Below are 57,671 nucleotides of genomic sequence, written 5' to 3'. Positions count from 1 at the left end.
TTGAAAAAGTTAAGCAATTCTATAAAACTTCTGATTTCAATACTTCATTCAAAAAAAGCATTGATGTATTGGAGAATGAATATTTCAAATTTTTGGATGGATTAAAGATTAAGAAGAATTTTGATAAAGCTCAGTTATATTTTGGAGGCAAATCAATATTTAAAAAAATTTGTCCAAGAACAGCTGCATCAGAAACAAAAAGAGCAATTAATTATTATAAGAATTCGAAATATTTTGAATCAGAAAAATTATTTAGGAAAGTTTACAATTATGCTGAAACTTATGAATCCTTATCGGGCTTGATTCATTCTCTAATTAAACAAAATAAAAATCTGGAAGCAGAAGTATTCCTTGCAAAAGAAATAAAAAAATTTAAGAACAGCTCTTATTACTACAATTTAGAATTAACATTAACTGATGTTTATATAATGAATAATAAAATTGAATCAGCAAAAAAATTACTGGATAGTTTAATTATTCAAAATCCTCATATAGAATTTGTAAATCAGGCTTTGATTAGAAAAATGATTTTAAAAAATGGAGTTGATGAATTAAAGCTTTTCTTAAAAATGAATACTGATGATAAAATAAATTACTTGATGAAACTAAATCAAAAAGATATTCATTATATTACTGTCCCATATATTTTAGAATTAAGCAAAAAGAATAATAATAAACTTAAAAGCTTAGTAGAATTTTTTAAAACAAAAATTAATGTTTATGATTTTTCTTCGTGCTATGCGGTATATAAATTATCACAAACTGCAATAATGATAGGTGATTGTCAAACTGCAAAAGAGTTAGCTGTAAAAACACTTAGTTATCAAGATGATGAATTTTTTCATAAAACACTCGTTAACAATCTAAAATTTATAAATTGGGTAAATAATCTTTAGCATTGAATTGATTCACCTTAATTTCAAAAAGGAAAATATGGACTTCAAAGAAATCATAAATAAATATGATTTTATAAAAACTGCATCAGAGATAGCAAAGAAAAGAAAAGAAGAAATTTATCTGGTGGGTGGTTTTGTGCGTGATATAATTCTTAAGAGACAAAGAGATGAGCTTGATTTCTTAGTTGTAGGAGACGGACCTGCCTTTGCAAAAGAATTTGCTAATCAGTTAGGAGTAGCAGATATAGTCATATATAAAAATTTTGGAACTGCACATTTCAAATACAAAAATTTATCACTCGAATTTGTAGGCGCACGAAAAGAATCTTATAAAAGAAACAGTCGTAATCCTGTTGTTCAGCCAGGCACCCTTGATGATGATTTAAGTAGAAGAGATTTTACAATCAATACTCTTGCAATATCTTTGAATGAAAATTCATTTGGGCAGCTTTTAGACAAATTTAATGGAATAGAAGATATTCAAAACAAAATTATTAAAACTCCTTTAGACCCGTATAAAACTTTTGATGACGACCCATTGCGTATAATGAGAGCTTTTAGATTTGCTGCTCAATTAGAATTTAATATTGAAGAAAATACATTAAAAGCAGCAAGAGAAATGAAAGAAAGGCTGAAGATTGTTGCTCAGGAAAGAATTACTGATGAATTTTTAAAAATACTGGCTGCTCCAAAACCTTCAATTGGATTACGATTATTATATGAAAATGAAATTATGAGAGTCATTTTTCCTGAAATACATAATTTAGGAGGAGTAGAACAGCGTCAAGATTATCATCATAAAGATGTTTTTTATCATACATGCATTGTTGTTGATAATGTTGCAGCTGTAAGTGATAACTTATGGCTTAGATTTGCTGCTTTGGTTCATGATATTGCGAAGCCATTAACAAAAAAATTTGTAGAAGGCATTGGTTGGACATTTCATGGACATGAAGAAATTGGCGCACGCATGATGAAAGGAATTTTTACTAAACTGAAATTGCCATTTCATAAACTTCCATATGTTGAAAAATTAGTTAGGCTTCATTTAAGACCAATTGCTTTGGTTGATGAAAATGTAACTGACTCGGCAATAAGAAGACTTGCTGCAGCAGCTGGTGAAGATTTAGATGATTTGATTACTTTGTGTCGCGCAGACGTAACAAGCAAAAACATCATCAAAGTAAATCAATATCTTGAAAATTATAATATTGTTATGCATAAAGTTAGAGAGGTTCAGGAAAAAGATAGATTAAGAGCTTTTCAATCTCCTGTGCGTGGGGATGTAATTATGAGTGTGTGCAATATTCCTCCATCAAAATTAGTAGGCAAAATTAAAAAAGCTATTGAAGAAGCTATACTTGACGGCAAAATTCCAAATACTTATGAAGATGCTTATGAGTATTTCTTAAAAATAAAAGATAAATTCCTTGCAGAAAAAGAACTTCAATGAGGGAAAAATATTTTGTAACTTTCTTATAATTAATTTCGTCTTAATAACCAGAAAAATAAAGTGCTAAATGTTAATGCACAAAAAGGAGCTGCAATGAAAAAAATAATAATGTCATTTTTGATTTTAATATCACCATTGTTTGCACAAAAAAAATTAACATTAGAAGATGCAATTTCAATAGCACTTCAGAGAAACACTGCTCTTATTAAAACAAAAAATAATTTGTTAACAAATCAATCCCAGTTAAAAAATGCTTATGGAGAATTACTTCCATCATTAAATGCTCAAGCACAGTGGAACTGGCAAAGAGTTAATGATGTAGGAGGTACTCAACGAGATTATTTTGGCAACATTGTTACAATTCCTCCATCACAAACAGACAGCAGAAGCTATGGCCTTGGATTTGGTGGCGGTATTACTCTTTTTGATGGACTTGCAAATATTGCTTATATCAGTCAAAAAGAAAATAGTTTGAAAGCTGCTGAACTTTATCTTGAAAAAGCCAAACAAAATGTAGTTTATCAAACAACAGATTTGTATTATCAAGTATTGAATGCAGAAGAATTGAAAAGGGTTCGTGAAGACAATGTAAAATATTATCAAAAATTTTATGAGACAGTACAGGAAAGAAATAGATTAGGTTCAGTTGCAAAAGCTGATGTTTACACAGCTCAGGTTCAGCTTGGAAATGCAGAACTTCTTTTAATTCAAGCACAGAATGCTTATGAAACAGCTATGAGCAATTTGCTTAATTATCTTGGATTAAATGTTCTTGATGATTATGAACTTGTTGACCCATTTGGTGGACAGAGAGCTGTTGATACAGATTCTTATATGAAAGACTTTGAAGATGTTCAAACAATGGTAAGTGTTGCGCTGGATAATCGATTCGATTTTAAAAGTCAGGAATTAACAGTAAATGCGGCAAGAAAAGGTTTAACAATTGCACGCTCAGGATTATTTCCTTCACTCTCTGGCAGTTATTCATGGTCAACTTCTGCAGTTGAAATGAATAAACTTTTTAATCGAAAAATATTTTATGTTGGATTGTCATTAAGTTTACCAATCTTTTCTAATTGGTCTACAGAAAATCAAATTCAACTTGCTCAGGTAAATTACATGAATGCCCAAGAAGATTTAATGGCACTTGAAAGACAAATCAAAATCGAAATTAAACAAGGTTACCTTGATTTATTAGCCGCAAAGAAAAGTCTTGATGTAGCTTCTAAAAATGTTATTGCAGCAGAGGAAAATAGAAAAATTAATCAGGAAAGATATAATCTTGGCTCTGGAACTATTCTGGATGTTTTGCAGGCAGACAGAGATTATACTGATGCATTACGAAATAAAATTAATGCATTGTATGATTTCTATACTAAACGCGATAAACTTAATAATTCACTTGGCAAACTCGAATACAAAAAATATGAATAAAATATTTAAGGGAGTTAATTAAAATGGCTAATGGAAAAAAGAAATCGAAGAAAAAACTTTTCATATTTGGGGGACTGGGATTATTACTTCTAATTTTGATTTTGCTTGTTGCTTTCAGTGGAAATAAAGAAGAAATAATTTCTGTCCAAACAGAAAAAGTAACTCGAAGAACTATAACACAAGTAGTAACTGCAACAGGTAAAATAAATCCAGAATATCAGGTAAAAATTATTGCAGAGGCAACTGGAGAAATTGTTTATCTGCCTGTTCGCGAAGGTGATATTGTTAAAAAAGGACAATTATTATTAAGGATAAAACCCGATATTTATGAAGCACAAAAAAACAGTGCCGAAGCTCGTCTTGCTCAAGCAAAAGCTTCGTTGAATGCTACAAAAGCTTTGCTGGAAAAAGTTGAATCTGAATATAAACGAGTTCAGGGTTTAGCTCAAAAAGGTCTGGCAAGCGATGCTGACCTCGAAGCTGCTAAATCAGCTTATCTACAAACTCTTGGAAATTATGAATCTCAAAAATCAATTGTCTCCCAATCCGAAGCTGCATTAAAAGAAGCAATTGAAACACTAAACAAAACTTATGTTTATTCTCCAATGAACGGTACAATAAGTAAACTTTCTGTTGAACTAGGTGAAAGAGTAATCGGAAGTGCATTTACAGGAACTGAGTTATTAACTGTAGCAGATTTAAGCAATATGGAAGCTACTGTTGATGTAGATGAAAATGATGTCGTTCTAATTTCAATTGGAGATACTGCAAGAATTCATATTGATGCTTTTGGAGATAAAGTTTTTAGAGGTATTGTTTCTCAAATTGGCAATAGTGCAAAAACAACAGGCTTAGGTACCCAGGAAGAAGTTGTAAATTTTGAAGTAAAAATTAAATTGCTCGACCTTGATGATAAGATTAGACCTGGAATGTCATGCGATGCAGATATAGAAACTGAAACAAAACATAATGTTCTGGCTGTGCCAATTCAAAGTGTAACTGCAAGGCTGCAGGAAAAACCAAATCCTTCTCAAAGCAAAGAAGATAATCCAAATAATAATTCAAAAAATGGAAAAAGAAATAAACCAAAAGAAGTTGTATTTATTGTTGATAATGGAAAAGCAAAAATGGTTGAAGTAAAAACTGGTATAAGTGATGACAATTATATTGAAATTGTTGAAGGATTAAAAGGTGATGAAGAAGTAATCAGTGGTCCTTACAGAGCAGTATCAAGAGAATTAGAAGATGGTAAAAAGATTTCCATTATGTCAACAAAAAAGGAAAAGAAATAATAATGAATGGTAACAATATGAATATTATAAACATTGAACATGTTGCAAAAATTTATCAGGTAGGAAGTGAAGAAGTTCATGCATTAAGAGATGTATCGCTAAGAATAAACAAAGGTGAATATGTTGCAATTATGGGTCCTTCTGGTTCTGGTAAATCAACTTTAATGAACATACTCGGCTGTCTTGATACTCCAACTCATGGTCTATATGAATTTAAGGGAGTCAATGTCAGCCAGATGAATGATAATGAACTTGCAAAAATTCGAAATAAAGAAATTGGATTTGTGTTTCAAACATTTAATTTACTTCCAAGGTCAAATGCACTTCATAATGTTGAACTGCCTTTGATTTATGCCGGCGTTCCAGCAGCTGAAAGAAAAGAAAGAGCAAGATTAGCTTTGGAACATGTTGGACTTGGCGATAGAATTTATCACAAACCAAATGAACTTTCTGGAGGACAGCGGCAAAGAGTAGCTATTGCAAGAGCACTTGTTACTAATCCATCAATCATTCTTGCTGATGAACCAACTGGAAATCTTGATACTAAAACTGGTGAAGATATAATGGCTTTGTTCAACGAAATTTATGAACAGGGCAATACAATTATTCTTGTTACTCATGAAGAATACATTGCTGAACATGCAGAAAGAATAATAAGAATTCGTGATGGTCTAATAGAAAATGATGAAAAAGTTGTTAATAGATATATTCCTCAAAAAAATGGTGCATCAAAACTTTAGGTATTGATATGAAAATATTTTTATATGAATTGAAAGAAGGTTTATTGATTGCGTTTCGTGCAATACGAAGTAATAAAGTCAGATCGGTTCTAACAACACTTGGAATTGTAATAGGTGTAACATCTGTTGTTTTGATGTCAACAGCAATTAATGGAATTGATAATGCTTTTCAAACTGGAATGTCGTCTCTTGGTTCTGATAATCTTTACATTGACAAATGGGAATGGTTTAGTAATGATAAGCCATGGTGGGAATTGAGAAACAGAAGAAATATTACAATGAAAGAATATGAACAATTCAAAGAATTAGCAAAGCTGCCTGCTGCTGTTGCCCCTGATACATGGACCCCTCAAACAGTGAAATATAAAAATAAAACTGCAGAAGCTGTTATTGTTAGAGGTACGAACAGTGATTATATCAAAGCAACTAACTTAACTTTAGGCGAAGGAAGATTTTTTAATGAATTAGAAAGTAATGGCGGAAGAAATGTAGCAGTGCTTGGAAGTGAAATCGCAAAAAATTTATTTAATAACTCAAATGCAATTGGTGAAGAAATTAAAATCAAAGGTCACAAGTTTGTTGTAGTTGGAGTTCTTGCTGAACAGGGGAGCTGGATAATGGGGGAATTCAATCCAGATAAACAAATTATAATCCCAATCCAAAATATTTTCAAATACTTTGCTAATGAAAATAATAAAACAATTACAATAACTGTAAAAGCAAAGAATAATCAATTGGTTGAACAGACCAAAGAAGAAGCAATTAGCATTATGAGAAAAATTCGTGGTTTGAAGTATAATCAGGAAGATGATTTTTCAATCAATCAGCAGGAAGGTTTATTAAAAAACATTAATCAAACTGTGGGTGTAATTCAAATTGCAGGTTTATTCATAACTGGTTTGTCATTATTTGTGGGTGCAGTTGGAATAATGAATATAATGTTTGTCTCTGTTAAAGAAAGAACAAAAGAAATTGGAATTAGAAAGGCAATTGGTGCCAAAAGAAGAACAATCTTAAGCCAATTCATAATTGAAGCGGCAATAATTTGTTTAATTGGAGGATTGATTGGATTATTTGTTGCTGTGTTATTGAGTCAAATTGTTAATCAATTTCTGCCTACGTCCGTTCAGGTAGGAACTATAATTCTTGCAATTTCAATTTCAATTATAACAGGTATAGTTTCTGGATTTGCTCCTGCATATACAGCTGCAAAATTAGACCCAGTAGAAGCATTGAGGTATGAATAATGGAAATAATCGAAATTTTGAAAGTTGCTTTCAATTCTCTTAAAACCAATAAGTTGAGGTCTGTACTTACTATCGTTGGAATTGTTGTAGGAATTTTTTCAATCATTGCTGTAAGTACAATAATTGAAATGATGCAGACAAGCATTGAAAAAGGAACTGCAATGCTTGGACAAAATACATTCCAAATTCAAAAGTGGCCAGCTGTTCAAACAGGTGGTCCAGGTTCAGGCTTGAAATACAGAAATCGTGCTGATATAACACTTGAACAATATTATCGATTAAAAGAAAAATTATCAAAAGCCAAATATGTTGCTGCAGAAATTTGGGAAAGTGGTAAACTTCTTAAAGTAGGAAATATTGAAACAAATCCTAATGTTATGGTTGCAGGTGTAACAGCCGAAGCTTTTCCAAATAATCAATGGATTGTTGAAGAAGGAAGAGCAATTAATGAACGGGATATTCAACGATATGAAAATTTTGTAGTTATTGGAATTGATATAGCCAAAAAACTTTTTCCAAATTCCAGTCCCTTAAATCAATTTGTTACATTGGAAGGACATAAATTTAGAGTAATTGGAGTTCTTGAACCACAAGGAGAATTTTTTGGACAAAGCCGCGATAATTTTGTTATTCTTCCTATCACAACATTTCAATCATTATATGGAAAAAGAAAACATAGTGTGAATATTACTGTAATGTCCTTCGACAGAAATTCATATAACGAATTAATTGAAGAAGCAGAAGGACATTTCAGAACTATAAGAAAAGTTCCTCCAGATGCAGAGAACGATTTTGATATCTGGTCAAATGAACAATTGTTGACAAGAATAAATGATATTACTTCTGGAGTAAGAATCGGCTCAATTGTAGTTGCTGCTATAGCATTGCTTGCTGCTGGAGTTGGGATTATGAACATCATGCTTGTATCTGTAACAGAAAGAACAAAAGAAATTGGAATAAGAAAAGCTGTTGGTGCAAGAAAAATTAATATTCTTGTTCAATTTGTAATTGAAGCAATTACTCTTTCTTTAATTGGCGGATTCATTGGAATTATTCTCGGTATTATTGCTGGTAATATTGCAGGTTCATACTTAAAAGCTACAGCTGTAATCCCAATTGATTGGGTAGTAATTGGAGTTTTGTTGTGCATAATTATTGGAGTAATTTTTGGAACATATCCTGCATATAAAGCTGCTAATCTTGACCCAATTGAATCTCTTCGTTATGAATAATTCTTATTAATTACAAGATTGCAAAATTACTACGCCAGTAGCGGGCAAGCCTGCCATGGAGAGGGGCAGGCAAAATTGAAAGATTACAAGTTACAGGTTGCAAGTGATAAGTAAAAAGTAAGAATAATGAAATATCGGAATGGTGGAATCTTGCCTGCTGAAAGATTCATTCTGCAAGCAGGATTGGGATCGAACTCATCATTCCAGTTTTCCATCTTTCCAATTTTCCAACTTTTAATTCTTTACGAACTTAAAAAGAAGAAATAAAATTTCACGCAAAGCTGCAGAGAAAACTTTATGGTTTTCAATAATTTTTATTCGTACTTCATTAAGTTCGTTTTTTATTTTATCTGAAACAATTATATTGCAATTGTCATAATCATATATTTTAATGAGAAACTTCTTTATAGAATTTAGGGAAATCCTCTCAATAGCATTTAGTGCTATTCGTGCAAACAAATTGCGTTCGGTTCTAACAACACTTGGCATTATTATCGGAATAGTTGCAGTTACAACTATGTCCACAGCAATTGTGGGATTAAGAGAAGCCTTCATGAATTCGATTTCTTCACTTGGGAGTGATGTGCTTTATGTTGATAAATTCCCATGGTTTGCAATGGATAGATGGGAACAGTTCAGAAATCGAAAAGATATTACAATTGAGCAGTATGAAAAACTTCGATTAATGTTGAAGAATTATGAAGCTATGGCTCCCACTAAAAGAACTTTTAATGCTTCTGTTAAGAGGAAAGACCGCTCTGTTCAAGCTGCATTAATTATTGGAACAACAGAAGAATATCAAAGAACAAGTCAATTAGTTCTTGAAGAAGGAAGATTTTTAAATGAACTCGAAGTAAAATCAGCAAGAAGAGTTTGCATCATAGGAAAAGATATTCAAAATGAACTTTTTCCTTCTGAAAATCCCATCAATAAAGAAATTCGTATTAATAATGTTCCGGTAAAAGTAATCGGTATTCTTGAAAAACAGGGAAGCGGTTTTCTTGGAGCTTTCAGTATGGATGGCCAAATTATTATTCCACTTAAAACTTTTGAATCAATTATTGGTGAAGCACGCAATAGAATGAGAATTGATATAAAAATTGGAGATGTTACAAAACTCGAAGATGCAAAAGAAGAAATTAGAGCAGCAATGAGAATTATAAGAAAAGTTCCTCCAGATAAACCTGATGATTTTGCAATTAATCAACAGGAAGCATTCAAACAAATGTATGACCAGACAATTGGAGTTATTGCAATAGCTGGAATTGTGATTACAGCATTATCTTTATTTGTTGGTGCAATTGGAATTATGAACATAATGTTTGTTTCTGTTACAGAAAGAACAAAAGAAATTGGAATAAGAAAAGCTGTTGGTGCAAAAACTTGGTCAATCTTATTTCAGTTTCTTGTTGAAGCTGCAATTATTTGTATGATTGGAGGAATTATAGGAATTATGATTTCATTCCCATTAAGTTTGATTATAAATCAATTTTTGCCAACATCATTGCCGTTAAACATTGTGATTTTATCTTTAATGATTTCTGCTTTTGTTGGAATTGTTTCAGGTTTTGTTCCAGCATGGAAGGCTTCTCGCTTAAATCCAGTAGATTCATTGAGGTATGAATAATGCAGGTAATTGAAAGTATCAAATTGGCTTATCATTCTATAATGGGAAGTAAACTTCGCTCGATTCTTACACTTCTTGGAATCGCTGTTGGATTGTTTTCAATTATTATTGTTATGACAGCTATAAGTGCCATTCAACAAAATATTGAAGATGTTTTTAATTCAATTGGGACAAACAATTTTATCATTCAAAAATATCCTGCTTTTCAAGCCGGCGGTCCTCATGCAAGAAGACAATATAGAAACAGAAAAGATTTGAAAGTTGAAGAAGGTCAAAAACTGCGCGAGATGACAGAACTTCCAGCTGCAATTGGCATTGGACTTAATATAAGCGGGAAAGTTGTAAAATTTGGGAATGAAAAAACAAATCCTGATGTAATTATCTCCGGAACTAATGCAGATTATTTTGTAGCTCTCGATATGAAAATTTCTGAAGGAAGAATTTATTCGAAATCTGATGAAGAACTTTCTCGCCCCGTTGCGGTGCTTGGAGCTGATGTAGCAGAAAGATTATTTAAAAACATAAATCCGATTGGACAAACAATTAAAATTGATAATTATAATTTTCAGGTGATTGGTGTGTTTGCCAAAAGAGGTTCGGTTCTTGGAAGATCTCAAGATGGATTTGTCTGCATCCCTTTGCCTGTTTTTCAAAAATATTTTGGAGAAGAAAGAAGCGCATTCTTTTTAGTTATGGCAAGAAATAAAGATTTACTCGAAGCAACAAAAGATGAAGTTATTGGTGCTCTTAGAAAAATTAGAAAAGTTCCTGCTTCTCAGGAAAATGATTTCGAAATTGTTACTAATGACCAACTTATTCAGCAGTTTAATGAACTAACTAAATATTTCAAGCTTGGAGCAGGTGTTATAGCTTTTATCGCTTTGATTGCTGCAGGAATTGGAATTATGAATATCATGCTTGTAAGTGTAACAGAAAGAACAAGAGAAATTGGAATTCGAAAAGCTGTTGGAGCAAAAAGAAAAACTATTCTTACTCAATTCGTAATTGAAGCAACAGCTTTAAGCTGGATTGGAGGTCTAATTGGAATTTTCTTTGGTTTAATTGGAGGCAATATTGTAGCAGTTCAACTTGGAGTGCCTGTTTATATTCCAATCGAATGGATTGTAATTGGTTTATTTGTTACAACATTTGTTGGTGTTGTATTTGGTGTTTATCCTGCTCTTAAGGCTGCTAATCTTGACCCAATTGAAGCTCTTCGTTATGAATAATCTTTAAAAAATTGTAAGGATTAATTGATTTATCTTTACAGAACAATTTGAAAAGATAATTGAAAAAGATTTATCTCATTATCCTAATCTTCTATGCATGTCAATTCTCTCTAAATTATGCTCAAATCATTAGTGTGAGCGATACATTTTTAGTTAACAAAGTAAATCATTATAAAATAAAATCCGTAAACATCATTCCATTCAGCGAAAAAATTTTTGTATCAAAAAAACTAATTAATAAAAACCAATATAAAATTTTCTATGAATCAGGTGTTTTTTCATTAAATGAAAATGATAAACTAAGCATAAACGATACAATCATAATTGTATATCAAAGCATAAAAATAAATTTGAAAAAAGAATATAAGCGAAGGACTGTTGTAGCAGTTTATGATTCTCTTTCAAGAGATTCAATAAAAATTTCGAGACCATTAAAGAATATTTTGTCAGGTGAATCTATCTTTGGCAAAAACATGCAAAAAAGTGGTGCAATTATTCGAGGTTTTACAATAGGCACAAATAGAGACTTTACACTAAACAGCGGTCTTCGACTTCAACTTAATGGAAAAATTTCAGACGACATTGAATTAACTGCTGCATTGACTGATGAAAATACTCCAATTCAACCAGAAGGAAATACAGAAACACTCCAGGAACTTGATAAAGTATTTATTGAACTTCGTCATAAAAATGCAACAGGAACTTTTGGCGATTTTGATTTCATTGATAATCAATCAGAATTTTCAAGAATTACAAAAAAACTTCAAGGCTTAAAAGGAGAATTTGATAATAAAAAAATAAAAGGATCAATTGTTATCGCAGGTTCAAGAGGCAAATTCAATTCTATACAATTTTTTGGAAAAGATGGTAACCAAGGTCCATATCGTTTATATGGCATTAATAATGAACGAGCAATAATAATTATTGCAGGAAGTGAAAGAGTTTATCTTGATGGCGAATTAATGAAGCGAGGCGAAAACAATGATTATATTATTGACTACTCAAATGCTGAATTAACTTTTACTCCAAAAAGATTAATTACTTCATTCAGCAGAATATCTGTTGATTTTGAATATACAGACCAGAATTATTCAAGAAATTTTTTCGGTGCAAATTTTTTAACTCAACTTTATGATGACAAAATAAAATTTGGTATTAATTATTACCGAGAAGGTGATGACGAAAATAATCCAATAAGTCTAACTCTGAGTGATAATGATTTGAAAATACTTCGTGAAGCTGGAGATAACAGAAATGCAGCTGCAAAGTCTGGTGTATCATTAGCTCAAGCTGATTCTGCTGGAAACCTAAGAGGATTCTATTCGAAAGTTGATACTGTTATAAACTCAAAAATGTTTTCATATTATCTTTATTCTCCAGGCAATAAAAATTCAATTTACAGTGTTTCATTTTCTTATGCAGGTGAAGGAAAAGGTGATTATATCAAAGAAGGTCTTGGCAATTATAAATTTGTTGGACTTGGTAAAGGAAATTATTTGCCTGTTGTTTTCCTTCCATTTCCAGAATTAAAACAATTAACAGATATTTTTATAAATGCAAATATTTCTTCAGGGATTGTATTAAGCGGCGAATTTTCAGGAAGCCTTTGGGATAAAAATAGATTTTCAAAAATTGATGATAATGATAATTTCGGTTATGCAAGAAAATTATTATTTGAGATTGAACCCAGAGAAATTCAAATAGGAAAAATAAAATTTGGGAAAGCTGGTTTAAGCTATAAAGACAGATTTATTCAAAGCAGGTATACTTCACTTGACAGAATTAATCCTGTTGAATTTAACAGATATTACAACATTTCAGAATTAAAAAATGATAACCAGATACTTCGAGAAATCGGATTAATTTATTTTCCGCTCGAAACCATTTCTATTTTTTCTCAATATGGTTATTTAAAAAATGGAAACAATTTTTCATCTGACAGATACTTTAATGAAATTAAATACAGTGACAATAAGAACTATAATTTTTATTATAAACTTGATTATGTCCAATCAAATAATGAAAATGTTTTTACAAGGTGGAACAGACAAAATTCATCTAATTTCTATTCATTTGGGATTGTCAAACCTGGTCTTGAATTTTTATATGAAAATAAAGAAGAAAAAAAATCAGACAGCTTGCTTTCAAGCAGTTATAAATATTCTGAAATAATTCCTTCTCTGGAATTAAATCCATCTTTTCTGAACTTAAGATTTAGTTATTCATTTCGAGAAGAATATTTTCCACTCGATAATGTTTTGGAGAAACAATCAGACGCAAACATAACTCAACTTCAAATTGGCTTTAATAGATTTAAAGAATTTTCGTCTTCACTTAGTTTTACATTTAGAAAAAAATATTACACAGATAAGTTTATTCAAATGGGTTTTACGAATAGTGAAACCATTCTTCTTCTATCTCAAAGCAGGTTTAATTTATTCCAGAATTTTATTTATGGCGATTTGTATTATCAGGCTGCAACAGAACAAAGTGCAAAACTGGAAAAAGTATTTTTGAAAGTTCCAAAGGGGAGTGGAAATTATATTTATATTGGCGATATCAACAATAATGGAATTGCAGATGAAAATGAATTTGAGCTTACATCTTATGATGGTGAATATATTTTAATTACTGTACCAACAGAACAGCTTTATCCTGTAATTGATTTGAAATCTTACATAAGATGGACAACTGATTTTGACAAAATCATAAATGGCAAAAACATTATTTCATCTTTGTTGAAAAATCTATCTTCAGAAACTTTTTTCAGAATTGAAGAAAACAGTAAAAATCAAAACACCAAAGAAATTTATTTGATGAATTTATCTAAATTCCTGAATGATTCTACAACTCTAAGAGGTTCACAACTTTTTCAACAGGATTTTAATTTTTTCAAAAATAGTTCAAAATTTTCTGTGAGATTAAGATATCTTCAACGGAAAAGTCTTAATCAGTTCATCGGAGGGCTTGAAAGAGGATTTTATAAGGAGAGAAGTATTCGTTTGAGATTTCGTATTGTTAAAGAAATTAATAATCAAACTGATTTTGTAAATCAAATCGATAATCTTTTACCGTCAACAATTTCGAATCGTGCAAGAAAAATTGATAGAAATGATTTATCTACAGATTTTTCTTATAGACCTTTTAACAATTTGGAAGTTGGTTTCAAAATTCAAACAGGACGAAGCATTGATTCATATCCTTCAACTCCAGCAAAAGTTGATATGAATTCGTTATTGCTTCGTGTTAATTATTCAATTGCAAATATTGGAAGAATTCGAGTTGAAACAGAAAGATTAGAATTAACATCAACTGCATCAATTTCAAATATTCCATTTGAAATAACGAGAGGAAATGTTATAGGAAAAAATTATTTTTGGAGAGTATTCTTTGATTATAGAATTGGCAGCAATATTCAAACTTCTTTAAGCTATGATGCAAGATTACTTGGAAGAAATAAAGTAATTCACACAATGCACGCAGAAGCAAGAGCATTTTTCTAAATTTAATATGAAAATATCAGTTAATTTAATCGAAGCACATATTATAAGAAGAACAAAAAACAGCATTGAATTTTTGCTCCTTAAACGATCAGGAAAAGTGAAATATCCCAATTTATGGCAGATGGTTACCGGCAGTATCGAAAAGGGAGAAAAAATTCATCAAACTGTAATGAGAGAAATTTATGAAGAAACAGATTTAATCCCAGAAAAATTATGGATTGTACCAAATGTAAATTCTTTTTATGATAAAAAGAAAAACGAATTTAATTTAATCCCTGTTTTCGTTGCACTGATTGAAAAAAATAAAGAGATAAAAATTTCCAGAGAGCATACGGAATACAAATGGGTTAAAAAGAATGATGCAAAAAAATTAGTTGCCTGGGATGGTCAACGTAAATCAATCGATATGATTTACAACTTTTTTATCAAGAGAGAAAAAGAAAATGAATTCATTGAAATAAAACTCAATAACATTAAAAAATGATAACTATTTCTTTATATTAGTTTTAAGAAAAAATTAATATAGGTATTAAAGTGGGACTTTTAATCGTTGGCTCAATAGGATTTGATGATATTGAAACTCCATTTGATAAGGTAGAAAATGCATTGGGAGGTTCTGTAACTTATATTTCTCTTGCAGCAAGTTATTTTACTGGACCTGTCAGTATTGTAGGCGTAGTTGGAGAGGATTTTGACCATCAGCACATTAAAATGCTCGAAGACCACAATATAGACCTTGAAGGTTTGCAAATTGTAAAGGGTGAAAAAACTTTTAGATATGGATGCCGTTATCATTATGATTTAAATGTTCGTGATTCACTTTTTACTCACTTGAATGTATTCGAGCATTTTAATCCAATTATTCCAGAGAAAAAAAGGAAATATCCATTCATTGTTCTTGGAAATATTTCACCACAACTTCAGTTGAACGTTCTTGACCAACTTGAAAATCCAAAGTTTGTTGTTTGTGATACAATGAATTTCTGGATTGAAGGAGCCAAAGAAGATTTACTCAAAGTGTTGAAGCGTGTTGATGTACTAATTATAAATGATTCAGAAGCGCGTTTGTTATCTCGAGAACCGAATTTAATTAAAGCAGCAAAAATTATTTCTGCAATGGGTCCCAAATATTTAATAATTAAAAAAGGGGAACATGGTGCACTTCTGTTTGGAGAAGATATGATTTTTTCTGCTCCTGCTTATCCAATGGAAAATATTTATGACCCTACTGGTGCTGGTGATGCTTTTGCTGGTGGATTTACAGGTTATTTGCATAAAACAAGAGATTTATCCTTTGAGAATTTAAAACGCGCTGTTATATATGGAAGTATTATGGCATCTTTTTGTGTTGAAAAATTCAGCACAAAAGGTCTTGAAGATTTAAGCTATTTAGAAATTCAAAACAGATTTTATGAGTTTCGAGAATTATCAAGCTTTTCATAAAATGAATATTCCAAAAGCAATTGAATTCAAAGATGATAAATTAATTATACTCAATCAGGCTAAACTTCCTTTAATTGAAGAATACATCATAACTGATGATTTTGAACGAATTGCACTGGCAATCGAAAGATTGGAAGTAAGAGGTGCTCCTGCCATTGGAATTGCAGCTGCATATGGTCTTGCATTATCAATTAAAAATGTAAAAAATGATTTAGAACAAATTTTTATTAATGCTTATAACCGATTATCTTCTACAAGACCAACAGCTGTTAATTTGTTTTACGGCTTAAATGAAATAAAAAAAATTTATGAAAGTTATAAACATGATTCTGATATTTATCATAAGTTGATTGAACGAGCTGCCCAGATTCATCAAGAAGATATTGAAATGTGTGATGCAATTGCAGAAAATGGTTTAAAAATTTTTAAGAAAAAATCACGAGTGCTTACTCATTGCAATGCTGGTGCACTTGCAACAGGTGGTAATGGAACCGCAGTTAATGTTATAAGATTAGCTTTTGAACTTGACTTAATCGAATTTGTTCATGTTGATGAAACTAGACCATTGCTTCAGGGTTCAAGATTAACTGCATGGGAACTAAAAAAAATGGGAATACCATTTTCAATTAATACAGATTCAACTGCTGCAGTTTTGATGAAAGAAAAAAAAGTTGATTTGGTAATTGTTGGAGCAGATAGAATAGCAGTAAATGGAGATGCTGCAAATAAAATTGGAACTTATAATCTTGCTATACTTTGTAAATATCATAACATTCCTTTCTATATTGCTGCCCCTTCCTCTACAATTGATAGAAATTGTATTGATGGTAGTCATATAAAAATTGAAATGAGAGATAAAAAAGAACTTATTTATTTCAATAATTTTCAAATTACCTCTGAAGAATTTGAAGTTTACTCTCCTGCATTTGATGTTACTCCAAATGAATTAATTTCAGGAATAATTACAGAAAAATCTTTGCATTTGCCACCATTTGATTTTAGCAATGTCTGAGTTGACAAAAACAAGAGCAATAGTTTTAAGAAAAATTGATTATGGTGATACAAGCAAGATAGCTCAATTTTACACAGAAGACTTTGGAAAAATTTCTGCTATTATAAAAGGGGCGCGTTCACCAAAATCAAAAATTGGAATGATTGTAGACACTTTTAATCTTCTTCAAATTGTACTTTATAGAAAAGAAACAAGAGATGTTCAGCTTGTAAGCGATGCCGATTTACTTCAGCATTATTCAAATATCAAAGAAGATTTTGAAAGATTAAAATATGCTTCGGCAGTAATTGAACTCCTGTTAAATTTAACAATTGAACATGACCATAATCAGAGATTATTTAATGGTTCAGTCAGAATACTTGAGCTGTTGAATGATAAAGAAAAAAATCCAAAACTTTATTTCGCAAAATATTTTTTGTTCTTTATAAAAGAAATAGGTTATGAATTTCCAACTACCCATTGTTCATCCTGCAGAAAAGAATTAATTAATGGTTCAAAAGTTTCTTATAATTATGAAACTGGAATATTGTGTGATGAATGCCGTAAAGACAGAATAACTCACTTCGATTTCACAGAGGAACTTTTCAATTTATTGAAGTGTCTAAGCACCAAAATTAATAACATTAAATACAACGACGATGACCTAAACACAATAATTCGTTTGCTTGAAAAGTTTATTAAATATCATATCCATGAATTCCAAGGTCTAAAATCATTAGAATTAAATTAGCAGGAGGATTAATAAATGAAACGCAAAAATATTCTTGGAACTCTTTCACTAATTTTATTTGGAGTAATTTTTGGAGCAGTTCTTGTCTCAGGTTTTGGTTGGGTAAAACCAAGTTATGCAGATATTCAAATTGGAGCATCAAAACCGCCAGTCGAAAAATTAGATCCTCAAGCAGAAGCTTTCAATAATGCTTTTATTCTTGCTGCAGAAAAAGTTACACCGTCAATTGTTCAAATTACAGTTGTTACTACAGTAAAAAATAAATTTCCTCAAGAATTTCATTTCTTTTTCCCATTCAAAGATGATATTCCAAAAGAACAACAAGGCGGCGGCAGCGGAATTATAATTTCTGAAGATGGATATATTCTTACAAATAATCATGTTGTTGAAGATGCAAAGCAGGTTACTGTAACTTTGCACGATAAAAGAGAATTTGATGCTGAAATTATCGGAACAGATCCATTAACTGATTTAGCAGTAATTAAAATTGATGCTGACCACTTACCTGTTGCGTATCTCGGTGATTCAGACAAAATTAGAGTTGGACAATGGGTAATGGCAATCGGTAATCCCTTGTCTTTAACTTCAACTGTTACAGCAGGAATAATAAGTGCAAAAAGCAGAAATATTAACATTATTAAAGACCAATATGCAGTAGAAAATTTCATTCAAACAGATGCAGCAATTAATCCAGGAAACAGCGGCGGTGCTCTTGTTGATTTGAATGGTGCAGTAATTGGTATCAATTCTGCAATTGCTACTAATGGGATGACTCAAAGTTATATCGGCTATGGTTTTGCAATCCCAATTAATCTTGCTAAATCTGTTGCAAGAGATTTGATTGAAAATGGAAAAGTAAATCGTGGATATATTGGAGTAAGTATTTCCGAAGTTGATGCTCAAACAGCTAAGGCAATTGGATTAAAAGAACCTAAAGGTGTTCTTGTTCAGGATATTGTAAAAGGTGGCGCTGCAGAAAAATCTGATATTAAAGAAGGTGATGTAATTCTTAAAATTGATGATAAAGAAGTAAATCAGCCAAGTGAATTGCAATCTTATGTCGCTTCAAAGCGTGCAGGAACAGAAGTAAAATTAACAATATTCAGAAATGGAAAAGAAATTGAAAGATACGTAACATTAAAGCCGCGTGATGAAGATGCAAGTAAAAAATCTACAACAGTTTCTAAAAAAGATAAATCAAAAGAAGAAAAAGATATTAAAGAATTTACTTTTGATGAACTCGGATTTACAGTTCGCAATATGACTAAAGATGAATTGAAAGATTATAAAGTTGAAAATGGGGTTTTAATTACAGATGTTAAAAGATTCAGCAAAGCATATAATCAAAGAATTGGTGAAGGTCTGGTAATAACTGCTGCAGATAAAAAAGATATTCACAATGTTGCTGAATTAAAATCTATAATTGAAAATAAAAAAGGGGAAGCTGTTTTACTTAAACTTGTCGATAACCAGGGCAATTCAAGATTAGTTGGATTGGAAATTCCAAAGTGATAAAAATATTTGATATTCATATTTAAAAGCGTCCTTATTATGGACGCTTTTTTTATATTTGCAAAACTTTAATTTGAGAGAAAGAAATGATAAAACTAATTACTGCTGGTGAATCACACGGAAAAGGTTTAACAACCGTTGTAACCGGATTTCCTTCTAATCTTGAAATCTCGAAAAATTATATAAACGAACAACTTAAAAGAAGACAAGCAGGATATGGAAGAGGATTGAGAATGAAAATTGAATCTGATCAGGTTGAAATTATTTCAGGAATACGACATGGCAAAACTCTTGGTTCTCCAATATCAATGATTATTTGGAACAAGGACTGGGAAAACTGGAAAGAATCAATGAGTTCTGAACCTGTAGATAAAATAATAGAGAAAGTCACAATTCCTAGACCTGGACATGCAGATTTAGTTGGAATTACAAAATATAATTTTGATGATATAAGAAATTCTATTGAAAGGTCGAGTGCAAGAGAAACTGCTGCTCGAGTTGCTGGCTGTTCAATTGCAAGAAAATTTTTAAGTGTGTTTGGAATTCATATTGGGAGTTTTGTTGAAAGTATTGGCGGGATTTATCCAAAAGAAAATTTTGCAGAAAAATTTTTGCTCAATAAAATTCCATCAAACTATTCTGCAGAAAAAATAAATAAGCTTTCAGATAAAAGTTCTGTTCGTGTTCTGGATAAAAATCAGGAAGAAAAAATTATTCGCAAAATAAAATTAGCTAAGAAAAGAGGAGATACATTAGGCGGAACATTTTATGTAATTGTAACCGGCTTACCTCCTGGAATTGGAAGTTTTATTGAGTATGATACAAGACTTGAAGCAGAATTGTCACTTTCAATAATGTCAATACAAGCCGTAAAAGGTGTAGAAATTGGATTAGGATTTAAATCTGCAGAACTTTTTGGTTCCGAAGTTCATGATGAAATTATTTTGAAAGGAGAAAAATTTTCACGAAAGACAAATAGAGCCGGTGGAATTGAAGGCGGGATTTCAACAGGTTTACCTTTGATAATTAGAGCAGCAATGAAACCAATTGCAACTTTGATGTCACCAATTCAATCGGTTGACCTTTCGAAAATGAAAACTGTAGAAGCAAGAAGAGAACGAAGTGATTTTGTTGCTGTGCCAGCTTGCGCAGTTATTGCAGAATCAATGGCTGCATGGACAATTGCAAAATTGTTCCTGCAAAAATTTGGAGGTGATTCAATGGAAGAAACGATGGATAATTATTTAAATTATGTCGGAAAATATTTTTCAAGAATTAAAAAGAATTTTGCTGTCAAATGATTCAAGTTCAGAAATTTATCTTCAATCCATTTCTTGAAAATACATATGTTGCATGGGATGATAAATCCAAAGAAGCTTTAGTAATTGACCCCGGCTGTTCAAATGAAAATGAAGAAAAATTACTTTCAGATTTTTTTGAGAAAAATAATCTGGTTCTGAAATATTTAATTAATACTCATTGTCACATCGACCACATTCTTGGCAATTCATTTATAAAAGAAAAATTCAATCCAGTATTATTGATGCCGGAAAAAGATATTTTCCTTCTTGATATAATGAAAGAACAAGCAAATTATTTTGGCATTAAATTCAAACCTTCACCTATGCCTGATGATCTGCTTTCAGAAGATAAAATTTTGAAATTAGGCGATAGTGAAATGAAATTTCTTTTTACACCTGGTCATTCACCTGGTGAATATTGTATTTATTTCGAAAGTGATAAGATTTGTTTTACAGGAGATGTCCTTTTCAAAGGGAGTATTGGTAGAACAGATTTATGGGGCGGAGATTATGAAATTTTGATTAACTCAATCAAAACTAAACTTTTAACTCTCCCTGATGATGTAATAATATTTCCAGGCCATGAAGATAAATCTTCAATTGGCTATGAAAAGCAATTTAATTCATTTATAATTTGATTTAAGATTTTTTTATAAATAATTTTCACTGGAATTCAATATTCATTACTTAATGGAATGAGAAAAAATAATTTTAAAACTCAACTCTACTTTTTGTTAACATTGTTATTTGTTTACATTTTGCTTTTCGAATTTATTCTTCCTGTCAACAAAGTATTACCAAAACCTTCACTCTTGATTGAATCTTTTTCTTCAATTTGGCTGGATTATAATTTATTAACATCAATGGCATTAACTACTACTGCTGTTTACTTGTCTTTAATTCTGGCTTTCGTTGTTATCTTTTTCTTATCCAAGCAATTTATTTATTACATAATTTCATTCAATGATATTTACGATACAATTGAGTTTTACAAATATATCCCTTCGCTGTTTGTGGTGATTATTTTTGTTTATTGGTTTAATGATTCAATTTTAGCAGAATTTATATTTGGATTTGTCTTTGCTTCTGCGCTATTAAAAATTTCACTATTTGATGAACTAAAAAATATTAAACAAGAATATTATATAGCTGCAAGAAATATGGGCTTAAATGAAAAAGAAATTTTTAACAAAGTAATTTTTAAGTTATTAGAACCTGCACTATTCAAAAGATTAATTCAAATTCATTATTCGTTATGGATGATTATTTTAATTTATGAATACATTGATGGAAATGGATTTGGAGGAGCTTACAAAAAAATTTTATTGTATGGTGACTTCGCTGGAATTTTTGTTTTAACAATAATCATCTCTTTACTAATCTGGATTGGCAGTTTATTATTAAAATTTATTCAAGCAAAATATTTTTTCTGGGAATCATAAATGATTGAAATAAAAAATTTATCCAAAGAATTTGTTGATGATTACGGAGTTAAAAATATTTTATTCAGAAATATTTCATTTAAAATTGGTGATAATGAATTTACATCAGTAATTGCACCGGTCGGAGCAGGAAAATCTTCTTTGTTAAAAATTATTTGTGGTATAGAAAAAAATTACAGCGGAAGTTTTACCAATGATTTTAAGAATTCCATTTTTTTAATTCCATCTAAACCAGCATCTTTTCCATGGCTTACAACAAAAGAGAATATTTTATTTGGACTAAAAAATGTAGACGAGAATAATTTCAAAAAGATAATTGAATTTGTAGGGCTGGATGGTTATGAGTCTCATATTCCAAACAATAAAAGTTATGGATTCAGATTTAGAATTTTACTTGCACAAGCTCTTATTCGTAGTTCGTCATTAATTTTACTCGATGAACCATTCACACTGATGGATTCACATACAAGAAATGAACTATTTGTTTTGATTAAACAACTTCGAGAAGAATTTGAAATATCATTTTTGATGGCAACAACGAATATAAATGATGCATTATTCCTTTCTGATAAAATTTATTTAATGAAAAAAAATCCGGGTGAAATAATTAAAGCAATTGAAAATGATTTTTCTCGCAATAAAGATTTTTCAGTTTTTAACTCAAATGAATTTATCAGAAAAAGAGAAGAAATTATCAATACTTTCAAATCACTTGATTACACAAATATGCTAGCTGATTTGATTGTTTAGTTGTAGTACTGCGATAATTTTTGTTTTAAGTCATTAATGTTGAAAGAAATAAAGAAACTTTTTAAGTAATCACTTGACAAAACTTTTATAAGACATTAAATTGCAAACCAAATTCAAATACGGAGTGTGTGTGAAAAAACTAATATTCCTTCCTGTAATCATATTTTTAATTAATGCATGTGGTTCACTCAACTCGACAACAAAGACAAGCCGAACAATTTCAGATACTCTCAAAGCAAGCGGGATTCAATCAATAGTAAATGAAATGCTTGAAAATGCACGCAGAGATTATGTCAAAGCTCTTTATAAACAGAGATTGGGATTTAAAACTGAAGCAATAAATTATTATGAATCTGCACTATCTACAATAAATAAACTCAGTTACTATCCAAACATTGAAGAGAATACAACTTTTATTCAACTAGAAAATGCAATAGTTGAAGATTATCAAAATTATGTAGAAAGTTTGGAAGAATTACCAGAGAATGCATCAATTAATGCACTCGAAGAATGGATGAACAAAAGAATTCCTGAAATTCCTATGCTTGAAGATTCTGTTGCTGTGATTGATGATAATTACACTACGGTAATAGTTGGAGATTTCCCATTAGAAATAAATAAGTATGTTGAAAAGTATATTGAATATTTTACAGGAAGAGGGAGACATTATATAGAAACATGGCTTTCGCGTTCAGGGAAATATTTCCCGATGATGGCAAAAATTTTTGCAGAAGAGAAAGTTCCACAACAGTTAATATTTCTTAGCATGCCCGAAAGCGGATTAAATCCGGTTGCTCGCTCATGGGCACGTGCTGTTGGAATGTGGCAGTTTATGAAAGGAACTGCAAGACTTTATGACCTTGAAATTAATTTTTACATTGATGAACGAAAAGACCCCGAAAAAGCTACTCGAGCTGCAGCACGACATCTTCGCGATTTATATTATTCACTTGGAGATTGGTATTTGGCATTAGCAGCTTATAATTCCGGAGAAGGTAGAGTTCGTAAAGCAATGAGAAGAGCTGGCTCGAGTGAATTCTGGAAAATACTTCCATATTTGCCGCGCGAAACAAGAAATTATGTCCCTCAGTATATTGCTGTTACATTGATTGCAAGTCAACCAGAAAAATATGGTTTTACAGATATTCAATACGAAAAACCTCATGATTATGCAATTTATAAAATTAATGAGTCAATCGATTTAAATGTTTTGGCTAAATGTGCTGGTATTAGTGTTGATTTGCTTCGAGATATGAATCCTGAATTAACTCAAGATGTAACTCCTCCTGATTATGATGGTGGCTATCCATTAAAAATTCCATCAAAAGTTTATGATGTATTTGCACAAAATCTCAAAAATTTGCCAGACGATGCAAAACTTCAATATATTGTTCATACAGTACAGCCAGGAGAAACTTTATCTAAAATAGCTAATCTCTATGATGTGAGTATTTCTCAACTTGCTGAATTAAATGGAATCTCTTCACGAAAAAAGTTAAACCCGGGAATTGAATTGAAAATTCCTAAATCTACTATAAGCGTTGACGACCTTGCAATTAATACTGATATGCTTCCTGCAATTGAAGAAGAAATAAATTCACTTGATAATAATCCTTCATATAAACTTCAAATTACCACAACAACCAATGATGATAAATATGCACAGTTATATTCTTCAATGTATGATGATTCTGTTGAATTTGTAGTACCTGAAGGAAAAACACCTGTAAAATATGTTGTTAAGAGCAAAGATAATCTTGTTGATATTGCTGATTTATTTGATGTGAGAGTATCAGATATTCGAAACTGGAATAATCTACCTTACACAACCAGAGTTAAAGTAGGGCAGGAATTAACAATTTATGTTCCAAATGATAAAGTTGATTATTATTCGAAAATTAATGAAATGAGTGAAAAAGAAAAGAACGAAATTTTATTTGTAAATTCAGATGAGACATGGATTGAACATAGAATCAGAAGCGGTGAATCATTATCAAGCATTGCAGCTAAATATGGTGTTACTGTAGCTCAATTAAAAGAATGGAATAATTTAAAAAGCAACAGTATTCATAAAGGGAAAAAATTGATTGTTTACTCAGGCAATCCCAAAAATTTAGCCTCAAATTCTTCTTCGAATAGAGCTGTAACAAGATATACTGTTCGTAAAGGAGATTCATTAAGTGAAATTGCAACTAAATTTGGAGTTACAATTGCTCAGCTGAAAAAATGGAATAACTTAAAATCGAATTCAATTCGTCTTGGACAGGTTTTAACAATTCATGGTAAAGATGATATTCGTTCTTATGGTGATAACACTTCAAAAAGAAATTCAAATGTTATAAAATATGTTGTGAAAAAAGGGGATTCAATTGGAAAGATTGCACAGAATTATAATGTTTCGATTAATGATATTAAAAAATGGAACAACTTAAAAAATAATAAAGTAGTAGCAGGAAAAACTTTAATACTCTACACAGATAATGTAGCGGATGCTAAATCAGAAATTAAATCAAAGAATAAAGAACTTGTAGCAAAAAATAATTCTAACGAAAAAGTAAAAATTCATAAGGTAAGAGAAGGTGAATCACTCTGGACAATTGCCAAACTTTATAAAGTTCTTGTAGCTGATATAATGTCGTGGAATAATCTTAAAAGTGATAAAGTAAAAATTGGTCAGATACTGAAGATTAGAAAATAATTGAATAATTAATTACATTTGTTCAGCAAATTTTAATTAACTAATTAGTTCTTAAAAAATAAAAAAGTCGTTAGGGGTGCTCCATTAAAAGGGGCTGAGATTATACCCTTGAACCTGATCTGGGTAATGCCAGCGTAGGGAAACGGTAACAAGAATAATTAAGTTACGCCGTTTTCCTTAAAAACGGCTTTTTTATTTCTTAAAATCTTGCAACAGCAAGAAGGAGGAATAAAATGAAAAACTTAATTATTCTTTTTTTGTTTTTATTAAATAATATTTATGCCCAAACAATATTAACTGGAAGAGTTTTAAGCTCTTCAAGTAAACAACCATTGTATTTAGCTAATGTTGTAATTAAAAATACAACTATTGGAACAAGCACAGATGAAAATGGGAAATTTACACTTAAAGGAGAATTCAAGAATACTGATAAATTGTTAATTTCATATCTTGGCTATGAACCAAAAGAAATTTTAATTGATGATTTACTTAAATCACCAGATAAAAACATTTTTCTTGAAAGTAAATTAATTATTAGTCAAACTGTTCTTGTAAAAGGTTCAATTGCTAAATCAGGAATTACACCAATTAGTTATACTAAACTTGAGCGAAGCGAAATTGCAGATGCATATACATATCAGGACATCCCGGAAATATTAAGTTATACTCCATCCGCAACTTTTTATTCTGAAAATGGAAATGGGCTTGGATATAATTATTTGAGCATTAGAGGATTTGACCAGCGCAGAATTTCAGTTTCCATTAATGGTATTCCTCAAAACGATCCCGAAGACCATAATGTTTATTGGATTGATTTTCCAGATTTACTTGAAAGTACAGAATTAATTCAGGTGCAAAGAGGAGCTGGCTCTGGAATTGCAGGTTATGCTGCAATTGGTGGTGCAATTAATATTATTACATCAACTTTTTCTGACCAGCCTCGTATAGAATTCTCTTCTTCAATTGGAAGTTTTAATACACGAAAATATTCTGCTGCTGTTTCGAGCGGATTGATTAATAATAAATATTCTGTTTATGCAAAACTTTCACAAACATTGAGCAGCGGATATCGCAATTCAAGCTGGGTTGATTTGAAATCTTATCATCTCTCCGCAGTTCGTTATGATGATAATTTAATTACTCAAATAAATATTTTTGGAGGTCCTCTTGCTGATGGTCTTGCATATACTGGATTACCAAAATTTGCAATAAAAAATAAAAATCTTCGTAAAGCTAATTATTCTTACTGGGAAGCTGATGATAAAAATTATACTTATACACTTGAAAGACGTCCAGATGAAATTGAAAACTTTTCACAACCCCACTTTGAATTATTAAATGAATTCAAAATGAATGATAAGATAACTTTTAATTCGGCATTATTTTTAGTTCTTGGCAATGGATTTTTTGATTATGATGGTTCATGGGGCGATACTACATATTTCAGATTAACTAAAGAAAATGGTTTTCATCCAATTCAAAATCCTGGAAATGTTTTAATTCGTGCAATGGTAGAAAATAAACAGTGGGGATGGATTCCTCGTGCGAGCATTAAGCATAATGATGGTGAGTTAATTATTGGCGGTGAATTCCGTTTCCATAATTCTGTTCATTGGGGAAGTATAAATTATGGAGAAAATTTACCTCAAGGTCTAACCAAAGACTTCCGCTATTATTATTATGAAGGTGGAAAAGATATTTTGAACTTCTTTGTAAATGAAAATTATCAGCTATCATCAAAAATAAATTTACTTGCAGAAGCACAGCTCTCATATCACAATTACAAAATCAAAAATGAAAGATATGTGAATAATAATTTTAGTATTGACGACCTCTATTTCAACCCAAGATTTGGAATAAATTATCGTTACTTGCCAGATTGGAATTTCTATTTTTCATTTGCAAGAGTTACAAGAGAACCGAGACTCAAAAATTATTATGATGCTGCTGAATCGAGTGGAGGTGCAGTTCCACAGTTCGAAACAAAACCAGATGGTTCTTATGATTTTTCAAAACCACTTGTTAAACCTGAAACCATGAATAATTTTGAAATTGGTTCCTCATACTCAAAAGAAAATTTATCAGCATCTCTAAATTTGTTTTACATGTTATTTAATGATGAAATTGTTAAACGAGGACAGGTCGATAGATTTGGTCAGCCAATTACAGGTAACATGGAAAGAACAATTCATTATGGTCTGGAAGGAACATTTTCTCTAAAGCATAATGATATTATAGAACTTACACTAAATGGTTCATGGAGCAAAAATTATATAAGCAGTGGTGCTGCATATTTTTATAATAAAAAAACCGGCTCAACTATAAAATTGGATTTATCAGGAAATCGAATAAGTGGATTTCCTGATGTTACTTTCAATGCAATCTTAAAAATTAATTATGAAAACTTATTAGTTCAGTTAACTGGCAAGTATGTCGGCTCGTTCTTTACAGATAATTACGACAATAAACTTGCTGATTATTTAAAAATTTATTCTAAAGTAGCAGATTATAAAGACAATAAAGTTGATGCATATTTCGTTGCAAACTTTTATGCTAGTTATAATTTATTTATAAATTCTTATTTGAAAAATATTAAGTTGTATGTGCAGATTAATAATATATTTGATAATCTCTATGCAGCATATGGAATTGGCAAAGAATTTTTCCCTGCTGCCGAAAGAAATTATTTATTTGGAGTTAAATTAGGTTTATGAAAAAATGCATAATACTTGCAAATGGCGAGCCTCCGAAAAAATCAATTATTAATTTTTTAGATAGCAAAGGTTATTCAACTTTGATATGTGCTGACGGAGGCTCCAACTCCGCTTTAAAATATGATTTGATTCCTGATGTAATCATTGGCGATTTAGATTCTATTCTGCCCGAAACTTACGATTACTATTTTGATAAATGCAAAATCATTAAAATAAGAAGCCAAGATGATACTGATGTAGAAAAATGTGTGAAGTATGCAATTAAACAAAAATTTAATGAAGCAATTTTAATTGGGGCAACCGGAGATAGATTAGACCATTCATTTGGAAATCTTGCTATTGTTTTGAAGTTTTTTCATAAAATAAAAATTAGAATTATTCATCAAAAATCAATACTTGAAGCTGCAACAGGCAAAATAAAATTACAAACTTATCCCGGTGAAATAATTTCTATTTATGGCTTTGATGATAAAACTAAAATAAAATCGTCAGGTTTGAAATATCAATTGAAAAATATATCACTTCCATTTGGCAAACGAGAAAGTACAAGCAATGTAGCACTTAGTAAAACAGTTGAGCTTGAAATTAAAAACGGCAAAATATTTATCATTCGTGATTTTGAAATGATGAGAAAATATGGTCTCTTTTAGTTTTCTGGATATATCAATAATTATTTTGTTCTTTCTAATAATTTTAATAATTGGTCTAATTCCTTCCAGAGAAAAAGAAGGTGATACTTCAGAATATTTGCTTTCAGGAAGAAAAGTTGGCTTGTGGCTTTTCGTTTTAACAAATGTTTCAACATGGTATGGCGGAATTCTTGGAGTAGGTGAATTTACTTATAGAAGCGGATTATTAAGCTGGTTTACTCAGGGATTGCCATATTACATCTTTGCAATAATCTTCGCATTTTTATTTGCCGAGAAAATTAGAAATGCATCTCTGTTTACAATCCCAGATAAAATTGAATTGACTTATGGAAAAAAAGCAGGAGTAATTTCTTCATTTTTAATTTTTATTCTTGTATCTCCAGCTCCATATATTTTAATGATTGGAAATTTAATTCAGCTGGTTTTTGGAATTGATTTGCTTTTGTCATTAATTATTGCTGCTTTTTTTTCTTCAATTTATTTAATGAAAGGCGGATACAAATCAGACCTTTACACAGATGCAGTTCAGTTTTTTGTAATGTTCATTGGTTTTATTTTAATTGTTGTAATTTCTTTTTTGAAAGTTGGCGATTTCAGTTTTTTGAAAAACAATCTTCCTTCAACTCATCTTAAATTTACTGGTGATGCTTCACTTATTTATGTAATAGTTTGGTTTTTAATTGCATTGTGGACATTTGCCGACCCTGGATTTCATCAAAGATGTTATGCTGCAAAAGATGGCAAAACAGCTAAATATGGTATTTTAATCTCTGTTTTATTCTGGTTCCTGTTTGATTTTCTAACTACTTCAACCGGGCTTTATAGTCGTGCATTATTACCTAATCTTGAAAACCCAGTTTTATCATTTCCTTTATATGCAGAAAAAGTTTTGTGTTCAGGATTGAAAGGAATTTTTTATGCAGCTTTATTTGCAACAATTATTTCAACATCAAATAGTTTTTTATTTTTAAGCGGAACAACATTCGGAAGGGATTTCATTTATAAATTAAAAAAAGAAAAAAAAGAAAATAAAATACCAAGGTATACACGTTCAGGGATTGTGATTTCTGCTATTCTTTCGATTATTCTTGCATATAATATTCAGTCAGTTATTTCATTATGGTATTTAATTGGGAGTATATGCATTCCAGGAATTATAATTTTAATATTTGGTGCTTACTTTGAAAAATTTAGAGTATCTGAAAATTATGCTATTGCAGAACTAATGCTCGGAGTAATAACAAGCATAATCTGGTTTTTTATAAAGCAAAATATTGAAATAAAATTATTTAGCGAAATAGAACCTATGATTATAGGACTAATGACTACACTATTTATTCATTTGATTGGAATGAAATTCATGAAGAATGTTTTCTCCTAAATAGTGATAATGTAATTGCTATAGTAAGACAAATCATAATAAATAATAAAGAAGCTACAGTTGGTATTTTATAAAAATCTGAGATTAACATTTTAACCCCAACATATGCTAAAATAGCCGCAACACCATATTTCAGATAAACAAATAAATCCACAATACCTGCAAGAGCAAAATAAAGTGCTCTCAAACCAAGTATTGCAAAGATATTTGATGTAATTATTATAAATGGGTCGTGTGTAATTGCAATTATAGCTGGAATAGAATCAATTGCAAAGACAAGATCTGAAGATTCAATCAAAACAAGTGTAAGAAAAAGGGGAGTAAGAAAAATCTTGTTGTCTCTCTTTACAAAAAATTTCCCGCCTTCGTATTGAGTAAGAATTCTAAATTTTTTTGTGATGAATTTTATAATTCGATTTTTTTCATAATCAATTTTTTTATCGTTTCCAAAAGCCATTTTATATGCAGCATAAAAAAGGAGAATGCCAAAAATGTAAATGATTGGATGGAATATTTTTATTAATGCTACACCAGCAAGTATAAAAATTATTCTCATTACAATTGCACTAATAATTCCCCATTTAAGAACATGAGGTTGATGCTCATCTTTGACATTCATTACATTGAATATCATCAAAAAGACGAAAAGATTATCTACAGACAATGATTTTTCAATTAAATAACCAGCAAGAAATTCTAAAGCTTTTTGATGTCCATCCTCAAGGAAAAGATAGATAAGCAGGTTGAAAAGGAGAGCGGTAATAATCCATATACCGCTCCAGAGTAAACTTGACCTTATGCCGACCTTATCTTTTCTATGGTCAGTTACATAAAGGTCAATGTAGAACATTATTCCTACTAAGAGAGAAAATATAACCCAAAATAAAAAATGTCCATGTATCATAAGTTATAATGTCCATATATTATTTAGTTACGGTAAAAGAACTCCGACAGCGATTACTGTTGTCCAGAGTCCATTTTTATCTCCTTGTGCTGATTGTGTAACATTAAAAGTTCGGACAATTTTACCAGACATCTTATAAACTTGTTCGCGTTCGTTCCATGCTTTTTCTGCATCGAATTCAATTCCAAGAGTTGTAGCAAGCATTGTAGCTGCTAAATCTTCTGCATAATCTCCGGCTACTTTTTCTGTTTGTCCAAATGGATGATGTTCAGAAAGATATCCATACATATTTTTGTCTGCAGGAATAGCTACGCCAATTGATGAAGCAATTAATCTGTTTGGTTCGTTTGTAGAATTTCTTGCTATTACGCAATGTGTTATCTGACCTGGCTTTAATAATTTTAGTCCTTGACTGCGTGGAATAATTTTGCATCCAACTGGAAAAATACTGCTGACTGATACAAGATTGCATATTTCAATACCAGCGCTGCGAAGAGCTAATTCGAATGAAGCTAAATACTCTTTATGCTTACCAACGCCTTTTGTAAAAAAGATTTTAGTTGGAACGTACAATTTGTTTACCTCCGTAATTTAGTCATTAATTAATTTAATAAAATTTCTTTTTCCAACTTTTAAAATCATTGGCTTATTTAATTTAATTATTTGTTTGATATCAGAAATTTTTTCTCCATCTATAGAAACGCCGCCTTGAATTACAAGACGTCTTGCTTCGCTTCTTGATGGAGCAAAACCTACTTTTACAATTAAATCAAGTATTTCAATTTCTTTTAGATTGTTTTCAAATTTAAATTCTGGAATTTCATCAGGTAGACCTTTTTTGACAAATATGTTATCAAATTCTCTTTCAGCTTCGTAAGCTGCTTCTTCTGAATGATACATAGAAACAAGTTTACGAGCTAAGGCACGTTTAATATCTCGCGGGTTAACTTCTGGATTTTCAAGTTGTTGCTTGATTCTTTTCAATTCTTCGTTTGATATATCAGTTGTTAATTCAAAATAAGTATAAATTAATTCATCTGGAATTGAAAGTGTTTTCCCATAAATTTCTTTTGAGGATTCATTAATCCCAATGTAATTGTCAAGTGACTTACTCATTTTTTCGACACCATCAGTCCCAACAAGCAGAGGCATAGTTAAAATTACTTGAGGTGATAATCCAAACTCTCTTTGAATATCTCTTCCAACAAGCAGATTAAATTTTTGGTCTGTGCCTCCAAGTTCCACATCACTTTGAATTGCTACAGAATCCATAGCTTGTGCAAGCGGATATAAAATTTCATGAATGCTAATAGGAATACCATTTTTATATCTTTTTGTGAAATCATCTCGCTCGAGCATTCTTGCAACTGTATATTTTGAAGCTAATTTTATTACATCAGCAAAAGTCATTTTTCCAAGCCATTCAGAATTGTAAACAATTTTTGTTTTTGCTTTGTCAAGAATTTTTGAAGCCTGTTCAAAGTATGTTCTGCCATTTTCTCTTGCTTCTTCAAATGAAAGAGGAGGACGTGCAGTATTTCTTCCTGAAGGATCGCCAATCATTCCAGTGAAATCACCAATAATTAAAATTGCTGTATGTCCAAGCTGCTGAAATTGTGCAAGTTTTCTTAGAACAACAGAATGCCCAAGATGTAAGTCCGGTCGTGTAGGATCGCAACCGAGTTTTATGTTTAATGGTTTATTTTCTTTGTATGACTTTTCAAGTTTTTCTACTAATTCTTCTTCAGGAATTATTTCAGATACTCCTCGTTTGATTATATCCATTTGTTCATTTACAGGGGGGAAGGAAATTTTTTTCTCCAACATTTTCTCCTTTATTTCTGTCTGAATTTTCTCTGCATTTCTCTATTAAAATCTCTTTTTGCTATATCTTCTCGTTTATCGTATTTCTTTTTGCCTGTTGCAAGTGCTAATTCAACTTTTACTTTTCCATTCTTGAAATACATTCTCAATGGAATTAAAGTATTTCCTTTTTCTTCAATTGCTCTTTTTAATTTTCTTATCTCGTTCTTTTTCAGCAACAATTTCCTTTTTCTTAACGGGTCGTGATTATTATAACTTCCCTGATCGTAAACCGAAATATTTGCATTAATTAGCCATACTTCATCATTTTGAATGACAGCATAACTGTCAACCAAACTTGCCTTGTTTTGCCGCAAAGCTTTTACTTCTGTTCCAACAAGCACAATTCCTGCTTCGTATTTCTGCCTTATAAAATACTCATGCTGAGCTTTGCGATTAACAGTTATGTTCTTTTCTTCTGAATTTTCTATCATAATTAAAAAAAAAGCGAACAAAATTTATTTTTAATGTCAAATAAATGCAAGAATTTTACTTTATCCAAATTCATTTTGAAAAAATTTTTATCTCCTTTTTGAGAGCTATTAAACTTTATTTAAATTGGAACTCAAGAATTAAGAAAAAACTATGGCAGAAAAACATTATTACGAACAAAGAGAATTTACTAGAAATTATTTAATTCCTTTTTTTCAAAAACATATACCAAATTTTAGCAAAATGAAAGTACTTGAAGTTGGCTGTGCCGAAGGTGGTTTGATTGAAGAATTTCTTGCAATCGGAATTGATTCAGCTGGTATCGAGCTGGATGAGAAAAGAGCAGAAATTGCTCATAAGAAAAATCCTTTGATGAAAGTTATTGTTGGAGACATAACTGATTCAAAGCTGACAGATAAAATTTATAGTCACTTAAATTTGTCATCAGGTTTTGATTTTATTATAATGCGTGAAGTGATTGAACATATTAAAAATAAAAAAGCAGCATTTGAAAACTTAAATAAGTTGTTGAACGAAAATGGATTTTTATTTATCAGCTTTCCTCCAAAATATTCTCCATTTGCAGGTCATCAACAAATTGGAAAAAGTTTTTTGAAAGCAATTCCTTATTTGCATTTGCTTCCAAAATTTGTTCTCAAACCTGCTGCAAAAATTTTGAATGAAAGAGAAGATTATATTGATGAAATTAAACTGCATTTTTCTACAGGTTGCACAATAAGTGAATTCGAAAGACTATCCAGAGAATATAATTTTCAGAAAGTGAAGAAAGATTTATATCTGTTCAGACCAATTTATAGCATTAGATTTGGATTGCCCACAATTAAACTTCCTGATATTCCAGTATTAAGCGAGTTTATTTCTTTTGGCTGTGAAGTATTGCTAAGAAAAACAAACAATAAAATTTTTGAAGGTAAATAACATGAAAAAACTAAGTTTTCTTTTCATACTTTTTTTGAATATATCTCTTTTCGCACAATTTGATGTAGAATTCAACAAGATTGAAGGCAAATTAGAAAAATCAGATAAGTATCAAAAAAATTTTGGAAGATATGATGGGTATGAAATTCAACTCTATGAAGGAGAAGCTGTAAACTTCCTTGTTTACTCCGATAAATTTTTACCAAGATTAGTTTTGGTAAATCCTGAAGGAAAAATTTTTAAGGAAGCCATGACTGAAAAAATGAATATTGCAACAATTATTGCAAAAGTTCCTACCAGTGGTGATTGGATTTTATATGTAGTTGGAGATTCAGCTTCGACTGGAAATTATACTTTGCAGCTTGCAGTTGCATCTTCCAATTCCGTATCGCTTTCGCAGAATTCAGATTTTTGTACAACACTAAATTTCTTGCTTGCACACTCTAAAGCATACTTTTTACTACTTGATACCCCTGTTAATTCAAAACAATCATTTGTAAAATTAAATGGTTCTGTAGATGCATTCATCGATGAAAATGATGGTTCATACATTGCAAAATTTTATGAAGGAAATGATTTGAAAGAGGCAGAAAAAATATTTCAAGAAATAACATCAAGTATTAAAAATTGCTTGAATAAAAATTGGAAAGCACAATCGAAAAACTGGCAGAAAAATGATGATTATAAAATTAAAGGCAATTTGATTTATGAAACTCAAAATGATGTTGAGAGATATATTCAGATTTCATTAATTGATTTTAAAAATTCCAGACAAAAATTTATGGGAGATTATGTTGTTCAGGTTGAAATTAATAGAAAAGCAAATTAATCTACCTTGATATAAAAATCATTTCAAAGAAATTTTTTATTTTCAAAGTCAAATTCGAGAATTTCTTGATGTCCGATTCAAAAATAGTTAACAGAAAAAAAGAACATATCGACATTTGCTTGAATGAAGATGTTAATTTTATAACAAAAACAAATGGTTTTGAAAATTATGAATTTGAGCATTATGCAATTACTGAAGTTGAATTTGATAAAATTGATTTAACTGCAAAATTTTTTACAAAGAAAATTTTTTACCCCCTTCTAATTTCTTCAATGACAGGAGGAACTAAAGATTCAGAAAAAATTAATGAAAGATTAGCAATTGTTGCCAGAACATTTAATATACCTATTGGAGTTGGAAGTCAACGACAGGCTTTGGAGAATCAAAATTATTTATCATCATATAAAATAATTCGAAAAAATTGTGGTGATGTTCCTTTGATTGGAAATATCGGAGCTTATCAAGTTGCAAATTCAGAAAACATTGTTGATGAGATTAATTATTTAATTGATTTGATTGAAGCAGATGCAATGATAATACATTTAAATCCATTGCAGGAAATATTACAGAAAGAAGGACAGCCGAATTTTAAAGGACTCCTTAAAAATATTGAAAAGCTCACATCAAAAATTCATTTACCTTTTATTGTCAAAGAAGTTGGGTGCGGTATCAGCAAAAATGCAGCTAAGAAATTACTTGATGCCGGTGTAAAAGGAATTGATGTTGCTGGTGCAGGTGGAACAAGCTGGGCAGCTGTTGAATTGTTCAGAAATGGTCAAACAAGTATTTTCAGAGATTGGGGATTACCAACTTCATATTGCCTGCGAACTGTAAATGAACTTAAAAAGAATTACAAATTTTTGTTGGTATCATCAGGCGGAATATCAAACGGGATTGAAATTGCAAAATCTTTGGTTCTTGGTGCAGATATTGTCGGAATTGCAAGACCAATTCTTAAATCTATTGTGCATGGTATAGAAGAGACAATTAAATTATTCGAGTTGTGGATTGATGAGTTAAAAAAAGTAATGTATTTAACTGGTGCACAAAATTTAAGTGAATTAAAAAAAATAAAATTAATTAAAAAATCGGAATTATATTGAAAACAATAGTTCAAGAAAATATTTATCAAAAAATCTATCTAAGAGAATTAAACAAAATTGAACGCAGATTACAAAAATTATTATCAAACAGAAATCCGCGTTCTTTATATGAACCATGCGAATATTCAATTACAGGTGGTGGCAAAAGAATTAGACCATTTTTGGTATTGATTTCTGCAAAAGCATCTGGAGGAATTTATAATCAGGTTTATAATGCTGCAGTTGCTGTCGAATTGTTTCACAATTTTACTCTTGTTCATGATGACATAATGGATAACTCTGATTTGCGGCGCGGAAGATTAACTGTTCATAAAAAATTTGATATAAGTACTGCAATTCTAACCGGCGATAATCTTATTGCTCTTGCATATGAAAATTTACTTAAAGATTGCAAAGAAAATACAAAAGATATTGTTTCTACATTTACAAGAGGAATTATAGAAGTATGCGAAGGTCAAAGTCTTGATAAAGAATTTGAGCTGCGTGATGATGTAAAAATTGATGAATATAAAATTATGATTTACAAAAAAACTGCTGCACTTTTACAAATGAGTTGTTCCATTGGTGCAAAAATTTGCAAAGCAGATAAATCTTTTATTAATATTGTTGAAAATTATGGGAAAAATCTTGGAATGGCTTTTCAAATTCAAGATGATTTACTTGATATAATCGGTGAAGAAAAAAAGTTGGGGAAAAGAATTGGAAGCGATTTAATTGAAGGAAAGAAAACTTATCTGTTCTTAAGAGCCCTGGAAAAAGCTGATGGAACTGATAAAAAGAAATTAATAAAGGTTATTAAAAACAAAGGCATTCAGCCTGAAGAGGTAGATTTGTATAGAACAATTTATTATAAATACAATATTTTAGAAGATGCAAAAAATGAAATTATTCATTATACTAATCTTGCATTGAAGAATTTATCCAAACTTCCTGATAAAGAAGGAAGTCAATTAATGAACTGGCTTGCAAATTCATTAATAGGCAGAAAAAAATAATGATAGAAAAAAAAGTAAAAATAATAAATAATGCTGGCTTGCATACTCGTCCTGCTGCAACTCTTGTTAAGTTAGCTTCAAAATACAAGAGTGATTTTTATTTAATCAAAGATGGAATGCAGATAAATGGGAAAAGTATTATTGGAGTAATGACACTTGCTGCAGAAAAAGGTTCAGAAATAACATTGGTTTTTGATGGTGAGGATGAAGAACAGGCAGCAGCAGAAATAATTGATTATTTTAACAGAGGATTTGACGAGATTTAATATGGAAACAAAACATGAAAATATTCTAAAAGGAATTGCTGCAGCTCCTGGAATTGCAATTGCTCATGCATTTCTCTATGCAAAAGAAAAAGAAGCAGTTTCCGATGATTATGTTGATAATGTTGAAGAAGCTCTTCAAAATTTGGATAATGCATTAGAACAGTCAAAAAAAGAATTGAGAAAAATTTTTAATCTTGCAGTAGATAAACTTGGAGACAAACGTGCAGCAATTTTTGAAGCACAAATTATGATTCTTGATGACCCGATTCTAATTAACACTATTAAGGAGAGAATTAAGAAAGAAAGAAAATTACCAGAATATGTTGTTGATGATGAAATTTCTAAATACACAAAAATTATGAGTGCTTCAAATGAACCTTACATGAAAGAACGTTCTCATGATATTGAGGATATTAAAAATAGAATTATACGGAATCTTAAAAAGAAAAAATGGAAATCAAGAATTACAAGTGATGTGATTGTTGTTACTTCAAATCTTTCTCCTTCTGATACTGTATTATTTTCTCGTGTAAATGTAAAAGGTTATGTAACAGATTTTGGCGGGTTAACTTCTCATGCTGCTATTGTTGCCCGTTCACTGAATATTCCTGCTGTTGTTGGACTTCACGAAGCTACAAGCAGAATTAAAGAGGGCGACCTACTCATTGTAGATGGATTTCATGGAACAGTTTACATTAATCCTGATGAAAAACAAATTGCCGAATACAAAGAAAAAATTAAGCGGCTTTCTGATTATGATGAAGAATTGGTGAAATTAAGAGAACTGCCAGCTGAAACATTGGATGGAAAACAAATCAGCCTTTTTGCAAATCTTGATTTATCCGAAGAGATGACTTTTATAATTCATAATTGTGCAAATGGAATTGGACTTGTAAGAACTGAACAGCTATTCGAAGAGTACGAAGTTTTTCCTGATGAAGACAAGCAATATGAAGTTTATAAAAAAATTGCTGAACAAATTTATCCTAAGATTGTAATTGTCAGGGCATTCGATATTGGAGGAGATAAAGTTTTACCAGTAGATTTACATGAACCAAATCCAATGCTTGGATGGCGTGGAATTCGTCTTTTACTTGATAACCCCTCATTATTTAAAACTCAGATTCGAGCAGTTCTTCGTGCAAGTGCTCATAAGAATGTCTGGTTTATGCTTCCAATGATTTCATCTTTACAGGAAGTAATAAGTTCGAAACAGTTAATTGAAGAATGTAAGAATGAATTACAGAAAGAAGGTAAAGCTTTCGATAAAGATATTCCTGTTGGAATTATGATTGAAGTTCCTTCAGCTGCAGTTCTTACAAAAGAATTTGCTCAGGAAGTAGAATTTTTAAGCATCGGAACAAATGATTTAATTCAATATTTGCTTGCTGTTGACAGAGGGAACGATATTGTATCAGGTCAATATCAGGAATTTCATCCCGCTGTCATTAGAACTTTGCATCATATTATTACGGAAGCAAAGAAATCAAATAGAATTGTTAGCATGTGTGGTGAAATGGCGGCAGATCCAATTGCTGTTCCATTATTAATTGGTCTTGGTCTCGATTCTTTGAGTTTATCAGCAGCAGGAATCCCATTTCATAAAAAGATAATTCGAAGTCTAAAATATGAAGACATGAAAAAATTGGCTGAGCAATGTCTTGAACTAAAATCAGAAAAAGAAATAAATCAAAAACTAAATGATTTCTTTAATCAAAAAATTCAGGATAAAATTAAAAACTTATATTGAGGTATAAAATGAGTATTTCAGAAATGATTAAAAAACATGATGCATCAGATCAATTTCAGGTATTAAAAGATTCATATACTCAAATTGAATATTCATGGAATCTAAAACTTGATTTGTCATCTATTGACGCATCAAAAATCAAAAACATAATTTTAACTGGTCTCGGCGGTTCTGCTATTGGCGGTGAACTTATTCAAAATTATTTAAGAACTGAATTGAAGTATCCTTATCTCGTAAACAGAAATTATGAGCTCCCTTTATTTGTTGATGAAAATACACTTGTTATTGCTTCATCTTATTCTGGCAATACAGAAGAAACTCTTTCTGCATTAAATCAGGCAATAGAAAAGAAATGCCAGATTGTTTGTGTAACAACTGGCGGAAAAATGGAAGAAATTGCAAAACAACATAATATTCCAGTTGCAAAACTTCTCAAAGGTTATCAACCTCGCTTTGCTTTATGGATTAATTTTTTTGCTGTGCTTAATGTTTTTAATTCATTAAAACTAATTCCAGACCAAAGTGAAAATGTTAAGCAAGCTATAGATTTATTGAAAAGAAAAGGGGAAGAGTATTCAAAAGAACAAAATGATGCTCTTAATTTAGCTGAAAATCTTGTTGGTTATGTTCCATTAATTTATTCTGTTTCTGATTACACTTCTGTTGTTGGAACTAGATTTAAAGGACAGTTCAATGAAAATTCCAAACATCATGCATTTTTCTCATATTTCCCTGAACTCGACCATAATGAAATTATGGGTTGGGAAGGCTACAATCCACAACAAATAAATATAAAACTTATTAATATCTGGGATGATGATTATCATCCGCAAGTGAAGAAAAGATTTATAATTACATCTGATGTTATTAGGAAATCTGGCTGTGAAATAATTGACATAAAAAGTACTGAACCAAATTATAAATTGAGATTGATTGATTTAATTTATTTTGGTGATTGGACAACATATTACTTTGCTGTCATTCGTGGTTTTGACCCAACTACAATAGACAACATAAATTATCTTAAGGAACGTCTTTGAGATGCAGCTGCTCAAAAAGTAATTATTTAGTTCAGAAAATTTTTTTCTTCAAGCTTGAGAATAAAATAAATATTCTCAATTGTAACCTGACAACTATTTTTACTTTTTGGGCAGCTCACAATAAAATTTTCAAATACTTTCTTTTAATTTTATTATTCCCTCAAATTTTATCTGCTCAATTTTATTTCTTCGGAAGAAATAAAGTTCAATACGAAAAATTTAATTGGAAAGTGCTCAAAACAGAGCACTTTAATATTTATTACTATGATGATTTCGAACAAATTGCAAAAATTGGTGCTCAATTTGCTGAAGAAGCTTTTGATGAATACAAAGTTAAATTTAATCACTATGTAACTACAAAAATTCCACTCATCTTTTATAACACACATATTCATTTTCAGCAAACTAATATTACACCAAGCTTTATTCCTGAAGGTGTAGGCGGATTTTTTGAATTTATGAAAGGACGAGTTGTTATTCCATATCTTGGCTCGATAAGCAGTTTTAAGCATGTTATTCGCCATGAACTTGTTCATGTGTTTATGACTAATAAAATATTCAATGTATTACGAGACCATCGAATTGAAACTGAAAGAATGCCGCCGCTTTGGTTTGTTGAAGGATTGGCAGAATATTGGTCATTTGATTGGGATACTCAATCAGAAATGGTTATGCGTGATTTTGTATTGAACAATTTTTTTATTCCGCTTCAAGACCTTGATGCTGCAGATGGATACATAATTTATAAAGAAGGACAAAGTTTTTTAGAGTTTGTTTCAAAAAATTATGGCGAAGAAAAAATTCTTCAGCTGATGGAAAATTTTTGGAGGTTTAGTTCATTCAAGGAAAATCTAGAATTTACACTTGGAGAAACTTTTAATGACATTGGCAATAAGTGGTATTACTCACTTCAACAAAAATATTTTCCTTTACTTCAAAATAATTATCCGCATTTTATAAAATCAAAAAAGCTGACTGAAACTGGATTCAATTTTGAACCGAGATTTTATGATAACAATGGAAAGAAAGAAATTTATTTTATTGGGAATCATAATGGATATTCATCTGTATTTAAGATGAAGTATGATATTGAAAGTGAAGAAATGCAAAATCCAGAAGTTATAATTGAAGGAGAAAGAGAATCTAAATTTGAAGCTTTTCATCTTCTCGAAAAAACTCTTGATGTTTCTAAAGACGGCAAAATAGCTTTCGTAACAAAATCCCTTTATAGTGATGTAATTCATATTTATTCGATAAAAGAAAATAAAATTATCAGAACACTTCGATTTAATGATTTGATTGCCAATGGTTCACAAACAAGTTTGATATCAATTCGTTCACCTTCATTTTCAAGTGATGGCAAGTTGCTTCTTTTCATAGCAGCTGATAAAAAAGGTTATACTGATATTTTCATTTATAATTTTGAAGAAGACAAATTATTAAGAATTACGGATGATTATTATTCAGATATTGACCCAATATTTAATAAAGATAATTCAAAAATAATTTTTGCTTCAGATAGAACTGCTGGTGAATATCAGCAAAAGTATAATTTGTTCGAATATGATTTAAAGAGTAATTCTATTTATTATCTCACTTATGTTAATGCAAATATTTCATCACCGCAATTTAATCCTGATTACACTGAACTTTATTTTAATTGTGATTATGATGGAACTTACAACATCTGGAAAATGAATTATGCAAATAATAAAAAAGAAATTGAACAGGTTACAAAATTTTTAACAAGTGTTTATAGTTTTACATTTGCAAACGACAGCACAATAATTACATCTGCATTTGAAAAATATTCATTCCAGTTTTATAATCTTACATTAAATAAAAATTCATCATATTCATCAGTCCAATTTGATTTAATAAAATCAAGAAACTTATGGCTTGCTAAAGAAATTGTAATTCCCCCTGAGTATGATAAATTAAAATATGAAAACGAATACACACTAGATTATGCAATTGGACAATTATCTACTGACCCAATTTATGGTTCACGCGGCGGAGCATTATTTTCATTAAGTGATTTGCTTGGTGATGATAGATACATTTTTTATGTATATAACACCGCAGAAGTGCAGAGTGAAATTTTAAAAAATTTCAACGTGGCTATAAGCAGAATAAGTTTGAAAAGACGAACAAATTTTGGCTATGGCATTTTCCATTATGCCGGCAGAAGATACGATATTACTGAATCAGATGAATTTTTTTATGAAAGAGTATTTGGCGGTTACTTGGAATTGCATTATCCATTTTCAAGTTTCCAAAGAATTGAAGCAGATGTTAGTATTGCAAATTCAGACAAAGAATTGTTTGGTGATATCATTTCAAGAAAATCTCTGCTTGTTTCAAATTCACTTTCTTTTGTGCACGATAATTCTATCTGGTCTTCTACAGGTCCAATTGATGGTTCTCGTTTTAGAATACTGCTTGGTTACACAAGTGATGTTAAGTATAGCAATGTGAATTATTATTCATTCATTATTGATTACAGAAAATATTTTAGATTGGGACTAAGAAGTGCTGTAGCCACAAGAGCAGCTCTTTTTGTAAATCATGGCAAAGAAGCAAGAAGATATTTTGCAGGCGGCAGCTGGGATTTAAGAGGATGGCCTCGCTGGTCAATTAGAGGTCAGAAGTTGTGGCTATCATCTGTTGAATTGAGATTCCCTTTGATTGATAAAATTCAGGTTAACTTTCCATTTTTGGGATTAAGCTTTTTTAACATTCGAGGTGCACTGTTCTTTGATGCCGGCTCAGCATGGGATAAATCTTATAAAGAAACTCTTGGAAGTATTGGCATTGGTTTTAGAATAAATTTGTTCAATGCTATTGCTTTGCGTTATGATATTGGAAAGAAAATAGAAAACAACTTTAATAGATTTCAACCAAAATTATTTTATCAATTTTTCTTTGGGTGGGACTTTTGATTTTTAGAAATCTAAAAATATTTCTCACATCATCAATATTTTTAATATCATGTTCACATGATTTGATAATAAAAAATTTTTATTCTGATGATTCTGGAATATTTATGTTTGGCAAAATTCCTCAAAGAAATTTTTATGAAGATGTATCAATTTCTGATTCATTAGGATTATTATAGAAAGCAGAAACAAACGGAAGTCAAGCGAATACTTCAATAATAATTAATAATGATTTTCTTTTTGTGAGTGATTTATCAGGAAGAATTTATGGATTTAATATTAAATCAGGGAAATCAACTGGATACTATAAATTTTCTGGTTCGATTGCTGCTGCACCAATAATTTATAAATTAAGAATTTATTTCGCAGTTAATCTTAAGTCAGAAAATTATTCTTTGTTTGTGATGAAAGATATTAATAATGCTAAAACTTTGAGTGAAACAAAAATTAAAGGCAGCATTAACACCGAGATGCTCAAATTGAATGATGGAATTGTTGTTTTAAGTGATAGAGGAGAGCTGATAAAATTTAATTATGCTGGAATTAAAATCTGGTCTGTTGAAACAAAAACTTCTACTCATTCTATTACGGCATCAGATGGAAATATTGTAATCTTTGGAAATGACAATGGAGAATTATTATTTGTTTCATCAAGTGAAGGCAAAATATTGTTTAGAGAAAAAATTTCTGAATATTGCATTAATGGGATAACTATCGATAATAACAATGCATATTTTTGTGACAGCAGCGGAAAACTTTTTTCATTTAATATTCAGACAAATAAGATTAACTGGATTTTTAACAGCAATGCAAATATAGTATCTATTCCGGTTTTTAATTCCGAAAATATTTTCATTGGCAATCTTTCAGGAAAAATTTTTTCAATTGATAAAAATAATGGTAAACTAAAATGGAGTATTGATACAAGAGGAGTAATTAATTCTACTCCATTGCTTCTTAAAAATTTTTTGATTCAACCTGACTTCAACAAAAAAATTTATTTCATTAATCCAGAAAATGGTGTTATCAAAAAAACTCTAAAATTTGATACAAGAATAAAATTATCACCAGTTTTTTATAATGGATACATTTTTTTTGGTGTAGATAGAGGACAAATTTTTGCTTACAAAACTTTTAGAGAAAATTATGATGAAGCTCATTAAAATCTTTTTAATGCTGTTTTTATCATTTCATTATATAAGTGCGCAGGATTGTAAAAGTTTAGTTACAATTAACACAGACAATTTTGATTCTTACATTTTTATTAATAACAATTTTGCAGGAAGGGGTATAGTAACAACAGAGCTCGATTCAGGTTTATATGAGATTTATATCAAGAAATATTTAAATAAATGGAACGGAAGTGAAGTTATTGATACAATTAAAATTTCTAAATGCAATCAGCATTTCAATTTTACTTTTCATTTGCCAAAGTCAAACAGTTTTCAAACAATTTTGTATGAAAATTCATTTTCTAGTTTAAACAAATTTCAAAAAGAAGAATTATCTGAATCTAATTGGTTGAAAGTATTAATTGGAACTTCTGCAGTACTTGGAGCAACAGCTGCATATTTCAAAATTAATGCAGATAAAAAGTATGACGAATATTTATTAACTGGTGATAAAGAAACATTAAAAAAAGTAAATCGTTTTGATCTTTACAGCGGTGTTGCATTTGGCTTATTGCAAATCAATTTTGGCTATTTGATTTACAAATTTTTGATTGGTAATTAGTGAGCATCAAGCCAGTTATCTCCAATTCCAATATCAACAACAACTGGGAGATTAAGCGGCAATGCGTTTTCCATTAAATCTTTTATTACAAATTTTAATTCATCAACTTCACTTTTATGAGCATCAAAAACTAATTCATCATGAACTTGAAGAATCATTTTTGTTTGAGCTTTTCTTTTCTTAAGTTCTTTGTAGATTTTTATCATGGCTAATTTAATCATATCTGCAGCAGTTCCCTGAATAGGCATGTTGATTGCTACACGCTCTTCGAATTGTCGAACAACTTTATTTTTACTGTTTATGTTTCTTAAGTATCTTCTTCTTCCCATTAAAGTTTCTGCATAACCTTTCTGCTGTGCTTTTTTAATTGAATCTTCCATAAACTTTTTAACATTCTTGAATGAATTAAAATAATTATCAAAAATTTCTTTTGCATGAGCTTGAGAAATTCCCAATCTTGTTTTTAATCCAAAAGGACCTAAGCCGTACAAAATTCCAAAATTGACTTCCTTTGCTTTTCTTCTCATTTCTGGTGTAACATCTTCTGGATTAACTTTGAAAACAAGAGCAGCAGTTCTGCGATGAATATCTTCACCATTCTTAAATGCTTTTATTAATGTTTCATCACCGCAAATACTTGCCATAATTCTTAATTCAATTTGACTGTAATCTGCACTTAGAATAACAAAATTTTTATCCCGCGGAACAAATGCTCTTCTTATTTCTTTACCAAGTTCAGTTCGAATTGGAATATTTTGAAGATTTGGATCATTGCTCGATAATCTTCCAGTTGATGCAGCAGTTTGATTGTATGTAGTATGAATTCTTCCTGTTAGTGGATTGATTAAATCTGGCAGAGCATCGGCATAAGTTGATTTTAATTTTGATACCTGTCGATAATCCATAATTATATCAATTATTGGATGAGTGCCTTTTAACGATTCAAGTGCACGTGCATCTGTTGAAAATCCTGTTTTTGTTTTGCTTGTCTCGGGCAGTTTTAATTTTTCAAACAATATTTTTTGCAATTGTTGAGTTGAATTGATATTAAAAGTTTCACCTGCCAATCTGTAAATTTCATTTGAATAATTATCAAGAAGAATTTGTAAATCTTTGCTAAACTCTTTTAGAATTTTTGTATCAACACGAACACCTGTTCTTTCCATATCTTCAAGCACTGGAACAAGAGGGAATTCAATTTCGTATGCTACTTTTTCCAATCCTTCTTTCTTCAAAATTTTATCGAGAATTTCATATAATCTGAAAGTTATATCAGCATCTTCACATGAGTAATCTGATAATCTTTCTACATCAACTTCAAAAATTTTTTCAGGTGTTTTTTTTGAGCCAATTAATTCTAAAAGAGGAATTGGCTTGTAGTTCAAATATTTTTCAGAAAGTTCATCCATTCCATGTTTTTGGTCAGGGTCAATAACATAACTTGCAAGCATTGTATCGAAATAAAAATTTTCTACTTCAATATTATATTTTCTTAAAACAGCTATATCATATTTCCCATTTTGACAAACTTTTTTGATTTTTTTGTTTTCAAAAATTGGTTTGAAAATTTTTATAAAATCATCAACAGGCAATCTTTCAGATAAATCAGCCGAAAATAAACCATCAGTTTCTCTTTGAGGATTAACTGCAACAAACCATGCTTCTTTTGGTTTTACAGAAAAAGAACATCCCGCCAAATTTGCAGTGAATGTATTCAAAGAATCTGTTTCAGTGTCAAATACGAATAATTCATGTGAAGTTAATTTTTCCGCAAGTTTTTTTGCATCCTCTTTTGTAGTAATTAAATGATATCTTACCTTGCTTTTGTCATATACCTGAATGTTTTCATTCTCAGGAATTTTTTCAATTACCTCTTCAGTTTTAATTTCAGAAGTTTCATCGGAATACATTTTTTTAATTCTCGATGCAAAAGTTTTGAATTCAAGCTCATTAAAAATCTTTAATAATTTCTCTAAATCAGGTTTCTGAAATTTTGCTTCTTCAAAATTTATTTCAAATGGAACTTCTGTATTTATTGTTGCAAGTTCTTTGGATAAAAATGCATTTTCTTTGCTTTCAAGAAGTTTGTTAGCAATGCTTTGTTTTTCAATTTTATCCAGATTTTTATAAATATTTTCAAGTGACTTAAATTTTTGAATTAAAGGCAAAGCGGTTTTTGGGCCAATCCCCGCAACACCAGGAATATCATCGGATGAATCGCCAACAAGTGCTAAATAATCAATCATTTGTTTGGGTTCGAATCCGTATTCTTCGCGAACTTTATCTTCATCAATAATTATAATTTCATCCGTAGTTTTACCAGGTTTAACTAATTTTACATTTTCAGAAACAAGCTGAATAAAATCTTTATCAGGTGTAATCGCATAACAGATGAATCCTGATTTAGAAGCTTTTTTTACAGCTGTCCCAATCAAATCGTCTGCTTCATATCCTGGAAGAATATAAATTGGAATTTTAAATGCCTCAATAATTTCTTTAATTCTGCTAATTTGTTGAATCATATCTTCTGGCATTTCTTCGCGTGATGATTTGTAGTTTTCATATTTCTCATGTCTGAATGTTTTTTCTTTTGAATCAAATGCTACTGCAATGTAATCTGGTTTTGTGTCTTCAATAATTTTTAATAACTGGCTTACAAATCCATAGACTGCAGAAGTTGGTTCACCTTTGGAAGTCATTAATGGTCTCGATATAAAAGCATAATAGCCCTTGTAAGCAAGAGCCATAGCATCAATTATTACAAATTTCTTTTTGTTCTCTTTCATATTATTTCTTTATATCACTTAATTATTTTTTTATATTCTCTATGGAAAATAAAAATTAGAACAATTAATAACCATACAATAGACTATGAAAAAAATTATTAATCTATATGTTATTTTAACTTTGCTGCTGCCTTTGACAATTAGTTGTCAGAGCAATCAACACACTGATACTATTTTCATTGCAGCATGGAATGTAGAAAATTTGTTTGATACAGAAGATGACCCATTAAAAAATGATTCAGAATTTCTTCCTACAAGCAAAAAGCAATGGACTGAGGATAGACTTGAACAAAAAATTACAAATCTTGTCAGAGTTATTAATTATATGAATGATGGCTGCGGACCCGATATACTCGCACTTGAAGAAGTTGAAAACATTAATGTTGTAAAAAAGTTACTTTATAAACTTCAATATCGAGATTATGTAACAGTTTATCGAGAATCACCTGATGAACGGGGAATTGATGTTACATTAATATATGACAGAGATATTTTCAATATTATTTCTGTTGATACATTAAAAGTAAATTTGCCAACCGGTGCAAAAACAAGATATATATTGCACGTTACATTGAATCATAAATTAAGCAATACAATTCTGCAAATTTTTGTTAATCATTGGCCCTCAAGATTGGGGGGACAAGTAAAATCCGAGCCAAACAGAATAGCTGCAGCAAAAGTATTGAGAAGAAAAGTTGATTCATTATTCTCAATAAATGATAAAGAACAAATTATCATTCTTGGCGATTTTAATGATGAGCCGGATAATATTTCTCTAAATGAAATTCTTAATGCGAAAGAATTTGATTGTGAAAAAGAGAATCCCCGACCGAAAGAATTAATCAATCTTTCTTACAAAAAATTTCTGAATGGAAGAGGAACTTATCTTTATGGAAGTGACTGGAATATGCTCGACCAGATTATTGTTTCATCTTCAATGTTTGATAAAACTAAACTTGATTATATTTGTGATAGTTTTGAAATAATTCAACCTTCATTTATGGTTTCAAAAACAGGTGAAAAAATTGGGGCTCCAATTCCAACTTATTCAGGCAACAGATACATTGGAGGATTTAGTGACCATTATCCAGTTGGTGCAAAATTTAAGTTCATAAAAGAAAGGAAAGAAAAATGAATAAAATATTTTTATTGTTTGGTTCTTCAGGACATCTTGGAAGTACTGCTGTTGAATATTTTTTAAATCAAGATTATGATAAATATTATTTCTTTACAAGAAAACAATTAGAAAAAAAATTTGAATCAAAAAATGTAGAAGTTGTTTATATCAATGATTTAACTGATGAACAAAATGTTCAAAATGCTTTTGAAAAAGTAAAAACAGATGATGATTCATTATTATTTTTATTTAGTACAATTGGAACATTCTGGGGAGGGAAAAGCATTTCTGATACTCCTTATGAAGAATGGAAAAAGTTATTAAATATAAATCTGAACTCGTCATTTCTTATTGCAAAATATTTTATGAAATTAGTTGAAAGAAGCAAAGGAGGTTCAATTTGTTTTACAGGAGCTTATTCAAGTTTTGTAAATGAACCTAATATTGCAGCATATGGTCTATCAAAGAATGCATTAAATTATTTAGTAAAAAGTTTAGCAGTTGAAGGCAAGTCAATTAATATGAGTGCAAATGCTGTTGCACCATACATCATTGACACACCAGAAAATAGAGAGTGGATGAAAGATAAAGCAAAGTTAATCCCGCAAGAAAAAATTTGTAAGATAGTCCAAAAAATTTTTGATGAGTGGAAAATTTTTAATGGAAATATAATTCCACTTTTTGAATTGATAGAAAATTGATTAATTTTGTTTTGTCAATAAAATAATTTATTGACTTTTTTGGCTCATTTATTTAATGTTAGCCACACAATTTTTGAAAATTATTTTTATTAATTAACACAATTGGAGGTTTTCCTATATGGAACTAACACATATCTCAGGATTCATGATGACAATTTTAGCCCAGGTCCAAGAACCAAGCTTAGTAGGATATTTACAGCAAAAATTCATAGAAGGCGGATTCTTTATGTGGCCCATTCTTGGCTGCTTAGTTATTGGATTAGGCTTTGCAATTGAACGTCTCTGGACTTTATCAAGAGCAACAATCAATACAAAGAAATTTATTGTTCAGGTTAAGGATGCATTAAAAAATGGTGGAGTTGAAGAAGCAATAAAATTATGTGAAAATACAAGAGGCTCAATTGCTTCAGTATTCCATGCTGGTTTATTAAGAGCTGATGAAGGACTTGATGCAGCAGAAAAAGCTATTATGGCTTATGGTGCTATTGAAATGGGTTTCCTCGAAAAAGGTTTAATCTGGATTTCTACATTTATCGCACTTGCACCTATGCTTGGTTTTACCGGAACCGTTCAAGGTATGATTCAAGCATTTGATGCTATTAAAGAAGCTGCTCAAATTTCACCTAGTATCGTTGCAGGCGGTATCTCTGTTGCTTTGTTAACTACTTTGTTTGGTCTTGTTGTTGCTATGATTTTGCAAGTATTTTATAACTATTTTGTTTCCCGTATCGACAAATTAGTAGCTGATATGGAAGAAAGCTCAATTGAATTGATTGATGCTCTCTATGAATTGAAAACTAAAAAACAAGTTTAATTAATTTGAGAACTCTAAAATGGTTAAGCTAAAGAAAAGAAAACTTCCAGAAGCAGAAATTCCTACAAGTTCTATGGCAGATATATCATTCTTGCTTCTGCTCTTCTTCTTGGTTTCCACAGTAATTGATGTTGACACAGGTATTGGACTTGTTTTACCAGAATATATTCCGCCAGGAGAACAAGAGTTGGTACCAATTTCTAAAGATAGACTTGCAGCTGTTTTGATTAATGAAAATGGTGATGTTCTCCTTAACAATGAAATTATTGCAATACCTCAAATATCAAAAGTATTGAAACCAAGAATCGAAAGTAAGATTGATTTACCTGCAAATAAAAAACTTGTAGTTTCTATAAAAACTGATAGAAAGACAAATTACAATTTGTATATTCAAGCGTTAGACCAGATAAAAGATGCATATTTTCAAGTGCGTGAAGAATATGCCCGCTCAAGATTTGGCAAACGCTTAATTGATATTGATGATAGAAGTGAAGAAATGAAAGAAATTAAAGAAAAGATACCTATTACAATCAGTATTGCAGAACCAGAAACTGTAAAAAAATAATTTTGAGGTTGATAGATGAAATTTCAGAAAAAGAGAGCTTCGGTTAAGCAGCAGATTCCAACTGCATCTCTGCCAGATATTGTGTTCATGCTGCTTTTGTTCTTTATGGTTACAACAACATTACGCGAAGTTGATGTGCTTGTAAAATTCAGATTACCTGAAGCAAAGGCAATTGAAAAAATTGAAAACAAAAGATTAATTTCTTACATCTGGGTAGGATATGATGGCAGAATTCAATTAAACGATAGTATTGTTAAACTCGAAGATATTCAAAAAATTATGTATGCAAAAAGATTAGCATTGCCTAATGTGATTGTATCTTTAAGAATTGATAAGAATTCTGAAATGGGAATAGTTACTGATATTCAACAGGAACTCAGAAAAGCATCATGTCTGCGAATAAACTATTCAGCTATGCTGAAAATATAAAAATAGATTTCTAAAAAATAAGAGGCAGGTTATTCTCAAAAATGGCCTGCCTTTTTTTTTGAGGTGCATATGAACTTAAGAGATAAAATTAATAACGACTTGAAAGAAGCAATGAAAGCTGGCGATAAAGTTCGGCTTGAAACAATTAGGTCAATTCGAGCATTAATACTTGAATTCGAAAAAAGCGGTTCTGGCAAAGAATTAACTCCTGAAGAAGAAATTCGTATTCTTACTGCTGCAGCAAAAAAAAGAAAGGAAGCTATTGAACAATATCGAAATGCTAATCGACCTGAACTTGCTGAAAAAGAAGAAAATGAACTCAAGATTATTGAAGAATATCTTCCTAAACAATTAACAAATGAAGAAATACTAGAAGAAATTAAAAAAATTGCGGCAGAGATTAATGCTAAAGACAAAAATGATTTCCCGCGTTTAATGCCGCTTGCTGCCAAAACCTTAAAAGGCAGAGCAGATGGTAAAGTAATAAAAGAAATTGTAGAAAAATTTCTGAGCATGAATTGAATTACATAGATTATTTAATAATTGCAATTGCAGTAATTGGATTCATTCTTGGTTTTAAAGATGGTTTGGTAAGAAAAATTATTGGACTCATTGGAATTGTTGCTGCATTCTTTTTAGCGTTTGAGTATTCACAAACAATTGGTAAATATCTAAATCCTTTCTTTAATAATGATGAATATCTATCAAATGTTATCTCTGGCATTCTTATTTTTTTAATTGTCATTTTGATTGCCTCAATTTTAAAACGAATTATTCATCCAGTTGATAAATTGAATAAATTTTTGAATCAGCTAATTGGCGGAATTATAGGAACAGTTCAAATATTTTTTTTCTTAAGCGGAATTTTTTTGCTGCTTGATATTCTTGGCTTCCCAAATGAAAAAACTAAAAAAGATTCTTTAATGTATTCATATGTTGCTGATATAATTCCCAAATCGATTGACCTGATAATCGGACATCAATCAAAAGCAGCAGATTTAATTAAAAATTTTATCGAGAATAAAGATACAATAAAAACTCCACCCATAGATTCTGTTATAACAAAATGATAAGATTTGATACATTAGAAAAATTAGAATTCTCTAAAATATTATCCCACATTTCTAAATACTGTGTAACAGAAAAAGGAAAGCAAAAAATCCTTTCGCTCAAACCTTTTGATTCATTAAGTCAAGTAATTGAAGAAGGCAGAAAAGTAAATTATGCAAAAGAAATTATAATCAAGAATGATATTCCGCCTATCGATTACTTGCCTGATTTAACAGAAACATTATATCGGAGCAGGATTGAAGGTGTAATTCTAAGTTCAAAGCAAATTTTGGATGTATTGAAGCTTGCGGAAATATCCCGCAAGTTATATCAATTTTTGAAGCCTAAAGAAAATGAACATAATGAATTATTAGAACTTCGAAACTTTTTGTTTGTAGATAAAGTCTTTGAACATCAGATAAGCAAAGTATTTACAGAAAGCGGTGAAATAAGAGATGATGCAAGCAATGAATTAAAATCAATTAGAAATGAAATTAAAGAAAAAGAGTTTTCGCTTCAGAAGCTGGTTAATAAACTTCTAAAGCAGTTAAGTGAATCTTATCTTGTTCAGGAAGAATACATAACACAAAGAGATGGAAGAATTGTACTTCCTGTAAAAGCAGAACACAAACGTCATGTTCGCGGTTTTATTCATTCAGAATCATCTACAGGACAAACAGTTTACATAGAACCTGAAGAAACTCTTGAATTAAATAACGAAATTCTTTCATTAAAGTTTGCCGAAAAAAGAGAAGTTGAAAAGATTTTAAAAACATTAACCGTAAGAATTGGAAATCAAAGCAATGAGTTGTTAAAAACACTTGATACAATTGCAGAACTTGATTCAATTTTTGCTCGCGCAAAATATTCGATTGAAATAATTGGTTCATTTCCATCTTATGATGAATCAAAACCTTTTCAAATAATTGATGGAAGGCATCCCTTATTGATAAGAAAGATAGGAATTAATAATACAGTTCCGCTTAACATAAAAATTGATAAAGAAAAAGTAATTGTAATAACCGGACCGAATGCTGGTGGTAAAACAGTAGCACTTAAAACAATGGGAATCCTTGTATTAATGGCTCAATCTGGAATTCCTATTCCTGCAAATCCAGATTCAAACTTTAATTATTTTGAAAAAGTTCTTGTTGATATCGGAGATGCACAATCAATTGAAGATGATTTAAGTACATTTAGTTCACATCTGAAAAATATAAAAAACATAATTGAAGAAGCTTCTGATAAAACACTTGTCTTAATAGATGAAATTGGAACAGGTACTGACCCAACAGAAGGAGCTGCAATTGCTTCTGGCATTTTAATAACATTGAGAGATAAGGGTGCTGTAGTGCTTGCGACTACACATCATGGTTCTCTTAAGATAATAGCAAATCAACTTGAAGGTTTTCAAAATGCTTCAATGGAATTTGATACAATTGAATTAAAACCTACTTACATTTTCAATCAGGGAATGCCTGGTTCAAGTTATGCTTTTGAAGTTGCCCATAGAATTGGATTTGATGATAAATTTATAAATCGTGCTAAAGAATTTTTAGAAACAGATAAAATTAAAATCGAGGAATTTCTTATCAGTCTTGAAAAAAAATCTAAAGCACTTAGAGAACAGCTTCATAAACTTGAATTGGAAAATCTAAGACTTAAAAGTTTATCTAATCTCTATCAGGAAAAAATTGATAAGCTTGAAAAACAAAAAAAGGAAATTCTTTCAGATACAAAAAGAAAAGCAGATGAAATTCTTGAGACGATTAATAAAAAGCTTGAGAATGCAATTAAGAATATTAAAGAATCAAATGCAGCTCGTGATGTAGTGAGAAAGGAAAAGCAGGAAATTGAGAACACTAAAAAAGAAATAAAGAAAATGTTTTTGCATCAAGTAAAAGAAGAAAGCCAGTATGAACTAAAAGTTGGAGATTATGCCTCGATTAAAGGAACAACTTCTGTTGGAATAATTGAAGAATTGGATAAGGAAAAAAATAGAGCATTATTAACAATTGGTTCTATAAAAATAAAAGCAAAATATTCGGAATTAATACCAGCAAAAAAATCAGAAGTTGAAGAATATTATCCTAAAAAATTTGATATAACCACTGATAATCTTAATTATAGATTGGATATACGAGGCAAACGAGCAGATGAAGCTGAACTTGAAATTATAAAATTTCTTGACAATGCAAATATGCAAGGTCTGGATAAAGTTGAAATTTTACATGGCAAAGGAACTGGTGCATTAAAACAACTTGTTAAAAATATTCTTACAAATTATAAAGGTGTAAAAAATTTTTATTATGCTAATATTGAATATGGTGGAGATGGAATTACAATTGTTGAATTTCAATAAATTAGAAAATAATTCTTTTTGCTTTTATAAAACAAATAACTATATTTTCATTGAATTCTTAACAAACATAGAGGAGGTTGTGTGAAAAAAGTATTACCAATTTTATTACTAACAATATCCTTGACTGCCAGTATTTTTGCTGGTGGGTTTCAACTTAATGAGCACGGTGCTCGTGCAATGGCAATGGGCGGAGCTTTTACTGGTCTTGCTAATGACCCTTCTGCCATTTACTTCAATCCTGCTGGTTTAACTCAATTAAAAGGAACGCAATTTTATTTGGGTTCTACTTTAATTGCTCCATTAAGTTCTTATAAAGTCCCTGGAGCTACTAAATTAGAGTATGAACAAAAAACTCAAGTTTTTACACCAATTAATTTTTATGTAACTCAGGAAATTACAGATAAGCTTTATGCAGGTATTGGAGTTAATAATCCTTATGGATTAGGAACTACCTGGCCATCAACATGGGTAGGTAAATATTTAGCAGTTGATACACAGCTTAAATCGTTCTTTGTAACTCCTGTTGTTGCTTATCAATTATTAGATAATTTATCATTAAGCGTAGGGGGTACATTTGCATGGACAGATGTTAAGATTAAAAGAAAATCTCCTTCACCAGTTGGAGGCGATTTTACATTAACATTAGAAGGGGATGGAACAGCTTTTGGGTTCACAGCTGGGATTTTATATAAACCATTATCAAGATTATCAGTTGGATTGAGTTACAGAAGTGAAGTAAGTTTTGATCTCAAAGGAACTGCAACAAGCGAGCCTGCTACTTTTAAACATCCTCAGCTTGGAGATTTACCTTTCCCGAACGGCAACATTACTGCTCCTTTAACTACACCACAAAATGCTACTTTAGGAATCGCATATAAAGCTTCAGATAATGTAATGTTAACTGCTGATTTTCAGTATGTCGGATGGTCAAGTTATGATAAATTAGAAGTAACATTTGAAAACTATGACCTTGATTTAAATCCTCTCAATGGTAAACAAAATGTCTCTTCAGTTGAAAGAAATTATGAGAATACATTTATTGTAAGAACTGGTTTCGAATATGATGTAACTTCTGCTTTTAAGTTAAGAGGCGGAATTTTTTATGACAGAAATCCAGTTAAAACAGAATACGTTGAACCAACTTTACCAGATGCAGATAGAATTGGATTAAACATTGGTTATGGTGCTAAATTAACAGAAAATCTACGTTTAGATATTTCATATTTATTGCTCTTATTCTCCGATAGAAAAGTATCAAATTCAAAGTTTGGATTTAATGGAACTTATTCAAATACAGCTCATCTATTTGGGGTTAACTTAGCATATTCATTATAATTACTGATTTTAATTAAAACTCTGTATCTCTGATACATTGGAGATACAGAGTTTTTCTATTTATTTCATAAAAGAAAAAGATTCAACTTAATTTTTGGTAATTTCATTTAATAATAATAAATTTATAAAGCAAAGTATAACAAATTAAAGGTGAGTAAATTGGCTTTCTCACTAAATAAAGTAATGTTAATTGGTAATTTAGGGGCTGATGCCGAGACAAGATTTACTACAAATAATGTGGCAATTACAACTTTTCCTCTTGCAACATCAAGAAGCTACAAAAATCAAAATAATGAATGGGTAAATGAAACAACTTGGCATAATATAGTTTGTTTTAATCTCTCAGATTTTTATAAACAAGCACTTAAAAAAGGAAAAAAATTTTACGTTGAAGGAAGAATAAGTAAAAGAGAATATTCTGTAAAAGATGAAAAGAGATATTTTACAGAAATTGTTGCCGAACAATTAATTCCTCTTGATGCCAAAGAGCAGATTGAACCGAATTCTGAAAATGCATCAAGTAAAACTGATGTAAGCACTGAGGATGAGGCAAATATTCCACCTGATTTTGATTTGGCTTCATCTTCTCAAGATGATGATTTACCATTTTAATTAGTATGTTGAATAAGTTAGGATTATAATTTAATTGGATTTTGATTGGATAATACGCATTATCATTTTGATTATATGCTTGATTTTATCTGCATTCTTTTCTGGTTCTGAAGTTGCACTTTTTTCAATCGATAAAAAAATAGTGCAGGAAATCAGAAAAGAGCACAGTTTAATTGGAGGGTACATTAACTTATTGATTGAAAACCCAAGAAGACTTCTCGTTACAATTTTATTAGGAAACACAATAGTCAATATAGCTGCATCGATTACTGCGGTATTAATTGCACTTGATATAGCTAAAATTTATCATATTCCAAAAGAATTAGCTTTAAGTGTTCAAATTATTTTGCTTACTATTATTATTCTTTTAATAGGCGAGATAACACCAAAACTATGGGCAAATAAATATCCTGTTCAGTTTGCAAAAATTGTTTCAATTCCACTTTACTGGATTAGTGTAATATTTTTTCCGATAGCAAAAATTTTGACAGATGTTTTAAGAATAAGCACATCAAAGCTGAAGGCAAATAAATTAAAAACTGCTTTACACAGCACAGAAATAAGTGAACTTGCCGATTTAAGTTTGGAAAAAGGGACAATAGAACAAGATGAACAGGAACTAATTCAAGGGATTGTTTCTTTTAGAAGTGTCACGGTAAGAGAAATTATGACTCCTCGTGTTGATATTGTTGCTGTTCCTTTAAATGCTACTTTTGAAGAATTGATGAGAATCATTACAGAATCAGGGCACAGCAGAATACCACTTTATGGGAAAAGTCTGGATGACATTCAGGGAATAATTTATGCAAAAGACTTACTT

General features: G+C 30.4%; 51 protein-coding genes and 1 riboswitch (2 of these 52 running past the window's edge). Of the genes, 45 read left to right on the top strand and 6 right to left on the bottom strand.

Annotated elements, in window-relative coordinates:
* From AC27L2_RS02440 to AC27L2_RS02410, 7 genes are all read left to right on the top strand, one after another.
* A protein-coding gene (locus tag AC27L2_RS02440; protein ID WP_487210068.1) for a tetratricopeptide repeat protein crosses the window boundary here: on the top strand, nt 1-896 show its 3' end. 1,294 nt of this gene lie to the left of the window's left edge; the window shows 896 of its 2,190 coding nt (coding positions 1,295-2,190); its start codon lies beyond the left edge, outside the window; it ends in the stop codon at nt 894-896.
* Between the two features lie 37 nt (nt 897-933).
* A complete protein-coding gene (locus tag AC27L2_RS02435) occupies nt 934-2,349 on the top strand; it encodes a CCA tRNA nucleotidyltransferase (RefSeq protein ID WP_487210067.1) in 1,416 nt (471 codons plus the stop codon).
* Nucleotides 2,350-2,442: 93 nt separating this feature from the next.
* Nucleotides 2,443-3,783, top strand: coding sequence for a TolC family protein (locus tag AC27L2_RS02430; protein ID WP_487210066.1), 1,341 nt, complete (start codon nt 2,443-2,445; stop codon nt 3,781-3,783).
* A 23-nt stretch (nt 3,784-3,806) separates the two neighbouring features.
* Nucleotides 3,807-5,075 (top strand): efflux RND transporter periplasmic adaptor subunit, encoded by a 1,269-nt coding sequence (locus AC27L2_RS02425; protein WP_487210065.1) that lies wholly within the window; start codon nt 3,807-3,809, stop codon nt 5,073-5,075.
* Between the two features lie 17 nt (nt 5,076-5,092).
* Nucleotides 5,093-5,815, top strand: a complete 723-nt coding sequence (locus AC27L2_RS02420; protein ID WP_487210086.1) for an ABC transporter ATP-binding protein — start codon at nt 5,093-5,095, stop codon at nt 5,813-5,815.
* Nucleotides 5,816-5,823: 8 nt separating this feature from the next.
* Nucleotides 5,824-7,062 (top strand): ABC transporter permease, encoded by a 1,239-nt coding sequence (locus AC27L2_RS02415; protein ID WP_487210064.1) that lies wholly within the window; start codon nt 5,824-5,826, stop codon nt 7,060-7,062.
* The gene (locus AC27L2_RS02410) at nt 7,062-8,294 is read left to right on the top strand and encodes an ABC transporter permease (protein WP_487210063.1); all 1,233 of its coding nucleotides are present in this window, start codon (nt 7,062-7,064) and stop codon (nt 8,292-8,294) included. The genes AC27L2_RS02415 and AC27L2_RS02410 overlap by 1 nt, the downstream gene beginning before the upstream one ends.
* Nucleotides 8,295-8,377: 83 nt before the next feature.
* Here the strand turns inward: AC27L2_RS02410 and AC27L2_RS02405 are convergent, their stop codons facing one another.
* The gene (locus tag AC27L2_RS02405; protein ID WP_487210062.1) at nt 8,378-8,509 is read right to left on the bottom strand and encodes a hypothetical protein; all 132 of its coding nucleotides are present in this window, start codon (nt 8,507-8,509) and stop codon (nt 8,378-8,380) included.
* Between the two features lie 176 nt (nt 8,510-8,685).
* Between AC27L2_RS02405 and AC27L2_RS02400 the strand changes: the two genes are divergently transcribed.
* The 16 genes from AC27L2_RS02400 (at nt 8,686) to AC27L2_RS02325 (ending at nt 30,286) form a co-directional block, all read left to right on the top strand.
* Nucleotides 8,686-9,921: an ABC transporter permease gene (locus AC27L2_RS02400; protein ID WP_487210061.1), complete on the top strand. Its 1,236-nt coding sequence runs from the start codon at nt 8,686-8,688 to the stop codon at nt 9,919-9,921.
* Nucleotides 9,921-11,150 carry an ABC transporter permease gene (locus tag AC27L2_RS02395; RefSeq protein ID WP_487210060.1) on the top strand — a complete coding sequence of 410 codons (1,230 nt, stop codon included), beginning with the start codon at nt 9,921-9,923 and terminating at the stop codon, nt 11,148-11,150. The genes AC27L2_RS02400 and AC27L2_RS02395 overlap by 1 nt, the downstream gene beginning before the upstream one ends.
* Before the next feature lie 59 nt (nt 11,151-11,209).
* Complete coding sequence (locus AC27L2_RS02390) at nt 11,210-14,653, top strand: DUF8818 domain-containing protein (protein WP_487210059.1); 3,444 nt, start codon at nt 11,210-11,212, stop codon at nt 14,651-14,653.
* 7 nt (nt 14,654-14,660) lie between these two features.
* On the top strand, nt 14,661-15,137 hold the full coding sequence (locus tag AC27L2_RS02385) for an NUDIX hydrolase (protein WP_487210058.1): 477 nt from the start codon (nt 14,661-14,663) through the stop codon (nt 15,135-15,137).
* Nucleotides 15,138-15,187: 50 nt separating this feature from the next.
* Nucleotides 15,188-16,096: a PfkB family carbohydrate kinase gene (locus AC27L2_RS02380; RefSeq protein WP_487210057.1), complete on the top strand. Its 909-nt coding sequence runs from the start codon at nt 15,188-15,190 to the stop codon at nt 16,094-16,096.
* Nucleotides 16,065-17,108 carry an S-methyl-5-thioribose-1-phosphate isomerase gene (gene mtnA / locus AC27L2_RS02375; RefSeq protein ID WP_487210056.1) on the top strand — a complete coding sequence of 348 codons (1,044 nt, stop codon included), beginning with the start codon at nt 16,065-16,067 and terminating at the stop codon, nt 17,106-17,108. The genes AC27L2_RS02380 and mtnA overlap by 32 nt, the downstream gene beginning before the upstream one ends.
* On the top strand, nt 17,101-17,838 hold the full coding sequence (gene recO / locus AC27L2_RS02370; RefSeq protein ID WP_487210055.1) for a DNA repair protein RecO: 738 nt from the start codon (nt 17,101-17,103) through the stop codon (nt 17,836-17,838). The genes mtnA and recO overlap by 8 nt, the downstream gene beginning before the upstream one ends.
* Nucleotides 17,839-17,853: 15 nt before the next feature.
* Nucleotides 17,854-19,350, top strand: a complete 1,497-nt coding sequence (locus tag AC27L2_RS02365) for a Do family serine endopeptidase (RefSeq protein WP_487210054.1) — start codon at nt 17,854-17,856, stop codon at nt 19,348-19,350.
* An 86-nt stretch (nt 19,351-19,436) separates the two neighbouring features.
* Nucleotides 19,437-20,651 carry a chorismate synthase gene (aroC, locus tag AC27L2_RS02360; RefSeq protein WP_487210053.1) on the top strand — a complete coding sequence of 405 codons (1,215 nt, stop codon included), beginning with the start codon at nt 19,437-19,439 and terminating at the stop codon, nt 20,649-20,651.
* The gene (locus AC27L2_RS02355) at nt 20,648-21,289 is read left to right on the top strand and encodes an MBL fold metallo-hydrolase (protein WP_487210052.1); all 642 of its coding nucleotides are present in this window, start codon (nt 20,648-20,650) and stop codon (nt 21,287-21,289) included. The genes aroC and AC27L2_RS02355 overlap by 4 nt, the downstream gene beginning before the upstream one ends.
* Nucleotides 21,290-21,346: 57 nt before the next feature.
* Nucleotides 21,347-22,093, top strand: coding sequence for an ABC transporter permease (locus AC27L2_RS02350; protein WP_487210051.1), 747 nt, complete (start codon nt 21,347-21,349; stop codon nt 22,091-22,093).
* On the top strand, nt 22,094-22,843 hold the full coding sequence (locus AC27L2_RS02345) for an ATP-binding cassette domain-containing protein (protein WP_487210050.1): 750 nt from the start codon (nt 22,094-22,096) through the stop codon (nt 22,841-22,843). It begins immediately after the preceding gene.
* 130 nt (nt 22,844-22,973) lie between these two features.
* Nucleotides 22,974-25,541 (top strand): LysM peptidoglycan-binding domain-containing protein, encoded by a 2,568-nt coding sequence (locus tag AC27L2_RS02340; protein ID WP_487210049.1) that lies wholly within the window; start codon nt 22,974-22,976, stop codon nt 25,539-25,541.
* A 62-nt stretch (nt 25,542-25,603) separates the two neighbouring features.
* A riboswitch (TPP riboswitch) is annotated at nt 25,604-25,699 on the top strand.
* 75 nt (nt 25,700-25,774) lie between these two features.
* Nucleotides 25,775-28,255 carry a TonB-dependent receptor gene (locus AC27L2_RS02335; RefSeq protein WP_487210048.1) on the top strand — a complete coding sequence of 827 codons (2,481 nt, stop codon included), beginning with the start codon at nt 25,775-25,777 and terminating at the stop codon, nt 28,253-28,255.
* Nucleotides 28,252-28,905, top strand: coding sequence for a thiamine diphosphokinase (locus AC27L2_RS02330; RefSeq protein WP_487210047.1), 654 nt, complete (start codon nt 28,252-28,254; stop codon nt 28,903-28,905). The genes AC27L2_RS02335 and AC27L2_RS02330 overlap by 4 nt, the downstream gene beginning before the upstream one ends.
* Nucleotides 28,892-30,286 carry a sodium:solute symporter family protein gene (locus tag AC27L2_RS02325; RefSeq protein WP_487210046.1) on the top strand — a complete coding sequence of 465 codons (1,395 nt, stop codon included), beginning with the start codon at nt 28,892-28,894 and terminating at the stop codon, nt 30,284-30,286. Before AC27L2_RS02330 ends, AC27L2_RS02325 begins: the two co-directional genes overlap by 14 nt.
* On the opposite strand, the gene AC27L2_RS02320 is transcribed toward AC27L2_RS02325, so the two are convergent.
* From AC27L2_RS02320 to smpB, 4 genes are all read right to left on the bottom strand, one after another.
* Nucleotides 30,264-31,136: a TerC/Alx family metal homeostasis membrane protein gene (locus AC27L2_RS02320; protein WP_487210045.1), complete on the bottom strand. Its 873-nt coding sequence runs from the start codon at nt 31,134-31,136 to the stop codon at nt 30,264-30,266. The two genes, AC27L2_RS02325 and AC27L2_RS02320, sit on opposite strands and share 23 nt — an antisense overlap.
* Before the next feature lie 81 nt (nt 31,137-31,217).
* Nucleotides 31,218-31,763 (bottom strand): pyruvoyl-dependent arginine decarboxylase, encoded by a 546-nt coding sequence (locus tag AC27L2_RS02315; RefSeq protein WP_487210044.1) that lies wholly within the window; start codon nt 31,761-31,763, stop codon nt 31,218-31,220.
* A gap of 18 nt (nt 31,764-31,781) precedes the next feature.
* Nucleotides 31,782-33,017: a tyrosine--tRNA ligase gene (gene tyrS, locus AC27L2_RS02310; RefSeq protein ID WP_487210043.1), complete on the bottom strand. Its 1,236-nt coding sequence runs from the start codon at nt 33,015-33,017 to the stop codon at nt 31,782-31,784.
* A gap of 8 nt (nt 33,018-33,025) precedes the next feature.
* Nucleotides 33,026-33,487 (bottom strand): SsrA-binding protein SmpB, encoded by a 462-nt coding sequence (gene smpB, locus AC27L2_RS02305; protein ID WP_487210042.1) that lies wholly within the window; start codon nt 33,485-33,487, stop codon nt 33,026-33,028.
* A 151-nt stretch (nt 33,488-33,638) separates the two neighbouring features.
* Between smpB and AC27L2_RS02300 the strand changes: the two genes are divergently transcribed.
* The 11 genes from AC27L2_RS02300 to AC27L2_RS02250 all read left to right on the top strand — a co-directional run bounded on the left by AC27L2_RS02300 (nt 33,639) and on the right by AC27L2_RS02250 (nt 45,080).
* Nucleotides 33,639-34,424 (top strand): class I SAM-dependent methyltransferase, encoded by a 786-nt coding sequence (locus tag AC27L2_RS02300; RefSeq protein ID WP_487210041.1) that lies wholly within the window; start codon nt 33,639-33,641, stop codon nt 34,422-34,424.
* Nucleotide 34,425: 1 nt separating this feature from the next.
* Nucleotides 34,426-35,253, top strand: coding sequence for a hypothetical protein (locus tag AC27L2_RS02295; RefSeq protein WP_487210040.1), 828 nt, complete (start codon nt 34,426-34,428; stop codon nt 35,251-35,253).
* 68 nt (nt 35,254-35,321) lie between these two features.
* Nucleotides 35,322-36,356: a type 2 isopentenyl-diphosphate Delta-isomerase gene (fni, locus tag AC27L2_RS02290; protein ID WP_487210039.1), complete on the top strand. Its 1,035-nt coding sequence runs from the start codon at nt 35,322-35,324 to the stop codon at nt 36,354-36,356.
* The gene (locus AC27L2_RS02285) at nt 36,353-37,351 is read left to right on the top strand and encodes a polyprenyl synthetase family protein (RefSeq protein WP_487210038.1); all 999 of its coding nucleotides are present in this window, start codon (nt 36,353-36,355) and stop codon (nt 37,349-37,351) included. The genes fni and AC27L2_RS02285 overlap by 4 nt, the downstream gene beginning before the upstream one ends.
* Entirely contained in the window at nt 37,351-37,617 is a 267-nt protein-coding gene (locus AC27L2_RS02280; RefSeq protein WP_487210037.1) for an HPr family phosphocarrier protein, read from the top strand. The genes AC27L2_RS02285 and AC27L2_RS02280 overlap by 1 nt, the downstream gene beginning before the upstream one ends.
* A 1-nt stretch (nt 37,618) precedes the next feature.
* A complete protein-coding gene (gene ptsP, locus AC27L2_RS02275; protein WP_487210036.1) occupies nt 37,619-39,367 on the top strand; it encodes a phosphoenolpyruvate--protein phosphotransferase in 1,749 nt (582 codons plus the stop codon).
* 8 nt (nt 39,368-39,375) lie between these two features.
* Nucleotides 39,376-40,407, top strand: coding sequence for a bifunctional phosphoglucose/phosphomannose isomerase (locus tag AC27L2_RS02270; RefSeq protein ID WP_487210035.1), 1,032 nt, complete (start codon nt 39,376-39,378; stop codon nt 40,405-40,407).
* A 230-nt stretch (nt 40,408-40,637) separates the two neighbouring features.
* Complete coding sequence (locus tag AC27L2_RS02265; RefSeq protein ID WP_487210034.1) at nt 40,638-43,349, top strand: hypothetical protein; 2,712 nt, start codon at nt 40,638-40,640, stop codon at nt 43,347-43,349.
* Nucleotides 43,346-43,525, top strand: a complete 180-nt coding sequence (locus tag AC27L2_RS02260; RefSeq protein ID WP_487210033.1) for a hypothetical protein — start codon at nt 43,346-43,348, stop codon at nt 43,523-43,525. The genes AC27L2_RS02265 and AC27L2_RS02260 overlap by 4 nt, the downstream gene beginning before the upstream one ends.
* Nucleotides 43,526-43,588: 63 nt before the next feature.
* Nucleotides 43,589-44,509: an outer membrane protein assembly factor BamB family protein gene (locus AC27L2_RS02255; protein ID WP_487210032.1), complete on the top strand. Its 921-nt coding sequence runs from the start codon at nt 43,589-43,591 to the stop codon at nt 44,507-44,509.
* Nucleotides 44,493-45,080, top strand: a complete 588-nt coding sequence (locus tag AC27L2_RS02250; RefSeq protein WP_487210030.1) for a hypothetical protein — start codon at nt 44,493-44,495, stop codon at nt 45,078-45,080. The genes AC27L2_RS02255 and AC27L2_RS02250 overlap by 17 nt, the downstream gene beginning before the upstream one ends.
* Here AC27L2_RS02250 and polA read toward each other — a convergent pair.
* Nucleotides 45,077-47,866, bottom strand: coding sequence for a DNA polymerase I (gene polA, locus AC27L2_RS02245; RefSeq protein ID WP_487210029.1), 2,790 nt, complete (start codon nt 47,864-47,866; stop codon nt 45,077-45,079). The two genes, AC27L2_RS02250 and polA, sit on opposite strands and share 4 nt — an antisense overlap.
* Before the next feature lie 85 nt (nt 47,867-47,951).
* On the opposite strand from polA, the gene AC27L2_RS02240 reads away from it, so the two are divergent.
* The 11 genes from AC27L2_RS02240 to AC27L2_RS02190 form a co-directional block, all read left to right on the top strand.
* Nucleotides 47,952-49,001, top strand: coding sequence for an endonuclease/exonuclease/phosphatase family protein (locus tag AC27L2_RS02240; protein ID WP_487210028.1), 1,050 nt, complete (start codon nt 47,952-47,954; stop codon nt 48,999-49,001).
* Entirely contained in the window at nt 48,998-49,684 is a 687-nt protein-coding gene (locus AC27L2_RS02235) for an SDR family oxidoreductase (protein ID WP_487210026.1), read from the top strand. The genes AC27L2_RS02240 and AC27L2_RS02235 overlap by 4 nt, the downstream gene beginning before the upstream one ends.
* A 118-nt stretch (nt 49,685-49,802) precedes the next feature.
* The gene (locus AC27L2_RS02230) at nt 49,803-50,498 is read left to right on the top strand and encodes a MotA/TolQ/ExbB proton channel family protein (RefSeq protein WP_487210025.1); all 696 of its coding nucleotides are present in this window, start codon (nt 49,803-49,805) and stop codon (nt 50,496-50,498) included.
* Between the two features lie 19 nt (nt 50,499-50,517).
* Complete coding sequence (locus tag AC27L2_RS02225) at nt 50,518-51,063, top strand: ExbD/TolR family protein (protein WP_487210024.1); 546 nt, start codon at nt 50,518-50,520, stop codon at nt 51,061-51,063.
* A gap of 15 nt (nt 51,064-51,078) precedes the next feature.
* Nucleotides 51,079-51,492: an ExbD/TolR family protein gene (locus AC27L2_RS02220; RefSeq protein ID WP_487210023.1), complete on the top strand. Its 414-nt coding sequence runs from the start codon at nt 51,079-51,081 to the stop codon at nt 51,490-51,492.
* Between the two features lie 69 nt (nt 51,493-51,561).
* Nucleotides 51,562-52,014 carry a GatB/YqeY domain-containing protein gene (locus AC27L2_RS02215; protein WP_487210022.1) on the top strand — a complete coding sequence of 151 codons (453 nt, stop codon included), beginning with the start codon at nt 51,562-51,564 and terminating at the stop codon, nt 52,012-52,014.
* Nucleotides 52,011-52,562 (top strand): CvpA family protein, encoded by a 552-nt coding sequence (locus AC27L2_RS02210; RefSeq protein WP_487210021.1) that lies wholly within the window; start codon nt 52,011-52,013, stop codon nt 52,560-52,562. The genes AC27L2_RS02215 and AC27L2_RS02210 overlap by 4 nt, the downstream gene beginning before the upstream one ends.
* Nucleotides 52,559-54,904: an endonuclease MutS2 gene (locus AC27L2_RS02205; RefSeq protein ID WP_487210020.1), complete on the top strand. Its 2,346-nt coding sequence runs from the start codon at nt 52,559-52,561 to the stop codon at nt 54,902-54,904. Before AC27L2_RS02210 ends, AC27L2_RS02205 begins: the two co-directional genes overlap by 4 nt.
* A gap of 81 nt (nt 54,905-54,985) precedes the next feature.
* On the top strand, nt 54,986-56,239 hold the full coding sequence (locus tag AC27L2_RS02200; RefSeq protein WP_487210019.1) for an OmpP1/FadL family transporter: 1,254 nt from the start codon (nt 54,986-54,988) through the stop codon (nt 56,237-56,239).
* Between the two features lie 159 nt (nt 56,240-56,398).
* On the top strand, nt 56,399-56,851 hold the full coding sequence (locus tag AC27L2_RS02195; RefSeq protein WP_487210018.1) for a single-stranded DNA-binding protein: 453 nt from the start codon (nt 56,399-56,401) through the stop codon (nt 56,849-56,851).
* 34 nt (nt 56,852-56,885) lie between these two features.
* Nucleotides 56,886-57,671 carry the 5' portion of a hemolysin family protein gene (locus tag AC27L2_RS02190; RefSeq protein ID WP_487210017.1) on the top strand. The gene runs 507 nt beyond the window's last position, so only the first 786 of its 1,293 coding nucleotides appear in the window; its start codon is at nt 56,886-56,888; its stop codon lies off the right edge, out of view.

It is taken from the genome of Rosettibacter sp. KY25, assembly GCF_057554405.1.
Note: the sequence above shows the minus strand (reverse complement) of the source record. Positions and strands in the feature narration are given on the sequence as shown.

Coding starts and splice junctions, on each gene's coding strand:
- AC27L2_RS02435 (WP_487210067.1), top strand. CDS start 934: ATGGACTTCAAAGAAATCATAAATAAATATGATTTTATAAAAACTGCA.
- AC27L2_RS02430 (WP_487210066.1), top strand. CDS start 2,443: ATGAAAAAAATAATAATGTCATTTTTGATTTTAATATCACCATTGTTT.
- AC27L2_RS02425 (WP_487210065.1), top strand. CDS start 3,807: ATGGCTAATGGAAAAAAGAAATCGAAGAAAAAACTTTTCATATTTGGG.
- AC27L2_RS02420 (WP_487210086.1), top strand. CDS start 5,093: ATGAATATTATAAACATTGAACATGTTGCAAAAATTTATCAGGTAGGA.
- AC27L2_RS02415 (WP_487210064.1), top strand. CDS start 5,824: ATGAAAATATTTTTATATGAATTGAAAGAAGGTTTATTGATTGCGTTT.
- AC27L2_RS02410 (WP_487210063.1), top strand. CDS start 7,062: ATGGAAATAATCGAAATTTTGAAAGTTGCTTTCAATTCTCTTAAAACC.
- AC27L2_RS02405 (WP_487210062.1), bottom strand. CDS start 8,509: ATGGAAAACTGGAATGATGAGTTCGATCCCAATCCTGCTTGCAGAATG.
- AC27L2_RS02400 (WP_487210061.1), top strand. CDS start 8,686: ATGAGAAACTTCTTTATAGAATTTAGGGAAATCCTCTCAATAGCATTT.
- AC27L2_RS02395 (WP_487210060.1), top strand. CDS start 9,921: ATGCAGGTAATTGAAAGTATCAAATTGGCTTATCATTCTATAATGGGA.
- AC27L2_RS02385 (WP_487210058.1), top strand. CDS start 14,661: ATGAAAATATCAGTTAATTTAATCGAAGCACATATTATAAGAAGAACA.
- mtnA (WP_487210056.1), top strand. CDS start 16,065: ATGAGTTTCGAGAATTATCAAGCTTTTCATAAAATGAATATTCCAAAA.
- recO (WP_487210055.1), top strand. CDS start 17,101: ATGTCTGAGTTGACAAAAACAAGAGCAATAGTTTTAAGAAAAATTGAT.
- AC27L2_RS02365 (WP_487210054.1), top strand. CDS start 17,854: ATGAAACGCAAAAATATTCTTGGAACTCTTTCACTAATTTTATTTGGA.
- aroC (WP_487210053.1), top strand. CDS start 19,437: ATGATAAAACTAATTACTGCTGGTGAATCACACGGAAAAGGTTTAACA.
- AC27L2_RS02355 (WP_487210052.1), top strand. CDS start 20,648: ATGATTCAAGTTCAGAAATTTATCTTCAATCCATTTCTTGAAAATACA.
- AC27L2_RS02350 (WP_487210051.1), top strand. CDS start 21,347: ATGAGAAAAAATAATTTTAAAACTCAACTCTACTTTTTGTTAACATTG.
- AC27L2_RS02345 (WP_487210050.1), top strand. CDS start 22,094: ATGATTGAAATAAAAAATTTATCCAAAGAATTTGTTGATGATTACGGA.
- AC27L2_RS02335 (WP_487210048.1), top strand. CDS start 25,775: ATGAAAAACTTAATTATTCTTTTTTTGTTTTTATTAAATAATATTTAT.
- AC27L2_RS02330 (WP_487210047.1), top strand. CDS start 28,252: ATGAAAAAATGCATAATACTTGCAAATGGCGAGCCTCCGAAAAAATCA.
- AC27L2_RS02325 (WP_487210046.1), top strand. CDS start 28,892: ATGGTCTCTTTTAGTTTTCTGGATATATCAATAATTATTTTGTTCTTT.
- AC27L2_RS02320 (WP_487210045.1), bottom strand. CDS start 31,136: ATGTTCTACATTGACCTTTATGTAACTGACCATAGAAAAGATAAGGTC.
- tyrS (WP_487210043.1), bottom strand. CDS start 33,017: ATGTTGGAGAAAAAAATTTCCTTCCCCCCTGTAAATGAACAAATGGAT.
- smpB (WP_487210042.1), bottom strand. CDS start 33,487: ATGATAGAAAATTCAGAAGAAAAGAACATAACTGTTAATCGCAAAGCT.
- AC27L2_RS02300 (WP_487210041.1), top strand. CDS start 33,639: ATGGCAGAAAAACATTATTACGAACAAAGAGAATTTACTAGAAATTAT.
- AC27L2_RS02295 (WP_487210040.1), top strand. CDS start 34,426: ATGAAAAAACTAAGTTTTCTTTTCATACTTTTTTTGAATATATCTCTT.
- fni (WP_487210039.1), top strand. CDS start 35,322: ATGTCCGATTCAAAAATAGTTAACAGAAAAAAAGAACATATCGACATT.
- AC27L2_RS02280 (WP_487210037.1), top strand. CDS start 37,351: ATGATAGAAAAAAAAGTAAAAATAATAAATAATGCTGGCTTGCATACT.
- ptsP (WP_487210036.1), top strand. CDS start 37,619: ATGGAAACAAAACATGAAAATATTCTAAAAGGAATTGCTGCAGCTCCT.
- AC27L2_RS02270 (WP_487210035.1), top strand. CDS start 39,376: ATGAGTATTTCAGAAATGATTAAAAAACATGATGCATCAGATCAATTT.
- AC27L2_RS02250 (WP_487210030.1), top strand. CDS start 44,493: ATGATGAAGCTCATTAAAATCTTTTTAATGCTGTTTTTATCATTTCAT.
- polA (WP_487210029.1), bottom strand. CDS start 47,866: ATGAAAGAGAACAAAAAGAAATTTGTAATAATTGATGCTATGGCTCTT.
- AC27L2_RS02240 (WP_487210028.1), top strand. CDS start 47,952: ATGAAAAAAATTATTAATCTATATGTTATTTTAACTTTGCTGCTGCCT.
- AC27L2_RS02235 (WP_487210026.1), top strand. CDS start 48,998: ATGAATAAAATATTTTTATTGTTTGGTTCTTCAGGACATCTTGGAAGT.
- AC27L2_RS02230 (WP_487210025.1), top strand. CDS start 49,803: ATGGAACTAACACATATCTCAGGATTCATGATGACAATTTTAGCCCAG.
- AC27L2_RS02225 (WP_487210024.1), top strand. CDS start 50,518: ATGGTTAAGCTAAAGAAAAGAAAACTTCCAGAAGCAGAAATTCCTACA.
- AC27L2_RS02220 (WP_487210023.1), top strand. CDS start 51,079: ATGAAATTTCAGAAAAAGAGAGCTTCGGTTAAGCAGCAGATTCCAACT.
- AC27L2_RS02215 (WP_487210022.1), top strand. CDS start 51,562: ATGAACTTAAGAGATAAAATTAATAACGACTTGAAAGAAGCAATGAAA.
- AC27L2_RS02205 (WP_487210020.1), top strand. CDS start 52,559: ATGATAAGATTTGATACATTAGAAAAATTAGAATTCTCTAAAATATTA.